Source organism: Algoriphagus pacificus (assembly GCF_017254845.1).
Classification (GTDB): Bacteria; Bacteroidota; Bacteroidia; order Cytophagales; family Cyclobacteriaceae; genus Algoriphagus; species Algoriphagus pacificus.
In genome coordinates, this window is record NZ_JAFKCU010000008.1 from 115,343 (window position 1) to 173,013 (window position 57,671).

The 57,671-nt window shown below is 37.2% G+C and carries 50 protein-coding genes and 1 tRNA gene (2 of these 51 running past the window's edge); 37 read left to right on the forward strand and 14 right to left on the reverse strand.

Annotated elements, in window-relative coordinates:
* The 5 genes from J0A69_RS21390 to J0A69_RS21410 form a co-directional block, all read right to left on the reverse strand.
* Window positions 1-725: the 5' portion of a S9 family peptidase gene (locus J0A69_RS21390; RefSeq protein ID WP_206588672.1), read on the reverse strand. The gene continues 1,348 nt to the left of window position 1, outside the view; 725 of the gene's 2,073 nt are visible here — the first part of the coding sequence; the start codon lies at window positions 723-725; the stop codon falls past the left edge of the window.
* Between the two features lie 40 nt (window positions 726-765).
* Window positions 766-2,073: a D-alanyl-D-alanine carboxypeptidase gene (locus tag J0A69_RS21395; protein ID WP_206588673.1), complete on the reverse strand. Its 1,308-nt coding sequence runs from the start codon at window positions 2,071-2,073 to the stop codon at window positions 766-768.
* 80 nt (window positions 2,074-2,153) lie between these two features.
* Window positions 2,154-3,566: a SusD/RagB family nutrient-binding outer membrane lipoprotein gene (locus J0A69_RS21400; protein ID WP_206588674.1), complete on the reverse strand. Its 1,413-nt coding sequence runs from the start codon at window positions 3,564-3,566 to the stop codon at window positions 2,154-2,156.
* Between the two features lie 19 nt (window positions 3,567-3,585).
* The gene (locus J0A69_RS21405; RefSeq protein WP_206588675.1) at window positions 3,586-6,672 is read right to left on the reverse strand and encodes a SusC/RagA family TonB-linked outer membrane protein; all 3,087 of its coding nucleotides are present in this window, start codon (window positions 6,670-6,672) and stop codon (window positions 3,586-3,588) included.
* A gap of 454 nt (window positions 6,673-7,126) precedes the next feature.
* Window positions 7,127-9,334, reverse strand: a complete 2,208-nt coding sequence (locus tag J0A69_RS21410) for a sodium-translocating pyrophosphatase (protein WP_206588676.1) — start codon at window positions 9,332-9,334, stop codon at window positions 7,127-7,129.
* A gap of 219 nt (window positions 9,335-9,553) precedes the next feature.
* Here J0A69_RS21410 and J0A69_RS21415 point away from each other — a divergent pair, with 219 nt between their 5' ends.
* A complete protein-coding gene (locus tag J0A69_RS21415; protein ID WP_206588677.1) occupies window positions 9,554-11,929 on the forward strand; it encodes a GAF domain-containing protein in 2,376 nt (791 codons plus the stop codon).
* Here J0A69_RS21415 and J0A69_RS21420 read toward each other — a convergent pair.
* Together J0A69_RS21420 and J0A69_RS21425 are read right to left on the reverse strand one after the other, a co-directional pair.
* Window positions 11,897-15,538, reverse strand: coding sequence for a BamA/TamA family outer membrane protein (locus J0A69_RS21420; RefSeq protein ID WP_206588678.1), 3,642 nt, complete (start codon window positions 15,536-15,538; stop codon window positions 11,897-11,899). The two genes, J0A69_RS21415 and J0A69_RS21420, sit on opposite strands and share 33 nt — an antisense overlap.
* Window positions 15,535-16,275 carry an SdiA-regulated domain-containing protein gene (locus J0A69_RS21425; protein WP_206588679.1) on the reverse strand — a complete coding sequence of 247 codons (741 nt, stop codon included), beginning with the start codon at window positions 16,273-16,275 and terminating at the stop codon, window positions 15,535-15,537. The genes J0A69_RS21420 and J0A69_RS21425 overlap by 4 nt, the downstream gene beginning before the upstream one ends.
* A 171-nt stretch (window positions 16,276-16,446) precedes the next feature.
* Here J0A69_RS21425 and J0A69_RS21430 point away from each other — a divergent pair, with 171 nt between their 5' ends.
* From J0A69_RS21430 to J0A69_RS21445, 4 genes are all read left to right on the forward strand, one after another.
* On the forward strand, window positions 16,447-17,625 hold the full coding sequence (locus tag J0A69_RS21430) for a Pycsar system effector family protein (protein WP_206588680.1): 1,179 nt from the start codon (window positions 16,447-16,449) through the stop codon (window positions 17,623-17,625).
* A gap of 297 nt (window positions 17,626-17,922) precedes the next feature.
* A complete protein-coding gene (locus tag J0A69_RS21435; RefSeq protein ID WP_206588681.1) occupies window positions 17,923-18,621 on the forward strand; it encodes a response regulator transcription factor in 699 nt (232 codons plus the stop codon).
* A 9-nt stretch (window positions 18,622-18,630) separates the two neighbouring features.
* On the forward strand, window positions 18,631-20,079 hold the full coding sequence (locus J0A69_RS21440) for a sensor histidine kinase (RefSeq protein ID WP_206588682.1): 1,449 nt from the start codon (window positions 18,631-18,633) through the stop codon (window positions 20,077-20,079).
* Between the two features lie 73 nt (window positions 20,080-20,152).
* Window positions 20,153-20,626 carry a hypothetical protein gene (locus tag J0A69_RS21445; protein WP_206588683.1) on the forward strand — a complete coding sequence of 158 codons (474 nt, stop codon included), beginning with the start codon at window positions 20,153-20,155 and terminating at the stop codon, window positions 20,624-20,626.
* A 50-nt stretch (window positions 20,627-20,676) separates the two neighbouring features.
* On the opposite strand, the gene J0A69_RS21450 is transcribed toward J0A69_RS21445, so the two are convergent.
* From J0A69_RS21450 to J0A69_RS21465, 4 genes are read right to left on the reverse strand one after another with little or no spacing between them, the layout of a single operon-like run.
* Complete coding sequence (locus tag J0A69_RS21450; protein WP_206588684.1) at window positions 20,677-21,138, reverse strand: DcrB/PsbP domain-containing protein; 462 nt, start codon at window positions 21,136-21,138, stop codon at window positions 20,677-20,679.
* Window positions 21,135-21,773: a Crp/Fnr family transcriptional regulator gene (locus tag J0A69_RS21455; RefSeq protein ID WP_206588685.1), complete on the reverse strand. Its 639-nt coding sequence runs from the start codon at window positions 21,771-21,773 to the stop codon at window positions 21,135-21,137. The genes J0A69_RS21450 and J0A69_RS21455 overlap by 4 nt, the downstream gene beginning before the upstream one ends.
* Window positions 21,770-22,675, reverse strand: a complete 906-nt coding sequence (locus J0A69_RS21460) for a hypothetical protein (protein ID WP_206588686.1) — start codon at window positions 22,673-22,675, stop codon at window positions 21,770-21,772. Before J0A69_RS21460 ends, J0A69_RS21455 begins: the two co-directional genes overlap by 4 nt.
* A gap of 5 nt (window positions 22,676-22,680) precedes the next feature.
* On the reverse strand, window positions 22,681-23,130 hold the full coding sequence (locus tag J0A69_RS21465) for a DM13 domain-containing protein (RefSeq protein ID WP_206588687.1): 450 nt from the start codon (window positions 23,128-23,130) through the stop codon (window positions 22,681-22,683).
* Between the two features lie 121 nt (window positions 23,131-23,251).
* On the opposite strand from J0A69_RS21465, the gene J0A69_RS21470 reads away from it, so the two are divergent.
* The 5 genes from J0A69_RS21470 to J0A69_RS21490 all read left to right on the forward strand — a co-directional run bounded on the left by J0A69_RS21470 (window position 23,252) and on the right by J0A69_RS21490 (window position 26,210).
* On the forward strand, window positions 23,252-23,545 hold the full coding sequence (locus J0A69_RS21470) for a hypothetical protein (protein WP_206588688.1): 294 nt from the start codon (window positions 23,252-23,254) through the stop codon (window positions 23,543-23,545).
* A 449-nt stretch (window positions 23,546-23,994) separates the two neighbouring features.
* Window positions 23,995-24,069 (forward strand) — tRNA-Pro (locus J0A69_RS21475).
* A gap of 302 nt (window positions 24,070-24,371) precedes the next feature.
* The gene (locus tag J0A69_RS21480) at window positions 24,372-25,622 is read left to right on the forward strand and encodes a site-specific integrase (RefSeq protein WP_206588689.1); all 1,251 of its coding nucleotides are present in this window, start codon (window positions 24,372-24,374) and stop codon (window positions 25,620-25,622) included.
* A 73-nt stretch (window positions 25,623-25,695) separates the two neighbouring features.
* Complete coding sequence (locus J0A69_RS21485) at window positions 25,696-25,986, forward strand: helix-turn-helix domain-containing protein (RefSeq protein WP_206588690.1); 291 nt, start codon at window positions 25,696-25,698, stop codon at window positions 25,984-25,986.
* A complete protein-coding gene (locus J0A69_RS21490) occupies window positions 25,986-26,210 on the forward strand; it encodes a hypothetical protein (protein ID WP_206588691.1) in 225 nt (74 codons plus the stop codon). The genes J0A69_RS21485 and J0A69_RS21490 overlap by 1 nt, the downstream gene beginning before the upstream one ends.
* Window positions 26,211-27,030: 820 nt before the next feature.
* Here the strand turns inward: J0A69_RS21490 and J0A69_RS21495 are convergent.
* Window positions 27,031-27,252 (reverse strand): helix-turn-helix domain-containing protein, encoded by a 222-nt coding sequence (locus J0A69_RS21495; RefSeq protein WP_206588692.1) that lies wholly within the window; start codon window positions 27,250-27,252, stop codon window positions 27,031-27,033.
* 136 nt (window positions 27,253-27,388) lie between these two features.
* Here J0A69_RS21495 and J0A69_RS21500 point away from each other — a divergent pair, with 136 nt between their 5' ends.
* The 16 genes from J0A69_RS21500 (at window position 27,389) to J0A69_RS21575 (ending at window position 46,307) form a co-directional block, all read left to right on the forward strand.
* On the forward strand, window positions 27,389-28,951 hold the full coding sequence (locus tag J0A69_RS21500; protein WP_206588693.1) for a vitamin K epoxide reductase family protein: 1,563 nt from the start codon (window positions 27,389-27,391) through the stop codon (window positions 28,949-28,951).
* An 84-nt stretch (window positions 28,952-29,035) separates the two neighbouring features.
* On the forward strand, window positions 29,036-29,299 hold the full coding sequence (locus tag J0A69_RS21505; protein ID WP_206588694.1) for a hypothetical protein: 264 nt from the start codon (window positions 29,036-29,038) through the stop codon (window positions 29,297-29,299).
* Between the two features lie 171 nt (window positions 29,300-29,470).
* On the forward strand, window positions 29,471-30,544 hold the full coding sequence (locus J0A69_RS21510; RefSeq protein WP_206588695.1) for a 6-bladed beta-propeller: 1,074 nt from the start codon (window positions 29,471-29,473) through the stop codon (window positions 30,542-30,544).
* A gap of 143 nt (window positions 30,545-30,687) precedes the next feature.
* On the forward strand, window positions 30,688-32,889 hold the full coding sequence (locus J0A69_RS21515) for a peptidase domain-containing ABC transporter (protein WP_206588696.1): 2,202 nt from the start codon (window positions 30,688-30,690) through the stop codon (window positions 32,887-32,889).
* A gap of 578 nt (window positions 32,890-33,467) precedes the next feature.
* Window positions 33,468-34,193, forward strand: coding sequence for an HlyD family secretion protein (locus J0A69_RS22640; RefSeq protein WP_236033067.1), 726 nt, complete (start codon window positions 33,468-33,470; stop codon window positions 34,191-34,193).
* A gap of 155 nt (window positions 34,194-34,348) precedes the next feature.
* Window positions 34,349-35,443, forward strand: coding sequence for a lanthionine synthetase LanC family protein (locus tag J0A69_RS21525; protein ID WP_206588698.1), 1,095 nt, complete (start codon window positions 34,349-34,351; stop codon window positions 35,441-35,443).
* Window positions 35,444-35,447: 4 nt separating this feature from the next.
* Complete coding sequence (locus tag J0A69_RS21530; protein WP_206588699.1) at window positions 35,448-36,221, forward strand: galactosyltransferase-related protein; 774 nt, start codon at window positions 35,448-35,450, stop codon at window positions 36,219-36,221.
* A 1,091-nt stretch (window positions 36,222-37,312) separates the two neighbouring features.
* Entirely contained in the window at window positions 37,313-37,615 is a 303-nt protein-coding gene (locus J0A69_RS21535) for a hypothetical protein (protein ID WP_206588700.1), read from the forward strand.
* Window positions 37,600-38,952, forward strand: coding sequence for a carboxypeptidase-like regulatory domain-containing protein (locus J0A69_RS21540; protein ID WP_206588701.1), 1,353 nt, complete (start codon window positions 37,600-37,602; stop codon window positions 38,950-38,952). The genes J0A69_RS21535 and J0A69_RS21540 overlap by 16 nt, the downstream gene beginning before the upstream one ends.
* Before the next feature lie 172 nt (window positions 38,953-39,124).
* Complete coding sequence (locus tag J0A69_RS22755; RefSeq protein ID WP_206588702.1) at window positions 39,125-40,375, forward strand: TlpA family protein disulfide reductase; 1,251 nt, start codon at window positions 39,125-39,127, stop codon at window positions 40,373-40,375.
* Window positions 40,376-40,977: 602 nt separating this feature from the next.
* Window positions 40,978-41,193 carry a hypothetical protein gene (locus J0A69_RS21550; RefSeq protein ID WP_206588703.1) on the forward strand — a complete coding sequence of 72 codons (216 nt, stop codon included), beginning with the start codon at window positions 40,978-40,980 and terminating at the stop codon, window positions 41,191-41,193.
* 189 nt (window positions 41,194-41,382) lie between these two features.
* Window positions 41,383-41,763, forward strand: coding sequence for a plasmid mobilization protein (locus J0A69_RS22690; RefSeq protein ID WP_206588704.1), 381 nt, complete (start codon window positions 41,383-41,385; stop codon window positions 41,761-41,763).
* A 4-nt stretch (window positions 41,764-41,767) separates the two neighbouring features.
* Window positions 41,768-42,985 carry a relaxase/mobilization nuclease domain-containing protein gene (locus J0A69_RS21560; protein ID WP_206588705.1) on the forward strand — a complete coding sequence of 406 codons (1,218 nt, stop codon included), beginning with the start codon at window positions 41,768-41,770 and terminating at the stop codon, window positions 42,983-42,985.
* A 9-nt stretch (window positions 42,986-42,994) separates the two neighbouring features.
* Entirely contained in the window at window positions 42,995-44,974 is a 1,980-nt protein-coding gene (gene mobC / locus J0A69_RS21565; protein ID WP_206588706.1) for a conjugal transfer protein MobC, read from the forward strand.
* Window positions 44,975-45,599: 625 nt separating this feature from the next.
* Complete coding sequence (locus tag J0A69_RS21570) at window positions 45,600-45,938, forward strand: DUF4878 domain-containing protein (protein ID WP_206588707.1); 339 nt, start codon at window positions 45,600-45,602, stop codon at window positions 45,936-45,938.
* 153 nt (window positions 45,939-46,091) lie between these two features.
* Window positions 46,092-46,307 (forward strand): hypothetical protein, encoded by a 216-nt coding sequence (locus tag J0A69_RS21575; protein WP_206588708.1) that lies wholly within the window; start codon window positions 46,092-46,094, stop codon window positions 46,305-46,307.
* A gap of 117 nt (window positions 46,308-46,424) precedes the next feature.
* Here J0A69_RS21575 and J0A69_RS21580 read toward each other — a convergent pair whose 3' ends face one another.
* Window positions 46,425-46,703 (reverse strand): hypothetical protein, encoded by a 279-nt coding sequence (locus J0A69_RS21580; RefSeq protein WP_206588709.1) that lies wholly within the window; start codon window positions 46,701-46,703, stop codon window positions 46,425-46,427.
* 200 nt (window positions 46,704-46,903) lie between these two features.
* Window positions 46,904-47,143 carry a hypothetical protein gene (locus J0A69_RS21585; RefSeq protein ID WP_206588710.1) on the reverse strand — a complete coding sequence of 80 codons (240 nt, stop codon included), beginning with the start codon at window positions 47,141-47,143 and terminating at the stop codon, window positions 46,904-46,906.
* A gap of 158 nt (window positions 47,144-47,301) precedes the next feature.
* On the opposite strand from J0A69_RS21585, the gene J0A69_RS21590 reads away from it, so the two are divergent.
* The 11 genes from J0A69_RS21590 to J0A69_RS21640 form a co-directional block, all read left to right on the forward strand.
* Window positions 47,302-47,502: a hypothetical protein gene (locus J0A69_RS21590; protein ID WP_206588711.1), complete on the forward strand. Its 201-nt coding sequence runs from the start codon at window positions 47,302-47,304 to the stop codon at window positions 47,500-47,502.
* A gap of 24 nt (window positions 47,503-47,526) precedes the next feature.
* Window positions 47,527-47,709, forward strand: coding sequence for a hypothetical protein (locus J0A69_RS21595; protein WP_206588712.1), 183 nt, complete (start codon window positions 47,527-47,529; stop codon window positions 47,707-47,709).
* Between the two features lie 42 nt (window positions 47,710-47,751).
* Window positions 47,752-47,982: a hypothetical protein gene (locus J0A69_RS21600; protein ID WP_206588713.1), complete on the forward strand. Its 231-nt coding sequence runs from the start codon at window positions 47,752-47,754 to the stop codon at window positions 47,980-47,982.
* 62 nt (window positions 47,983-48,044) lie between these two features.
* Window positions 48,045-48,773 carry a hypothetical protein gene (locus tag J0A69_RS21605; protein WP_206588714.1) on the forward strand — a complete coding sequence of 243 codons (729 nt, stop codon included), beginning with the start codon at window positions 48,045-48,047 and terminating at the stop codon, window positions 48,771-48,773.
* Complete coding sequence (locus J0A69_RS21610; RefSeq protein WP_206588715.1) at window positions 48,745-49,578, forward strand: ROK family protein; 834 nt, start codon at window positions 48,745-48,747, stop codon at window positions 49,576-49,578. The genes J0A69_RS21605 and J0A69_RS21610 overlap by 29 nt, the downstream gene beginning before the upstream one ends.
* 182 nt (window positions 49,579-49,760) lie before the next feature.
* A complete protein-coding gene (locus tag J0A69_RS21615) occupies window positions 49,761-50,957 on the forward strand; it encodes a hypothetical protein (RefSeq protein ID WP_206588716.1) in 1,197 nt (398 codons plus the stop codon).
* 327 nt (window positions 50,958-51,284) lie between these two features.
* Entirely contained in the window at window positions 51,285-52,595 is a 1,311-nt protein-coding gene (locus J0A69_RS21620; protein ID WP_206588717.1) for an AAA family ATPase, read from the forward strand.
* Window positions 52,573-53,160: an RloB family protein gene (locus tag J0A69_RS21625; protein WP_206588718.1), complete on the forward strand. Its 588-nt coding sequence runs from the start codon at window positions 52,573-52,575 to the stop codon at window positions 53,158-53,160. Before J0A69_RS21620 ends, J0A69_RS21625 begins: the two co-directional genes overlap by 23 nt.
* Before the next feature lie 665 nt (window positions 53,161-53,825).
* On the forward strand, window positions 53,826-56,159 hold the full coding sequence (locus J0A69_RS21630) for a tellurite resistance TerB C-terminal domain-containing protein (protein ID WP_206588719.1): 2,334 nt from the start codon (window positions 53,826-53,828) through the stop codon (window positions 56,157-56,159).
* 2 nt (window positions 56,160-56,161) lie between these two features.
* Entirely contained in the window at window positions 56,162-57,469 is a 1,308-nt protein-coding gene (locus J0A69_RS21635) for an ATP-binding protein (protein WP_206588720.1), read from the forward strand.
* A protein-coding gene (locus J0A69_RS21640) for a DEAD/DEAH box helicase (RefSeq protein ID WP_206588721.1) crosses the window boundary here: on the forward strand, window positions 57,469-57,671 show its 5' end (the start). The gene runs 1,948 nt beyond the window's last position; only the first 203 of its 2,151 coding nucleotides appear in the window; its start codon is at window positions 57,469-57,471; its stop codon lies off the right edge, out of view. Before J0A69_RS21635 ends, J0A69_RS21640 begins: the two co-directional genes overlap by 1 nt.

Below are 57,671 nucleotides of genomic sequence, written 5' to 3' on the forward strand. Positions count from 1 at the left end.
GGTCTTCTGATAAACGCTATTTTTTTACCATCTGGAGACCATTGGATATTTGAATCCCTGTGGAAGGAAGGAGAGATCCACTGAATTGGAGTCTTGGAATCCAAGTAAATCCCAACCATACTATGAGTGCCTCTATTCACTACGAATGCAAGCTTTTTTCCATCGGGAGAATAGTTGATTTCATTCACTGAACCCTTGATTTCAAAAAGTTGAGTTGGTTTTTCGCTTTCAGATAGGGGAGTACTCCATACCTGTCCACCTTTCAGATAAAGAAGAGAATTGTCTGGAGAGATTGAAGGGTTATCAGCCTCAACAACTGTTGTAACCTCACTTGTTTCTAAATTTATTTTCCAGATTTCGACTTTGGGGAGGATTGGGAGATTTTGGGCATTGACTGTGGAGGAAGCATTTCCTCCTCCGTGATCTCCTCCTCGGACAAATACGAGCCAATTTCCATCTGGCGAAAACTGTAGACTTGAAATTTCCTGGCCATCATCTTCATTGAAAGAAGTTAATTTTTTCGGTGTAAAGTCGGGTAACTCCGCAGTATATACATTCCGTTTTCCCTGTTCATTCATTGCCCAGGCGATCTTTTCCCCTGTTGGAGAACTCGTCAATTCCAATGGAAAAGAGAATTTTCCTACTTGCTCCATCGTAAAAGTTTGAGCAAATAGAAGTGGAGAAAATAGTAGCAAAAGGAAAGTGTAAACTATTCTGATTTTCATGGCTTGATGGCTTTTGTTGGGGTTGAATTGGAGGTCTGACTCAATAGCGGTCATGGATCAGGTAGAGAGTTTTCTCAAGTTCTTTTTTAAGATCTGAGGATGGCAATGCATAATTGTTCAAGATGCAGGAGAAGTGAAGGATTTTCCCGCTTTTTGTCAGCAAATAGCCACTTAAGGCATTTGACATGCTGAGTGTTCCGGTTTTTGCATAGATGTATGGTTCCTGCCCTGGGTCAGCTTTGTACCAGTTTCGGATCGTTCCGGATTCACCTCCTGCTGGAAAATATGCTTTGATTTTATCAAGGGGAACTTCCGCTCTGATTTTTCCTAGCAAAGCAATTATAGACCTTGGGGTGAACATATTCTTCGAAGAAAGACCCGAGCCATCGACCCATAATGGTTCATCTGGTAAATCTGCTAAAAGATTTTCCTTTGAATAGGCAATCGCATCAGGGATGTTTACGGTATTGCTCAATTGATCTGAAACCAAAGCCATTAATTGTTCCGCTAAGAAATTATCACTGATTTTCATCATTTGGGCATAAATGCTATCAGCAGGAGTGGTCAAAAGCTTTTTAGGGTCTTCGTTGAAATAATTAGCGTTTTTGATGACAGTGACCTTTTTTCCAAGTTCCTCATTTAAAAGCTGTGCAGTGAAGTCTACAGATGTTACGAAAGGAATGTCTGTTTCAAATGGATCAGAATGCGTTTCATCATCTAGCTGGTAGCTAAATAGGTTTTCGTAGCGATCTCTTCTGAATCGATAGCCATTCCAGTTTTCTGTTTTTTTAGCTTCTAAGAAGGGAGTGAATCTTTTAGGATTGATCGAAAATCTATTTTGTCCCTCATCAAGTTGGAATCGTACGATATTCCCATAAATAGGTAATGCAGAGCGCTCCGTAGAGTAATAGTAATTATACCAGTCCCAAGACCAGCCAGGTCCAAAAGCATCCAGTTGATCAAAATTATTCAATAGGTATAAGTCTTTGTTGGAGTTCTTTAAAAAGTTGAGGGCCACTTCATTCTTTAAATCTGGGTGTAAAAGCCCAGGATCTCCTGTTCCCCAAAAAATAAGCGAATCGCCTTTTTCCAAGTAGTTCAATCCATTGACTAAACTGTCTCCCAAGATCGAGTATGCAGTATAAAATGTAAAAAGCTTCGTGTTTGAGGCTGGAATGAAATATTTATCCGAATTGATGTCCACCAAAACTTTTTCGCTTTCAGGGTCCAAAAGCATAAAACCCATATGCCCCTGTCGGAGGATATCTGATTTTGTAAGTGATTTATTGATTTTTTGGACAGTGCATGAACTGATCAAGATCAGTAAGCCAAAGAGTAGTTTTTTCATGGTCGGGGTATTTCTTCACAAAAGATAAATAAAAAAAGTCTCCTACCGTAAAGTAGGAGACTTGGTATTGGTTTGGGGGATTATTGATCCCACCAGATTCTGTCAAGTAAAGTTACAGATGGAACATTGTCACCGTTTCTACTGATTTCGCTATCAGGATAAGCCAATCTTCGGATAAATTCACCGTTTAGATCTGGATTAACGTTGGCAGGAAGATTCATGTCTTTGTAAGAAAAATCAAATCTTCTGGCATCGTTAAAAGTTTCTGGATGTAAGAAAAGTGCTACATATTTCTCTTTGAAAATATCTGCCAAAGTCAATGCATCAGCTCCCATGCTGACGCTTGGTTCAGCCAAGTAAGCATCTTTTTCATCCTCAGGTACGCTGAGCATATCCATATGCGCATTGATTCCTTCCAGGTAAGCAGCATAAGCCGCTGCTTTATCCGTTTCGAATGCAGCTTCTGCTTCAATAAATTTCAATTCGGAATAAGTAGCTATCAATAATGGACTTTGTCTGGAAGTGTAATATTGGCCTTCCACCAAAGTAGATCTTGCGCCTTGTTCAGGAGCATTTCCACGTCCAGCTCCATTGACAGTTCCAATAAATTCACCATCATCAGTTGTTCCAACCATCAGTTTCAATCTCGGATCAACAGTAGGATAAGAAGTTCCATCCAAAGCTTGGATAAACTGCTCTGAAATCCATCCAGTCAACAAAAGGTTTGCATTATTAATGGCATCCTGAGCCCAAGGATTGAATCTTTGCTCGAAGAAAGTCACAGATGCGTTGTCGTCATTGGAAGTGAATCCTTGAGATGCAGCAGCCAAAACTTCAGAAGCGCTGTACCCTGAAGCTCCTTTCATGTGAATCATGTAGCGAGCCTTCAGCGTGTAAGCGAATTTCAACCAAGAATCAATATCGCCACCGTAGATAAAGTCATCATTTCCGATAGAAATAGAAGACTCTTGCTGAAGGTTAGCAATTCCTTGATCCAATAGACTCATCACATTGCCATAAAGAGCCTGATCATCATCATAAGCTGGAGTTACAGTAGAGAAGTTAAAGCTTTCTGAGAATGGAACATCTCCAAAAAGATCAACTGTCATTCCAAGATTCAAAGCCATCAAAACCTGACCAGCTCCTAAATACTGCAATGCGCCTTCTGCTTCAGCTTTTTCATTCATGGTATAGAGATCCGTCATCACATTGTAAAGACTGAACCACATACTGCTGAAGTTTAATGGCTCCATTGTATCCGAACCACTACTTGGGTTTGGAGACGCCAAGTATTGCACATAATTGCTAACAGCGCTGCCTTCCCTATAAACGTTTAAGCTTGTTTCATAGGTGATATTTGTCATCAGACCTGAAATAGGAGCGTCCTGCGGATTGTTTGGGTTTTCATTCACATCCAAATAAGACTCACAAGCCGAAGCTGTAAGTATCAGCGATGCTCCCAATACTGCTTTTATTTTATTTTTAAATTTCATCTTTCTGTTGGTTTAGTGGTTAGAGACCTAAGTTCAAAGTGAAGTAATAGCTCTGTACACCTGGGAAACCTAGCCCAGTGAAGCCGATTGCGTTTCCTCCTGCACCAGATGAGAATGACTCTGGATCAAATCCATCCCAAGGTGTTGAAAGGATGATGTTATTGGCTGCCAAAGAAAGTCTAGCTGAACGGAAAGGAGTTTTCTCCAAAACCTGAGGCTGTAAGCTGTACGCCAAAGTGATGTTTCTCAACTTGATGAAGCTTGCGTCTTTCACAAAGTTTTCAGAAACACCTCTGTAATAATTTCTCCAGTATCCTGCACCGTAATCAACTCCGTCAGGTCCAACTCCTTGGCCTAACCAAACCTCTTTGGTGTTTTGTGAGCCATCCGCTAGGACACCAGGAAATACCACTGTATCATTTCTTCTGTTAGAATCTTCTTGCTTTCCAAAAGCAGAAAGGAAGTTTCCAAACTGATCATATTGCTGTAAACCTGCTCTGAAATCAACCAAGAATGAAAGTTCAAGTCCTTTGTAAGTAAACTGATTTCTCAAGCCACCAAAGAATTTTGGAACTGCATTTCCAAGAATTATCTGGTTTCCTGTTCTAACTGGGAAGCCATTTGAACCAATTCTTTGCGTTAAACTTCTGTCTAATTCTGTTGCTCCTTCTGGCATATCAGGTCTTACATAGTAGCTTCCTGAAATATTACCATAAGCTTCTCCTTCTCTCAAAATCATGGTTACAGTTGAACCTGCATATCCAAACTGAGAACCTACTACGATTTGATCGATTCCTTCTCGGATAGCCTTCACCTCATTTTTGTTGGTTGTAAGGTTGGCAGTTACGTCCCATCTGAAATCTCCTCTTTCGATTGGAGATCCTCCTACTACAATCTCAAACCCTCTGTTTTCGATTTCACCCGCATTGGTGATGTAAGAAGAGAATCCTGTAGCATCAGAAATTGGCACTGGAATAATCTGATCAGCGGCATTGGACTTGTAATAAGTTACGTCCAAGTTTAATCTGTTATTGAAGAAGGCTAACTGCGTTCCAAATTCAACAGAAGTGGTTTGTTCTGGTTTAAGATTCGGATCACCAAAAGTTGAGTTTTTAGAGAAACCAACTTGTCCATTCAATGGGAAAACAGATGGAGATACGAAAGTTGCTCCTAAAATATGTGGGTTGGTATCCTTACCTACCTGAGCCCAAGATCCTCTCAGCTTACCGAAAGTAACCCAAGATGGAAGGTCAAAATTCTCACTGAACACATATCCCAAATTCACAGATGGATAGAAGAAAGAATTGTTGTCTTTTGGAAGGGTAGAGGAGATATCATTTCTTCCAGTAATGTTCAAGAACAGGAAGTTTTTATAATCCACCATCAAATCTCCATAGAAACCTACCAGTCTTCTAATGCTCTTTCCTTGACCACCAAATACCTGAGTAGTGTTACTTACGTTGTAGAATCCTGGAATCACGAAGTTGCTTCCGGAAAGGGAAATACGATCGTATTTTCTTTCGAACACATCATTACCAACTCTCAATTGCGTATTCCAATCGGAATTCCACTGCTTCTTCAAAGTGATGTAGAAGTTTGAGTTTAAATCCCGGCTATTGATTCTGGTTTCCTCAATAAATCCAGTTGAACTCAATGGAAGTTCTCCATCAATTCCCATTGGACCAGGAGTGATTTCTGTTCTGCTATCGCTGTAAAAATCTGTTCCAACTCTGTATGAGAACATCAACCAGTCGGTTGGACTATAATTCAAATTAATGTTACCGATGACTCTGTTTACATTGTCTTCGTAAGTAGCAAATCTTGCATCATAAATAGGGTTGGTGTTTCCATAAGTTTTCATGGTTCCATCTTCGTTGATGTAGTCAGTTACATCAGTCGTTTCTGACCAATACATCATTCTTTCCAAGAATCTGTCATGAGGAACTCTGTTACCACCAGAGTTTGAATAATTCACAGAACCTGAAAAATTGAATTTTTCACTGGCTTTTACTGTACCGGAAAGCTTTGCTGTAGTCCTGGCCCAAGTCGAGAAAGGAATGATGCCTTCTTGATCCAATCGGCCGAAAGAGCCATAGAATGTTGCTTTTTCATTACCACCAGAGATGCTGACACTGTTGTCGATTGTTTTTCCAGTATTGAAAGCATTGGTCCAGTTATCCTGATACACATAAGTAGGATCGTTCTCTTCAGCGATATTGGCACCCCAAGATGGCCAGAAGCTAGAGTCGTCTCTAACGCCGCTAAAACCTTGACCGTATTGATCTTGCAATGCTGGTTTTTTCACTAATTCATCAATACCGAATGAGCTGGACACATTTACCTGAACCTGCCCTGCTTTTCCTTTTTTAGTAGTGATAATTACTGCGCCATTCGCTGCACGAACACCGTAAAGAGCCGTAGCAGCTGCACCTTTCAGTACAGACATGGTCTCAATATCATTTGGATTGATATCTGCAATCCTATTAGTCATACCACGAGGAGTTCCTGTAGATTCAACAGTAGAGTTATCCACTGGCACACCATCTACAACGAAAAGTGGTTGGTTGTCAGCACTAGGATCTAGAGAGTTGATACCTCTGATAATGATTCTAGCTGATTGACCTGGGGCACCACCTGAGTTGGTTACTTGCACACCGGCAACCTGCCCTTGCAATGCATTGACTACGTTTGGTTGTCTGGATGTAGTAATCGCTTCAGAATCGATGCTTTGTGCTGCATAACCCAAGGATTTTTTCTCTTGCGAAATACCAAATGCAGTAACAATAAATTCATCTAGCTCAGAAGTAGATAGAGCTAGGGTTACATTTAATTCAGTAGCACTTCCTACTGTTAGACTTTGCGATTCAAATCCGATAAAAGAGAAAGTCAGTACAGATTCGCTGCTTGGTACTGAGATAGAATATTCCCCGTCAATGTTTGTGACGGTACCGTTGTTTGTTCCCTGGATGACTACGCTCACTCCGGGTAGCGCTTGTCCATCTTCTTGGGCGACGACTTTTCCTCTGACAGTTTGTTGGGCATACGTGGGTATGCTGAGCAAAAAGCCAAATACGAAAAGCAATGTTAAAGAGTAGCTTTTCTTCATTGTTTTTTGGTTTAGATTATTGAATTGGATTAGGTACTATTTATTTAAAAGATTTGCTGTTTTTTACTGTTTTTATAAAGCTTGCAAAAAGCCAATTTTGGCAGATTAAAAGGTTATTTTTATAATATACTGAAAATCAAGTTATTTGATACAGTATCAAATGATTTTCATGGATTTAAGCAATTGCAGCTTTTGTCCAAAAAACGAACATAATTGGATCGTTCGTATTTGATAATTCTTTAAATTAATGATTAATGCAATCATTTATCAAAAAAATACCTGTCTTTTTTACGAGAAATTTAACAAAAAATCAATTTTCAAATAATATTTCCTTTTGCATGTTTATGCAGTATTTAATTTTGAATTAAAGCATTATCACGAGTATCATTTGATTTTTAGCAAATAAAAAAGCCGCTTCGATTGAAGCGGCTTTTCCATGAGTGGTTGGTAGTTTTTATTTGATTACTTTTTTGATTTCGGTAACTACTTTCTTACCGTTTTCATATTTGATTTCTTTTTTGACCTCTACTTTTTCTGCCATGGTTTCGCCATGGTTTCCTTCGCTAATGTGTGGCGCAATAACAAGTGCTACGATTGACATCAATTTGATCAGAATGTTCATAGAAGGACCTGAAGTGTCTTTGAATGGATCACCCACTGTATCTCCTGTTACTGATGCCTTGTGAGGCTCAGATTTTTTGTAATACATCTCTCCATTGATCTCTACACCTTTTTCGAAAGACTTCTTGGCATTATCCCATGCGCCACCTGCATTTGATTGAAACATTCCCATCAGTACACCGGAAACTGTAACTCCCGCTAAGACTCCTCCTAAAACTTCTGGACCGAAAATAAATCCAACAATAATAGGAGTGATCAATGCAATAGCTCCTGGAGCGATCATTTCTCGGATAGAAGCTTTGGTGGAGATTTCCACGCATTTATCATATTCAGGCTTTGCCTTGTATTCCATGATCCCTGGGATTTCACGGAATTGTCTTCTTACCTCATTTACCATATCCATCGCAGCTCTACCTACCGCAGCAATAGCAAGTGAGGAGAAAATAAATGGAATCATACCTCCCACAAATAAACCAGCCAAAACATCGGCTTTATAAATGTCAATTGCGTCAATACCAGCAATTCCTACAAATGCAGCAAACAATGCCAAAGATGTCAAAGCTGCAGAAGCAATAGCAAATCCTTTACCTGTTGCAGCAGTGGTGTTACCCACAGCATCTAGAATATCGGTTCTTCCCCGAACTTCCTCAGGTAGCTGGCTCATCTCAGCAATACCGCCAGCATTATCAGCAATTGGTCCGAAAGCATCAATAGCCAACTGCATCGCTGTAGTTGCCATCATACCTGCTGCTGCGATAGCCACACCATACAAACCTGCAAATTCATATGCTCCATAAATACCACCTGCTAAAACCAAAATTGGGAGCACGGTAGATTCCATACCCACGGAAAGACCACCAATGATATTGGTTGCATGTCCTGTAGCAGATTGCTTGATGATAGACATCACAGGTCTCTTGCCCATGGCTGTATAATACTCTGTAATGATACTCATAAGAGTACCCACAATTAATCCTAAAATGATAGCGTAGAACACGTCCATGTTTGAAAAAGCATATCCTCTGATGGATAATGTCTCAGGAAGCATGTACTGCACAATAAAGAAAGATGCGATTCCAGTGAAAATAATAGAGGACCAGTTGCCCATGTTTAAGGCTTTCTGTACGTCTCCTTTTTCATCTTTAATCGTAACGAAAGCCATTCCGAGAATTGAGAAAACTATGCCTAAACCTGCAAGGATCATCGGAAGAAGAATTGGAGCGATTCCGCCAAAGGCATCTTCAGAAACGATTTCTCTACCCAAAACCATGGTTGCCAAAATGGTTGCTACATAAGAACCAAATAAATCGGCTCCCATACCGGCTACATCACCTACGTTGTCACCTACGTTGTCGGCAATTGTTGCAGGGTTTCTCACATCATCTTCTGGAATACCAGCTTCCACTTTACCTACCAAGTCAGCTCCAACATCTGCTGCTTTGGTATAAATACCACCGCCAACTCTGGCAAATAATGCGATTGATTCAGCACCTAATGAAAAGCCAGCCAAAACTTCCAGTGCTTTTTCCATTTCCACTCCATTCACTCCTGCACCCACGCTTTGTACATACAGGTGATAGAATAGGATAAATAGGGAGCCTAAGCCTAATACAGCAAGGCCTGCCACACCTAATCCCATAACGGAACCTCCGGTGAAAGAAACCTTAAGTGCTTGCTTCAAGCTGGTTCTTGCAGCTTGGGTTGTTCGAACATTCGCTTTTGTTGCGATTCGCATGCCTATGTAGCCTGCAAATGCGGAGAAAAATGCTCCGATTAAAAAGGAGACAGCAATGACAGGGCTGGACGTTTCTACCATCATTCCTGACCATCCTAAGAGGATCATGGCAATCACAGCAAAGTATCCAAGTACTTTCCATTCTGCTCTCAAAAATGCCATGGCACCATCGGCTATGTAGCCGGCGAGTTCCACCATGGTTTTATCTCCTGATTCTTGTTTTGTTACCCAGGAAGATTTTATAGCCATCACGATGAGGCCTAAAACTCCCAAAGCCGGGACCATGTAAATAAGCGCTTGTTCCATATAAATTTATTGCAAATTGATTGGGTTTATGAATTTTCAACTGAGCAAATATAGAATTTCTCCTGAACCCTCCAACTCCAAAGAAATATCTGAGAAATTCTCTAAAAGACGTATTTTGTTAAGGAATCAGCAACAAAAACGAGCCTGTGCTAAGTAAAAATGCTAGGATGGAACTTATTTTCTAAAAATAAGTTAATTCCTATACCTCAATGACTTGGTATGAAAAAAGAAAAAATGCTTGTCGAATTAAAAGTAAGTTCATTTTTGGACTTCAATCCTCTCTTTGAGCAGTGGGAAAAGCTCAGTGATAAGGATAATCCAGGTACTTGTTTATACCATGATTTGAAATCCAGGATTAAAGATTTTCCAGGTCTGAACAACGCACCTTTGGATCGGGAAACAGTTTTGAATGATCAGAATAAACTAGGCTTCGGCTTGATTTTAGGATCACTTTTTCCACTTTCCGGTCAGGAAGAGAATAAAATTTTTGCTCTTGCCAAACCTTTTGATTTCAATCCGATTTACTGTACTCCTGCGTTTAAGAGACAATTTTTAACAGATCAAGGGGAAATCAATATTCCCATGAACCTGGACAAGGATAGAATCTTTCACCATAAGTTACTCACGATTTACAGCTTGATTTTGGACCAACTTTACGGGATTAAAATCAATGAAATCTATCCATTGGTCTTCAAGCTTCCCAATGCAGAAGGGATTACCAAGCATTTTCAGATTCAGACGAATTCACAGTTTGTAAAAGTTGTACCTAAAAAACCATTGCCAAATATTTCCGAGCAAGTGGTCTGCTCAAGTACAGTTCCAAACCATTACGAGGTTGAAAAGTGGATGGAACTGCTTCCATTAGAAATGTTTGAATTTCATGGATTCATGATGATGGAAGCTACAGATCTCACACTGGCTCAGAGCGTTGCTATTTTGAATGAAGCAGTACTAAATCAGGATCAGGTCACGCCAGAATCCTTTATGGATATTGTTGAAGATTCTGTGAAAAGCATGCTTGGCGTTCCAAATCTAAAAGTTGGAATTGCCATGCTTCAGTCTGTCAACGGTAAAATGGTGATGAATGAAAGCCGTTTGGCCTATAGTTTTTTGATCAAACAGCTTTGCAGTGAAGGCTGCCAACAGAGTTATGAAGCAGTTTTGGATTTGCTTTCCAAAGTGGAGAAACCAATTCTTCTCAATGATATTGATATTGTCAAAGAAACCAAGTCGCTTGGAATAAAATTAAATGAGATGGGGGTCAAAGAAATGATTCTTTATCCTTTGCGACACAATGGCGATCTGGTAGGTGTTTTGGAAGTTTGTTCATTGTATGAAGGACGTTTTGATCCGATTATGATGCTTTCTTTGGATTATCTGGCACCTTCACTTTCTCTGGCTTTGAATAGACAAGCAGAAATTCTCGACCAAAAAATAAAAGGTATAATCCGCAAAAACTTCACGGCAATCCACCCAGTTGTCGAGTGGAAATTTGATGAAATTGCTTTGGATTACGCCTTGGAAGAGGAAGAAGGGAAAAGTCCTGAGTTGAAGCCTATCATCTTCAAAGAGGTGTATCCTTTGTATGCAGCCGTAGATGTCAAAAATTCTTCGATTGAAAGAAACAATGCATCCCATGATGATTTTCAGATTCAATTGGCTTCAGGTAAAAAAGTATTGAATTATGCCAGGGAAATTCATTTCATGCCTTTGCTCGATCGATTGGTTGATAAAATTGAGGAATTCGAAAAACGAATTAATCTCATTCTAGTCAGTGAGGAAGAACTGAAACTGACTGATTTCTTTCAGTTTGAATTGGAGCCAACATTCAGACATTTAAGTGAGCAATTCCCAGCCTTAAAGGAAACTGTTCAAGAGTATTTTGACCAGTTGGACCCTGAGTTAGGAATTGTCAACAAAAACAGGAAAGCATTCGAACAAAGCCTGGCTTTGATCAATCAGACTGTTGGGAATTACCTGGATAAAGAGGAAGTCAAAATCCAGCAAATGTTCCCGCATTACTTTGAGAAATTCAAAACTGATGGGATCGAATACAATATTTATATCGGCCAATCTTTGGTCAATGACTTGAAGTTTGATCCGATTTATTTAAAAAATCTACGCTTATGGCAGCTTCAGACGCTGATTGAAATTGTTCATTTGGTTTCTGACAAAAAACTGCAGCTTGCCCATCCTTTGGAAGTGACGCAATTGATTTTGGCACATAATACGCCTATTTCGATCAGCTTTAGATTGGATGAGCGGAAGTTTGATGTGGAGGGCGCTTATAATATTCGATACGAAATCATCAAAAAGCGAATTGACAAAGCCTTGGTAAAAGGCTCGATGGAGCGATTAAATCAGCCGGGAAAAATAGCCATTGTCTATTCCCAGCAAAAAGAGGCAAGAGAATACCTGGATTTTATCCAGTTCCTTCAAAACAAAAACTTGCTTACCCAGGAGGTAGAAGATTTGGAACTTGAAGAAATGCAAGGAGTTTATGGCTTGAAAGCGATTCGAGTTACGGTAAAAGAAAGAGCTCAAGAAAATCCTGAAATCTTCTCAAAACTGATAGCCGAAAGAAAAGAAAGGTAGAGTTTCTTCGTCGTTAAATCCTAGAGATATTGTCGCTACAATTTGGTTAAGTGGGGCGAGCCAAAGCCCCAAACCAAATGTATTATGCCATTTGTTGGACTTTTCATTTTCTTGCCAAACTCTACCAATATCGTGGAATCCCAAAACACCGATAGTTGCGGGTAGAATATAAGTTTTGAGATTGAATACCTGAATTCGAACTTCTGTGTTATTGTAGGCGACCGCTTTGCCATTAAATCGATAGCGTCTGAAACCCCTCAGATTATCCATGCCTCCGAGGATTTGCCCTTGGAAGAACTCAAAATCCCCCCAGTTTTTACCTGCACCAAATCGGGAAGCCCAAACCACTCGAGAAGGATATTTAAATGACCAGTACAAAGCCAATTCGGTATCAAAGCGAGTGAAATTTCCTGAAGCAGGATTCAATCCCCAACTTCTTTTCAAGTGATTTTGAAAATGAAATCCTCTGGTTGGAATATTTGGATTGTCTCGTTTATCAAAATCCAAGTTTGCCGAGATTCCTGTATAAAACTTGGCTTGATCCAAATCGATCTGATCTAAGCCAGATTCTGGACTGGTGATAAATTTATCTTCATTATCATCCGGATCAAATCGGAAAACCTGGTAGTGCGGACCAATTGTAAATTTGCCGATTTCGCCCACTTTTGATTGCAAGCCAGCTGATAATTCATACCAACTGAAGCGAGCCCGGTAATAGCGAATGTCAAATTTTTCGGGATCATAGTCAGTTTCATTTCCCTGCCCGAAATAGTTAAAAACATAATCAGGAGCTTTGATATCAGCTTGCCAAACTAAGTCCCAGTTATTCAATACATCTACCGCATGTCCATGGTAATCCAAATTGAAAGCATTGGTTTTAAAAGCCCAATTACCTTTGATGCTTTGTCGGATGGCATATGGCTCCTTTTTAAATCCTTGTTTCTCCCACAAAATGCCTGCTCCAAAGAAAATCCCATCATCCTGGTTGAACTCAATGGAAGCCAAAGGCATCACTTTATCGTACTTAAACTCCTTCCGATTATAGCTTAGAATGCTAGGATTATGTGCGATTTTTATGCGAGAAGACTCACCAAGATCAAGTGATTGCTTTTCGGTTTTGGATTGGTAAATCAATTGGGACTTTCGACTTAGATCTGCATCATCCTCCAGGGTTTTATCTCCTTCACCAGGGATAACCCTGATTTTGATTTTTCCTGGACCTTCCCCTTTAAAAATGAATTTGTCATCTCCTTCTAAGCCATAAATTCGGATTTCATCAGTCTCTTCAGGATGGAATTTTCTATCAAAAATCTTTTGCTCCAGATCTCCGGATTTACTGATTTTTCGGACCTCCACTTTGATGCTTCCATCAGGTTCATGTTTGACCTCAAACTCCTCGTCTTTATTACTTCCGACTACATTTACATCCTTAGAAAGGAACTGGTAATATTCCAGAGATTTCTCTTTCAACCAAGTTTTGCGATAGCGGAGTTTATCCTTTATTTCAGCTGCGTCCTTTTCCCTTATCGACTTTGGCCAGTCAATAAATGCTTCATCGATAACTTCATCTGATAATTTTGGCAGAAGTTTATCGATAGTGTTTTCCCAGTCTTTTTTCTCCAAGCCATTCAGAAAACTGCGGTCAAAGTATCTGCCATTGAACATGAAACCATTCACGTTTTTCAACTCGTAATCAAAGCCTTGAAATTTCGGGTTCAACCATTTTCTGCTGGCTATTTTCGGAAAGAATCCTTCATTGACGAAGAATGCTTGATCACGATCCCGTGGCATTGGTGTAAATTCCCAATCTCCTTTTTTCTTCTCACCAACCCATCTCCATTGGTCGTCATGTCTGTCCCAATCAGCGATCCATAAGTCGAAAATTCTAGCTTTAAGCACTTCTTTTTGATCCACCTGATTGTCATTGTCCTTGCGAATTGATTTCAGCATTTTGTCTGTGCTAAAAAACTCAATGTCCTTTTTGGAATTTGACTTTCCGATTTCTCTTTCTTCAAATAAATAAAGTTCATCAGCAAAATTTTCCCGATAGATTCCCAGCAAAGGATCATCGGGTAGATAAACAATTTTTGGATTGGTATGGATAACTCCAGCTGCTTCTGCGAGATTTGCCACAGCAATTGCGGCATAGGGATGGGAAGAGGAAATCTGGTCCTGAACTACCTGCTTTGCGATGGTCTGCCTTAGAGGTGCAGCAAGGGCATTTTCAGGATATTTGTTGATTGATCGTAGGACAAATTCTTTTCCATCGGGGTTTTCAAGTCGCAAGGACCTAGTTTGCATTCCTCCTCCACGTTGGGAAATTCTGAGTCCTCCCTTTACGGTAGCTAAATCCAAAACAGGAAAAGTAGCTGGAATAGCCCAAGTGTCCCTATAATTTGACCCTAAAAAGAGCTGATGCCCCTTTCCATGAAGGTACTGATCGCTGATCAATCGAGTAGTGGAGTCTGGAAAGTTGCGTTGGAACAATTTTAATTCAGCTTGGCTGATAGCATAAGGCTGAATAAGTTCGGATTGGTAGAGCGATTGATCTTCTGTTGGATCAAAAAAAGTTAGGTCTACTTTATGATTTTCATAGAAATCCAGACGGGCATAACCTTGCTTGGGATAAGTGAACTCAGCGGGATTGTTTTTCTTAATGTAGGTGTCTTTGGCACCAGCTCCACTGACAATGTAATGGGTGTTGTCTTCTTTGGTATAAAACAAGCCGTGCTCATGACCTGCAACTTGGATCACATGTGGATGTGTGTCAAAAACCCTATCCAAAGCTTTGATCATAGCTTCGTATTTAGGATGGGGAATATCCTGAATATCTCCAAACCAAGTTCGATAAAGTGGATAAATCGAACCAACAATAGGCAATGGTATGTAGAGGTTTTTGGATGCAGCTGTAAAAGGGAAAAGATGGTCTTTCCAGTTGTAAGCACCATTATGAGGACCATAAGCTCTTAGGGGATGGTGCATGGCGAAAATGATGGTCTTGTCTTGGTTTTCCTCCAGAATGTAAGCAACTGATGCGAGGAGCTCTTCTTCTGTTTTGAATTCGCAATCTGACTCTATTCCCGGTTTACCTTTAGAATGAAGCCACCACTGACTATCAAAACCGATCAATAATGTGTTTTCATCCAATGGGGTTACATAGGGGCCGGGACAGCCTGCACTTGGAACCCACATTACTTTTTCAGCAGGATAATTATCCTCGACAAATTCTTCAGCATTCAGAATTCGATTCCAGCCATCTGATTTCCCTTGTTGCCAATCATGATTCCCTGGAACCATCCAGATCTTTCCTGAAATCGAAGAGAATAAGTCTAGCTGGGCTTTTAAAATTGCTTCTGCCTCGCTACGGTCTTCTTCTGAGGTAGATGGCATCCCCAATGGATAGATATTGTCTCCTAAATAAATGACATGGGTGGGTATTTCTGGATTTGCCAAAGCCTTTTTTCGGACATCTTCAACCACGGGATGATGTCCATTTTCAAGCTCCCCAGCATCACCAATCAAATAAATCCTGAATTTGACCGCAGGTTCCTGAGCAAAAATTTTCGAAGAAAAACCCAGGAGAAAGCAAAGGAGAAGAAAGTGTCTCATGGTCTATACTTGAAGATCAACATGTTGGGTCTGCCATCTTGGGCCTCATTGGATATATACAAGTTGCCTTCCTCATCAAAAGTAATTCCCTCTGGCTGCTTGAATACGCTCGGATTTAAATGATACAATTCGATAGGATTGAGTTCCAAATCCAAAGTCATCAACCATTTGTCACTGGATGAAAGCATGTAATAGGTGTTTTCAATAGGATGTAAGGCAATTGCTGAGGGTTGGATCTTGATTTCATCTTTTTCTTCTGCATTCAATATGGTTTCCAAATCAGAGGATCTGAGAACTTTTACTCGCTCATTTTCGAACTTCTTGGAATCCAGATTAAACGCAAAAACTGAAGCTTGATCAGGACCTTTGTCCCAGCTACAGACTTTACAAAAAATCCATAAAACAGGTTCATTTTCAACCTTAATTATTGCTTCAAAATCACGCTTTTCTTTTAGGGGAAATTCATATATCTCTGTAGAGAAATATTCTGTCAATGGATTTTTAACATGGTAAAGATTCCCATTGCTTTGAAGCACCCATGCTTCTCCTTCTAGTTCCAGGATGTCTTCAATGTCTTTGTTCTTAGCAAACTTCTGTCTGTTGGTGATTTTTCCTCTTTTATTTTCTACCTCAAAAATCACCGAGGATTCGTCCTCAATTGCCCATAGTTTTCCATCTTCAATCCATTCCAATCCTGAAACCTCCTCTAGGTTATCGGAAAGGATGATTTTTTCCATGCTTTCTATGGAATAGGACTCTGGAAATTTATTATAATCAGACCTGGCGCCAGAGGAGTAGCATTGGCTCAAAAGCAAAAAGCAAAAAATGTATATGTTAGAAAATTGAGTCATGCATTCACTGGAACGATTAATCTTTTAACTTAGATAATTCAAAATAAGCTATTACCAGTGGATAATCAATTAGAGAAATTTGAATCTTGGATGCGAGAGATGTTTGCCAACCGCCAAATGAAGGAGGTTTGCTACCATAATCTTGACCATACGCTGTTGATTGTAACAAAAGTCCAGGAATTAGGAGCTTATTATGATTTGCCAAAGGAAGAGATGGAAAACCTCTTTTTTGCTGGTTGGCTGCACGATATCGGCTATTGGGATGGAGTCGCTGAAGGACATGAAGCCAAAGGAGCGGAACTTGCTCAAAAATGCCTTTTGGAAATCGGGCTGGAACAAGCTCGAATCGATCGAATCAAAGCTGCTATTTTGGCCACAAGAGTACCTCAGCATCCTAGTAATATTATTGAGTCCATTATTTGTGACGCTGATTTATACCATTTGAGCTCGGATCAGTTTTATGAGCAGACTTTGCTTTTGAAAAAAGAAAAAGAGTTGATTCTAGGAGAGAAAATCTCCTTGCCGGAATGGCTGAAGGGAACTAGGAATTTTTTGAATTCCCATCATTATCATACGGAGTTTGCATTGAAATTTTTCCAACCTGGAAAAGAAAAAAACATGAAAATATTGGAAGATAAAATCACTGAGGCCGAGCTGAAGGAGGCGAAAAAAGCTAAAAAAAAAGCGAAGGATAAAAAGTCAGACAGGGGAATAGAAACGATGTTTCGAATCACCTCCAAAAACCATCTGGAACTTTCCGCAATGGCTGACAACAAAGCCAATATCATGATTTCGGTCAATTCAATTGTGATTTCTATCGTGGTGACAGTCTTGATCCGAAAACTGGAAGAATTCCCAAATTATACCATCCCTGCAATCTTGCTCATAGCGACCTGCCTATCGGCGATGGTTTTTGCAGTTTTGGCCACCCGTCCCAAAGTCACACATGGAACCAATACCATAGAGGATATCGATAAGAAAGAAAGCAATTTGCTCTACTTCGGAAACTTTTATGATTTGAGTCTGAAAGATTATACTAGAGGCATGCACTCGATGATGGAAGACGGGGATTACCTCTATGATTCTATGATCCGGGATATTTATTATTTGGGAAAAGTCCTTGCAGTCAAGTACAAGTTGCTTCGCAAAAGCTATAATATTTTTATGTTCGGCTTCGTGATTTCAATCTTATCCTTTCTGATTGCTACCTTATTTTTTGAACCATTGCAATATTAATTGGATCAGAGCTGGTAGTATGATTTGGATTGAAGTAATTCCAAGCAAATCCTGAATTTTTCTAATTCAATACTCAAGCTTCATTGCTGAATCCTCAGGATCATCCTTGATTTTTTTTTGCAAAGAAGGCTACGTATTCATCCTCAGGAGCATAGACCAATAAGGATACTTTTTGGGTGAATTTAACAAGATTCTCCAGAGGGGAGATTGTGATTAAAAATTCAATTTTTTCAAAAATACAGTATCGTGATAGTTTCGTGAGGTTTAAAAATTAATTTCCCGTTCAAATTCTTTAAAATGAAAAAAGTATTAGTAGTTGAAGATGATCCAAATATCAGTCAACTGATACAGATTCACCTCCATGATCTAGGCTATCAAATACAGGTTTGTAATCACGGGAGAGAGGGTTTTGAACTCGCAAACAGCAATCCTTTTGACCTCATTATATTGGACATCATGTTGCCTGAAATGGATGGTTTGACGATCTGCCAACGCCTCAGAGCTTTTGATAATTTCACCCCTATTTTGATGATTACTGCAAAATCCGAAGAAATCGATAAAGTGATAGGTTTGGAATCAGGAGCAGATGATTACATCACAAAGCCATTTAAAATCCGGGAATTCATCGCGAGAGTCAAAGCAATCATGAGAAGACAGGATCAATTTAATCTGGTAGCATCTAGGGAAACCAATTTGATCAAATTTGACAGTTTGGAGATTGATGAAAAAAAGAGAAAAGTGGTTTTGAATGAAATGCGTATGGATCTGACGCCAAAAGAATTTGACCTGCTGGTGTTGATGGCAAAAAACCCAGGAAGAAGTTATAGCCGTGGCGAACTCCTGGAATTGATCTGGGGATACGATTTTTCCGGTTACGAGCATACGGTTAATGCCCACATCAATCGCCTGAGATCCAAAATCGAGGAGGATCCCAATAATCCGAATTTTATCCTGACTACCTGGGGAGTAGGCTACCGATTTAACGATGAACTTTAAGCAAGAACTATGAAGAGTCTATTTTGGAGAATATCCGTTTCTTTTGCTTTGGTATTGCTGATTGTTGGCTGTTCCTATGTCTTTATCACAGCGAGTACTGCCCAGCGGTATTTTCAGGAAACCACCCAGCGATTGAATGCTACCGTTGCAGATTATATGATTGAGGAAGTCAATCCCTTTCAAAATGGAGAGGTGAATGAGGAAGCTCTAGGAACGATCATGCATTCCATGATGGCTGTTAACCCGGGGATTGAGGTTTACCTCTTGGATCCAAAAGGCGAGATTTTGTCTTTTGTGGTTTTGGATAAACTGGTAAAGTTGAAATCAGTAGATCTGGAGCCTGTTCAGGAATTTTTGGCAACAGGAGGAGAAGAGTTTGTGATGGGTGATGATCCCAGAAACCCCGGAGAGAAATCAGTTTTTTCTGCTACTGCAGTTTATGAAGAAGGAGAGATTTTAGGTTATGTATATATCATTTTAGCAAGTGAAAAATACGAGACCATTGCTTCCGGACTTTTGGGTAGTTATTGGATGCAGTTGACTTTTGAATCGATCCTAATCACCATGATCGTGGCTTTGCTTATTGGAGTGGTTCTCTTTGGTTTGTTGACTCGTCATTTGCGAAAAATCGTGAAAACAGTGGAGCAATTTAAAGATGGAAATCTAGAGGCTCGTGTTCCCAAGGCAAAGACAGAATCAGAATTAGCTGTATTGGGAGATACCTTCAATCATATGGCGGATACCATTTTGGATAATATAGAGGAACTCAAAAAAGTAGATAGCTTACGAAGAGAGCTGATAGCAAATGTTTCGCATGACCTAAGAAATCCACTCGCAATCATCAATGGCTACATAGAGACCCTACAAATTAAAGGTGACTCAATCAGTTCTGAGGAGAAAGAGAAATACCTAAAAATCATCGGAGCTTCCACGGATAAACTATCGCAATTGGTTTCAGACCTTTTTGACCTGTCCAAACTCGAAAGTGGGCAAATGACTCTTAAAATGGAGCGGCTGAAAATCCAGGAATTGCTTTATGATTCTTCCTTGAAATACGAGTTGATGGCTCAAACAAAGGACATTCAGATCAAAACCCAGATTTGTCAAAATCTTCCTTTGGTAAAAGCAGATCTATATCTGATGGATCGTGTGATTCAAAACCTTTTAGATAATGCCGTCAAATACACTCCTGAAAATGGTGAAATCCTCATTGATGCCTGCGAAACGGAATCTGGTGTGAGCATCAAAATCAGAAACAGCGGTTCTGGGATTCCGCAAAAAGATCTAGCTGCCATTTTTGATCGCTACTATATGATTGATAAAGACAGAAATGGGGTAGAAGGGTCAGGTCTTGGTCTAGCTATAGTCAAGCGGATTCTTGAGGTACATGGATCGGAAATAAGTATAGAATCCGATTCTAGAACATACACCGAATTCGAATTCGAATTGCCGGTTTAGTCATTTCAATTGAACTTGAATTAAATATTTTACAGATATTTATAGTTAAAGAAAATTTAGAAATACTAATCTTATGAGAAGGGTCTTTTTACTTTTTTTATTAGCTCTCGGCTTTTCTTTAAATGGCTGCATTGATGATCCTAAAATCAATCCAGATGACCTGATTGGAAGATGGGAGAGTGTAAATCCTGATCCTAACGATCCTGATTTTGCAATTGTTTTATATTATGAAATGAAAGGTGATTTTACTTTAGAGGAAGGTTTTTTAAAAAGAAATCTAAAGAACAATGAGGAGCTTTATAGATTCATGGCGACTAGTGAATACTTTACAAAAAATGGGTTTTTGGAATTTAGGAACTATAAAACCTTTCGTGCCATCGAAAATCAAGGCACCGAGGAATATGTTCCAAAAAACCAACTTGTGAAATATGGTACTCCAATTTCTCGGAAGATGCCCTATAAATTATTAGAGAATAATACTGTATTATCTGTCTATCAAGGATGTCCAGCAGATTTTTGTTACGATGTTCTTTATGACAAAAAGTAGAATCCTTTTTATTCAAAAGGGTTCTACTTTTTATTTATTCGAGAGGAATATTAGTTAAACTCTCCATTCCCAAAAGGGATTCCGGCAGCACCGCACCAAATAATTCCATGAGTGAATTTAGAGTCCGGTAAATTTGGCAAGTTGAAAAAATGCTCTCCATTTTGATTGACTACGCTGACCAATTGAAATGAGCCGCTTTCGGAGAGTTTAAGTTTGTTAGTGGTTGATAAGTAAACGGTGACTGTACCAGTATGAAAATCGGATACAAAATCTTTTCCGAGCCGCAGAAAGTACTTTCCAGCATCATCAGAGACAATTTCTATCATACCTTTCGTGTTTGTGCCGCTTTGTGAATTCAATGTTCCGGTTTTGATGGCCATGACATTGGCAGTAACCTTTACCTCGGTTGTTGGATCCGGAATATTTGGGTTCATGTCTTCACTTGAATTGGAACAAGCTGCCAAAACAAAAACTAGGAGGAATATGCTTGAGATTTTCATTAATATTTTCATGATAATTGGGGTTTAAAATTTAAAAGGTTTCTGAAAAGGAATCGGTTTCTACTGTAATTGAGCTGACCTTCTTTTTTCAGTTGTGAAAGGGTTTTGCTCACCATTTGTCGGCTGGTATCTGCCAGTAATGCCAACTCAGAATGGGTTAGATTAATTTTCAAAAGAGTCTCTGTTCCGAAATTCTTTCCTTTTTTCGAAGCCAAATCGAACAGCAAGGATTTAATGCGTTCCTCTGCTTCTTCAAAAAGCATTCTTTGTAAACGCGTAGCCAAATGCTCGTTTTGATTCAATAAATGGAGTTGGACTTGTTGGTTGACTTCAGGAATTTTGGTCTTTTCAGCATCAAGCTTTTGAATGATCGTATCATCCTCGATGGCAATAGCGGTACTCTGATTTTCATTTTGTCCATAGAAATCTCCTTCACCAAAAATCTCGCCTTCGCTGACTATCCTGAGGATGGTTTGAGATCCTTTATCAAGGGATTTTTGGAGTTTGACCGTTCCTTTCTTGAGCAAATAATAGCCTTCACTTGTGATTCCCTGCTTATAAATAAGACAGCCTTTTTGAAATAATTTAAAGTCAGGAAATGAGGCTTCCTGATTCCATTCTGGTTGTATTTTTTGAGATGAGATCATTGTTGGATGGGTTTGACCTGATAATAAATGCCGATTCCGAAGACTGGAGCTGAGTAGATGTTCTTGCGGGAGAAGATCCAGTCATTGAAATTTCTATAGTTTAAGCTGAGATGAATGTTTTGGTACACAGGCATGCTTGCACCAAAACTATAACTGGTGTATTCTGTACCGTCTCCTCTCACAAAATCCGAAACAACAGTAACGTCCTCTACTGACGCCAAAGCATTCAGTTTGGCATTAACCCAGACTTTGCCTGCGATTTGGTAGCCGATCTCTGCTCCAATACCGAGTTGATCTGAAAAAGAAACTCCTTTGTATTCTGTGCGGTAATTATATGCTCCGAAAATGCTGCCGTAGAAAGGAGCATTTGGTAGCGCAAAAGAACTGGCTAGTGTCGACCAAACGTTGAATTCACCATCTCCTGAAGGAAGGTTGATTTCTTCAAAATCATTGATTTTGCTAGAAGCAAAGTGGTTTGCTCTTCCAATGGGAATTTCCGGAGCAATGGAAATACTCAAAGGCAGATATTTCTTAAGAAGAGCATGTTTAAACTCCAGTTTCAGATCACCTAATCCACTAACTGTTTCTGTGGTCTCAAATCCATTCCAGGTTTGGAGTGGCCAATTGGCGATAATTGTAAACTTATCCGTGACTCCATATTCACCATAGAAAACCAAAGACTGCTGTGAAAACTGATTGGTTTCAAGCAAATCTCCACTGAGACTGTAGTAATCCTTTGATTTGAAAGACTGGTAAGCCAATTGATAAAATCCCTCTTTTTTGGCTTTGGTCCAGCCACTTTGTCCATTTACTTTTTGAATGGAGCATAAGCAAATCAGCCCGAGGAAAAATACCCCGAGTTGACTTGACTTACCCAACCAATTTCTTGAGATAGGATGCATGGTGATTAATTAAGCGGTGCATTGCCAAATGGAATTCCTACCGAGCCACACCATAGCAAGACATGGGTGTATTTGGCAGTGGAGGTTCCAGATGGAATTTGGAAATAATTGGTTCCGGCAGTTCTGACCACTCCCAATGCCAATAAATTAGGATTTCCATTTGCCGGATCAGCCATAAAGGTGGCTGAGGTAGAAAGGTAAACTGTCACAGTTCCGGTGGCTAAAGCCGTATTGAAACTTGAGCCAAATTCCAGGAATTCTTGGTTTTGGGCATCAATTCCAAGTGAGGCAGTTCCAGTAGATCCTGCTCCATTTTGATCTACAAAATTCCCCATTCGGAGTACATTGAAAGCTCCTGTGGGTTTAGTGGGATCTTGGATTACAGGATCTTTGTCATCAGAACATGCGACAAGGCCTAAAAAGGCGAAGTAGAAAAGTATCATTACTTTTTTCATGGTATTATTGGTTTTGTTTGATACAAATCTGGGCCTAGGATATCACAAAAAAATCACGGAAGAATAAAGCTTTTGTCGCTGAATTGACTTTGTTTTGGGTTGGAAACGAGAATAAATACCTATGGAAAAATCAGAAATCAACAGGTTTTTAAGTTTAGATGAACCAAAGGATACTTTTAGTGCAGAGTTAAAAGCACTTTTCTTTGATGGAAAAGGAGATTGGGATAAGTCACACGCTATGGTCGATGAATTGCCGGGAAAAAGTGCTGCAAGAGTCCATGCTTATCTACATAGGAAAGAAGGAGACCAGTGGAATGCAGACTATTGGTATAGAAGAGCAGGAGAGAGTAGACCTTCTTTGAGCTTAGATGAGGAGTGGGAAATGCTGCTAGAAAGATTTTGGGAAGAATTCTGATTAAAAAGCAAACTGAAAACTATTGATTTTTTAATAGAACAATCTTGATAAGAAGTTGCCTTTTTTTTAATTTGTACTACAAAAAATACCCTATATAGGGTATTTTTTGGCTTAGAATGCCATCGTATTTTTGATGCTACTTAAAATTTTTCCTATGAAATTCTTTTACCTATCCTCTGAACCTAATGAATCTGGCAAGTTTGAAATCCATGAACGAGAATGTGAAAATATTCCGGATTTACTCGATAGGGAATATTTAGGTCCCTATAATAATGGGAATGAGGCACTTCGAAAAGCTCTAGACCTCAACCCAGAAGCGATAACATGTGATAATTGTTGTGTGTCGAGTTTTCAAGCAATTTTTAAGAAAAACAAAATCGATTGAAAATTCAGGAAATAAGATCTATTTACTTTTGCGTCTGATCCAAAATCTTAAATTTGCAGCCATTCGGGGTGTGGCGCAGTCCGGTTAGCGTACACGTCTGGGGGGCGTGGGGTCGTGGGTTCAAATCCCGCCACCCCGACAGGTTCGAAAACCAAAATTTATTAAAATCCTGTAAATCAGATGGTTTACAGGCTTTTGTTTTTTTATTGGTACCAAAAAAGGCTAATAAATACCAATATAAATGAGACCGATAAGGTGACCTTTTTTAATTTTTACATTTAGGTCCCAGATTGGGGGTTAATGTATTGATATATAAGTGGTTGGTAAAAATTCTTTTGATGTGTTTTGTATCGATTTGGGCCAGAAATAGGAAGGATTCTGGGACCTTTTCTTCCATTTTGAATCTATTCACCCACTTTGAACCTAAACAAGTCAAACAAAATGAGAGCATCTAATTCATTCGGAGTTCATTTCATTATCAAAACATCGAAGCTTATCGATGGGAAAGCACCAATTTTTGCACGTATTGTAGTTGAGTCTCGTCGGGTAGAAATATCTATGAAACAAAGAGTTATTCCTGATCAGTGGAGCAAATCCAAAGGAATGGGAAGAGGGACTCGACAAGAAATTCTCGATCTTAATACTTATTTGGAACAGGTAAGGGTGGCCATTATTTCAGACTATCAGGAATTACAGGTTCGAAAAAAAAGGATCACCGCTGAGCTATTGAAAAGTAGATATCTAGGTGAAGAGGAAAAGGAACATACTCTCAATAAATTGGTTGAGTATCACAATACGGAGTTTACCGAGCAGCTTAAAATGGGTACTCTGAAAAATTATTTTACAACTGCGAGGTACCTGTCAAAATTCCTCAAAAAAAAGTATCGGACCAATGATTTTGCTCTGGAGGATATAGATTTTGCTTTCCTACATTCTTTTGAAACTTATTTGAGAAGGAATAGGCCTTCAGGCCATCAAAGACCCATGAGCAATAATGGTGTTATGAAACACTTGGAACGGTTTCAGAAACTGATGAGATTAGCAGTAAAGCTACAGTGGATAGTCCGTAATCCTTTTGAACAATATCAAATTCGATTTGAAAAAGTTGAAATGGATTTTTTAAGTCAAGAAGAGCTTGATAATATCCATCAATTGATATTTACATCAGAACGGTTGGAATTAGTTCGGGATCTCTTTGTTTTTGCATGCTATACTGGATTGTCTTATTCGGATCTGGCAGCCTTAACTCCTGATAGTATCTATAAAGGGGTTGATGGGGAACCTTGGATAACAGGAAGGCGAAAGAAAACGAAAGAACCGTATCATGTACCATTGCTTTATCCCGCTTTAGAATTGATTGAGAAGTACAAAGAAAATAATGGAGCGAAATTAAAGGGAAGTCTATTTCCTATCCTTTCCAATCAGAAGTTAAATAGTTACTTAAAAGAAATAGCTGATTTATGTAGGATCAAGAAAAACCTGACCTTTCACATGGCCCGTCATACTTTTGCAACAACTGTGACTTTGTTGAATGGAGTGCCTATCGAGTCACTAAGTAAAATGCTTGGCCATAACAAGCTTTCTACAACTCAGATCTATGCAAGAGTAATTCAACTGAAGTTGTCTCATGATATGGCTGCGTTACGCGATAAATTGGCTCCAAAACCCTCAAGTTCTTTGGAAGTGATTTGACCCACATTCGGTATCAGATGTGGGTTTTTAATCCTAAGTATTTCCAAATTTGGGATGTCCAAAACAATAATTTATGGCGGTGGAAATAGTTACCAAAGATGACTTGGAAGAATTCAAAACCGAATTATTCGGTGAGCTTGCCAAGCTCTTTAAACCAGTTCAAGATTTAGAAGGAGGAAAGCGATGGCTGAAGACTTATGAAGTGAAAAAGTTATTGGATATTTCCTCGGGTACATTACAAAGTCTTCGTATTAATGGAGAGATCCCATACACTAAAATGGGAGGTATCTTGTATTATGACCGACAAGAAATCAATCGTATTCTGGAGGAAAGAAAACATAGAATAAGAAATGTGAAATTTTAATGAATGTCAATTCCTCAGAAAACCGAGGTTTTTCATGGGAGATTCCACCTTCTTTGGATCTTGTAAAGATCTATTTTATCCAAAAAGGAGCCTCTGAATCTGAGGCTGAGAGATTCTATTCTGTCCATCAAAATAACAACTGGAAAACAGTTAAAGGAAGACCTATAAGGTACTGGAAAGGATGGGCTAATGAATGGATTTGGAGGCTCAATACTGATAAATAAAATAACGAGTCACCTGATGGAACAGTTGATGCTAAAACAGAACTCTTTTGTGGAGGATTTGGAGCGTTTTATTTGCAGCGCAAGTTTCTTTAGAACATAGTTTAAAATGGTTTAGTAAAAGGTTCTTCTGTGGAATGAGTTTGAGAGATTCTGAAATTTTAAAGTAAATATTTTTATAAGGTAGACCTATATTTAAACTTTTAAGACCTTAATGAATAGGTATGGCTGGATTCGAATCTAAGTTTATAAATTACTGAAATATACTGTATTACCTGTTTTATTTTTGTTTAGGTCACCGAATGAGGTAAAGTTATTTTTAAGTTGTGTAAATAATTAATTACCATCAATTTAGCTTAATTATTTTTTATTTTTAGAAAAAAATAAAAATTTGGAAGCTTTATTCTCTAATCGAACCCTTTTAGTTGGGAGATAAGTTCAATTGACTGTTCCGTTTTCTTTTGCAAAATCTAGGTAAATAAAAATCTATTTAATCAGTTAAATGACCTCTTAAAGGAAAGTTTTGTAGGAATTCTATTTTAGTTCTCCGTATAATTGGCTCATGATTTAATTTACTTCATTGAAAGCTTAAAAAGCTCTGGCTCTGAATAAGAAACTACAATTTTTAAGTGCTATTTTCAATACCATCAGTCCAAAATTGATTGGCATGATCACTTTACTTGCCCATAAAGAGCTAAAATTTTAACTTAATTTAGTTTCAGTTCAAATTAGTTAAGTTTTGAAAAACCATATAATGGATAAACTTTTCTGCATTTATAATTCAAAATTTGAGTTGTATCAATTTTTTGAAACCCGAGATAAACTATTCAATAGTGTTTAAATTAATCCCGTTATCTTCCAATAACTTCAATACATTCATTTCATAAATTTCTCCTAATAATGCAAGCTGCGTGACACTTGGTTGGGATTTGTTGCTTTCAACATTCGAAAGTGTTTTTTGGGAAATCCCCAAAAGTTCAGCTACTTCTTGTTGACTTAGTCTTTTTTTTTCTCTCGCTCTTTTTAAGTGATGACCGATCTTCATTGGTTAAAAGGTTATTTGGATTAGTAAAAAATTCCTAAAAATTAGTAAATGTGGTATAGTCTTTTTTAAACATGATTCTCAAATTTAAAAAACTATTAGAAAAAACATAATTTTAGTTTATTTTCATTTTCAGTTCATGGATAACTGTTTTATCATTTGTAAGAGAATACTCAGTTCACTCTATGTGCCTTTTACTGAGCAATTTTTAAAGGAAAAAATCTTTACTCACCCTAAATACCCCAGTTTATTAGCTATTTCAGATACCCTGGAGGAATATAAAGTGGATTCATTGGCAGCCAAGATTGGCCCAGATCGGCTAGATGATTTACTTTTACCAGGAATTGTCCAAGTATCCCTAGAATCTGGTAATTATTTTAATGTGATTACAAGTATCTCCGGAAGTGTCATAACCTTATTTGATGAAAAAGGACATCAAAAAAAAATCTCAAGGCTGGACTTTCTAAAGATATGGACTGGAGTTACTTTACTCGTTGAAGCTAAAGAAGATGCTTCAGAGCCAGAAATAACTCAAAAGTTGCGTGATAAATGGATACTTAAAACATTAATAATAATTAGTTTTTTTTGTCTCTTTGTTTGGTTTGGGATAGGCTTAATAGAGAAAAGTGGTTCAGTACTGGAAATAGGATATTTTTTACTAAAGTTCTTGGGGTTATCCATTTCAGCTATACTGCTTTGGTATCAACAAAACAAAACAAATCCAACTTTGCAGAAATTTTGTTCTGTTGGGGAAAAGTTTGATTGCAATTCCATTTTGGATTCACAAAAATTCCAATGGCTAAATGGCAGGTTAAATCTAAGTTTGTTGGGATTTGCTTATTTTTTTGCAGGCATTGGTTCTCTCTCTATTTCAGGATTTTTTTCAATTACAATTCTTTCCTGGATAAGTTTTTTGACCATTCCTGTGATCTTATATTCTATTTATTATCAGGCTATAGTGATAAAAAAATGGTGTAAGTTTTGTCTGATGGTTCAAATAGTATTAATTCTTGAAGTTCTGACAATTATTAATGGAAGATTTTGGATAGGTGGAATTGAACTATCATCATTGTTATTTTTTGTCTTTCTCTTTACAGTCATAATAATTGGCGGAATATTAATAATACCGACGATTGGTCTTCAAGATAAATTATATACAATCAATAGAGAACTGGCCCAATTCAAAAGTAATAAGGATTTGTTTGAGCTAATTCTTGGCAAATCTAGAAAAATACAAAATGAACCTAAAGGCTTGGGAATCCTTATGAAAGGTGAAAAGTCCAAATATCAGGTCATAAAAGTAAGTAATCCAAATTGTGGCCCATGTGCGCAAGCACATCCTGTATTGGAAAATCTATTTGCAAAAGGGAATATAGATTTTCAGATTCTTTTTGTTTCTGGCAATATTGACAAACAAAAAGAAAGAACTGTTCAGCATTTCCTTGCTATTAAAGATAAAGGTGATTCAAGACTGATGATGGACGCATTAAATGATTGGTATGTGTCCGATAATCAAAATTACAGTACATTTTCAGAAAAATATCCAATTGATTTTGAACTTGAAAACCAGGAGGAAAAAATTAGGGCTATGGAAGATTGGTGTGAAAAGGAGCAAATTAATTATACACCGACATTATTTATAAACGGATATGAACTTCCTAAAGAATACAATTTAGAGGATTTGAAATATATACTTATTTAAAGAAAGTGAAGATAAAATAATGTTCATATTCTTCGGGTGAACTGAATGTCCGAGGATAATCTTAAATTTTTAAAAAATTATATTATGAAAAAAAAATTAAAATTAGGTAAACTAGAGATTGCTTCGGATGAAGTAATTGAAAGAAGTCAATTGTCAACTATTTTTGGAGGTTCTGGTGGAAGCGGAGTTGATGGTTATTGTTATCTTTTGGGTAGTAATTTAGATGTGATTGATACCCTTGATTCTTTTGATTCAACTTTATCAGAATCCCAGATTCGTGCTGCTGTAGAATCTATGTGTCAAAATATGTATCCAGTTTGTCAAAGTACGAAATGTGTCTTGTGGTAGATTGTAGAATTGATTAAGATTTCAGAGCTCCTGCTTACATCAAAAGGGTTGTAGGTAGGGCTCCATAAATTATTTATTCTGAGTTGAGATGAAATTAGAATTAGTGTTTTATGGTCAAAGTTTTTAAATTTTCAATCTTATTTTAAGTATTTTGATTTTAAACTAAAGAATATGAGTAAAATAAACTTTCAAGTGCTTATTTATTTCGTTGTTATGTTCTTTGGTTGCAATAAAGGAATAGATTTAGAAGATTCAGGAATTCCAAATGAAATTAAAATTTCTAAGAATTTTTTATCAAGAGAATTATCTGATTTTCAATTTGAAACCATAGACACAATTGATCTTGAAATTCCAGGAAATCCATCCTTAACTTATTTTCAGGATATAGCATTTGCTAATGATTTTTTCTTTGTTTTGGATATAAAACAAGGGTTGATAAAGTTTGATTACGATGGGAATTACCTTAAGACAATTGGAGTAAAAGGACAAGGACCTGATGAATATTATTTGGCAACATCACTCTACCTAGATAATAAAAGCAAAATAATCTATATGACTGATTGGGGAAATATGTCAGTGCTTTCTTATGACTTTGAGGGAAATTTTATTGGTACAATAAAATCTCTTGGACAGCCTATTCTTTTATTTAATCAAAATGACTCTTTATATGTTATTCAAGAATATGCGTATAGCTCAGAGCAAAAAAATCGTATGGATTTGATTGTAAGTAGAATTGATCCTGGAAAATTTTCTCGCCTCCAGCAAAAAAATTTATTATATAGCTATGTTTCGGATATGCACACTATTTATCATTTTCCTTGGATATTTGGAGGTTTTAATGGTAAAAACTTATTTTATTTGCCAAGACCGAGATTTGAAGGATTAATTGAACATAAAGATACGATTTATAGAGAAGTAAATAAAAATCTGATTCCAGAATACTTATTAAATTTTACCGATTTTGATAAGAACGATACATTAAGGATTTCTCATCTTGAAATGTTTGATAGCTATGCTTCGTTGCTTTTTTCTTATAAAAGAAAGGGGTATATGATAATGCTAGATTTGGAAAGGAATATTCCTTTTTATTATTTACAAAATCCTATTAATAATACTCAATCTGAACTAAATATTGATAATTTTCCGAAACACCTAGATGAATATGTCTTTTATTCAGTTGTGCGTAATATTGAGAGTGAGGAAGAAAAAAATCCAATGATTGTTTTTTATAGATTTAACATTTGATATTTCAAATTCGAGTGTTTTCCTTGGTAGGAATTGATTTTTACTTGAATATTGTGGATAGATGGTTATTATTTAGGTTCTATAAATTAATTTAAAGTTTTAATATTAGTAATTATTTTAATTACAATGAAATATAATTTTTCTTGAAAGCATCATTCCCATATTATAAACAACCTGATGCCAAAGATTGTGGCCCTACCTGTATTCGGATAATATCCAAGCATTATGGAAAACTTATATCACTTCAGGAAATTCGTACACTATCTGAAACTACACGATCAGGTAGTAACTTACTTAAACTTAGTGATGCAGCAGAAGCTATTGGATTTAAAACAATAGGAGCGAAGCTAAATTTTGAAAAATTGGAGAAAGCTCAATTGCCACTAATTGTACACTGGGACAAAAATCACTTTGTTGTAGTATATCGAATAACTAAGACTAAGGTTTTTCTTTCTGATCCAGCATATGGATTAATCCAATTGACAAAAACGGAATTTATTTCCCGCTGGATTGGGAATAATGTAGCATCTGATAGTAAGGATGGAATAACATTGCTACTTGAGCCTACTCCCTTATTTTACAAAAAGAAGTGGGAAAGTACGGATAAGCATTCACTTGCCTTTCTTTTTCAATACTTGATTAAATACAAAGGTCTTATCTCTCAATTGGCGATAGGGTTGTTTGTGGGAAGTTTATTACAGTTAGTTTTTCCATTTCTTACTCAGAGCATTGTAGATATAGGGATTCAAAACCAAGACATCGGTTTTATTTATCTGATATTGATTGCCCAAGTGATGCTATTTATTGGACGCACTAGTGTTGAAGTTTTTCGTAGTTGGATTTTACTCCATTTAAGCACTCGCGTAAATATTTCTTTAGTTTCGGATTTTTTTATAAAATTAATGAACCTTCCTATTTCATTTTTTGATACCCGTATGACAGGAGATATAATGCAAAGGATAGGAGACCATAGAAGAATAGAAAATCTTTTAACAGGTACAGCATTAAATACTTTTTTTTCCTTTTTTAACCTATTTGTTTTCGGAGGGGTTTTGATGTATTACAGTCCAGTGATCTTCTTGATTTTTATGGGAGGAAGTATAATTTATATCCTTTGGATTATATATTTTCTCAAAAGAAGGAAGGAATTAGATTATATGCGCTTTGCCCAGCTAAGTCAAGAGCAAAGTACAGTAATCGAATTAATTAATGGCATGCAAGAGATTAAACTCCATAATGCTGAAACCTTTAAACGTTGGAAATGGGAGTTTGTCCAAGCTAGGCTATTTAACGTTTCCATCAAAAACTTAGCATTAGAGCAGACACAAGGAGTTGGTTCCTCAGTAATTAATGAGCTAAAAAATATTTTAGTGACATTTGCATCAGCACTTTTTGTAATAAATGGTGAACTTACTCTTGGAATGATGCTTTCTCTTCAATATATAATCGGTCAGTTGAATGGTCCGATTATTGGATTAGTTTCATTTATTCGAACCTATCAGGATGCTAAGATTAGTCTTGATAGACTTAACGAAATTCATGATAAGGATGATGAGGAGAGTCGTGACAAGCAATTGGTCTATGACATTGTACCTGGTGAGGACTTAAACGTAACCAATCTCAGCTTTAGATATTTAGGAGCTGATGAAAATGTGCTCAAAAAAATTAATCTGACAATTCCAAAACAGAAAATTACAGCTATTGTTGGAGCCAGTGGGTGTGGAAAAACCACGTTAATGAAACTTCTCTTAAAATTTTATGAGCCATCAAAGGGGGAAATCCATTACGGAAAAAATGACTTAAGGTTTATTTCCCCACGTTTTTGGCGGGAGCATTGCGGGGTTGTCATGCAAGAGGGCTATGTCTTTAATGATACAATAGCTGCAAATATCGCAGTAGGTGAAGAAGTTATAGATTTTGAACGTTTGGTTTTAGCCTCAAAGACAGCAAATATTTATGACTTTATTCAATCGCTCCCATTAAGATTTAATACGAAAATTGGAAATGAGGGGGTAGGTGTTAGCAGCGGACAAAAACAGCGACTTTTTATAGCTCGTGCAATATATAAAAACCCTGAGATCCTCTTTTTTGATGAAGCAACCTCTGCACTTGATGCAAAAAACGAAAGGATAGTAATGGAAAATTTAAACCAGTTTATGAGAGGTAAAACTGTCTTCATTATCGCGCATAGACTAAGTACAGTGAGAAATGCAGATCAGATAATCGTTATGGATGAAGGAAGTGTTAAGGAGATTGGTAATCATGATGAATTGGTCTTAAAAAGTGGAGTCTATTTCAATTTAGTAAAAAATCAACTGGATTTGGAAAATATTAGAGAGAATTAGTTATGCCTCAAAGTTCCCAATTTACTGATAATTTACAGTCTAGATCGGAAGAGGTCCAAGAGATAATCACAACTCCTCCTAACTGGTTAGTCCGATGGGGTATCACGTTAATTTTTTTTATAATAAGCGGATTGATTTTTTTGTCTTTTTTCATAAAATACCCTGATTTTATTACTTCAAGGGTCCTGGTTACGACTATGGAACCCACGGAAAAAATAATATCAAGAACTTCTGGACAAATTGATAAGATATGGGTTAGAAATGGCCAAAAAGTAAGTGAGGGGCAATCTTTAGCTAGTATTAAAAGTACTTCTAATGTTAATAGTATCTTATTATTGAAAAGGCTTCTGGAGGAAATTCCCTTTGGGAAAAATAATGGGTTTTACTTTCCTATAGATTCTCTTTCAGATGTAGTCTTGGGGGAAGTTGAGTTAGCATTTGTGGAGTTTGAGCGGAGTTATATGGAATTCAGGCTTCTTGAAAGGCTTCAGCCATCTTTAGTTCAATTGGAAGGGAATCGGCAATCCATCCAGGAAATTAAGGAAAGGCTTTCTAGCCAATTAGCCCAAAAGGAAATCTTGGAAAGAAAAGTAGCCCTTGTTGAAACTGATTATAAGCGCAATAAATTACTTTATGAAAGTGGGGTCATTTCAGCCAAGGATTTTGAGAGTAAAGAGTTTGAATATCTTCAAATCCAAGAACAAGTTAATTTGATGGCAATTTCTATTTCTCAGCTTCAGGAAGCATTGGCCAATGCAGGCCAAATTCTAAAAAGTACTCAGGTATCAAAAGAGCAAGATGAATCTAGGGCATTAATTAACCTTATTCAGACCTACCACGGTTTGAAAAGGGCGGTGAAGGATTGGGAGAAAAATTATATGCTTTTTTCCTCCATTAACGGCGAGGTTAGTTTTCAAGGGGTGTGGGGAGAGAATCAGCTTGTTATGGCAGGGGAGCCAATTTTTACAATTCTACCCAACCAAAGGACAGAACTTCTTGGGAAAATGGTCGTTTCCTCGCAAAATTCTGGTAAAATTTCTATGGGACAAAAAGTATTGATTAAGCTTGATAACTTCCCTTTTCAACAATTCGGAACCATTATGGGTGAGGTAGAGAGTATTTCTGTTTCTCCTGATGAAGAAGGTAATTATTTGGTTTATAGTTTGTTGCCCAAAGGAACTAAAACCTCATACGGTAAGGAAATTCCTTTAAATCAAGAACTTCTTGGTGTAGCTGAGATTATTACTGAAGACTTGAGTTTAGCTGAAAGACTTTTTTTCAAACTTAAATCGATAACTGAATAATAATTTATAATTGATGTTTTCATCACAAATTTTAATCACTATAAACTACTTTAATATTTTTAATATAAATACAACAAAGTTTTTTCAATTTTCTTATATAAGAATTTTAGCTTACTCAGTTCCCGGAAAAATTATAAACAAAATTATTTAAATCTATGAAACAAGCATTAGAAAAACTTCAAGAAGTCAACAAGCTTCTTTCAGATAATGCGAAGGAGGAAAAAGAATTGGGGTTACTACATGGAAAATTAGGATTGATTATTTATTTTTTTCAATTTGGAAGAAAAACGAATAATCATTTATTTCTGGAAGTTGCAGAAGACCTAGTAGGAGAACTTTTTGAAAAACTGAATCAAGCGAAGCTATCTGCAGATTTCGAAAATGGATTCGCTGGTATTGCTTATGGAATTAGTTATATGGTGAATTCGGATTTTGTGGAAGCTGATCTTGACAATACTTTATCTGACATTGACGATAGAATTTTTAAATACATCGAAGAACAAAATAACAAACTTCCTGCGAATTTGCAGCGTGGAATAATCGGTTACTTGCTTTATAGTCTAAACCGACTAGAATATTCTTTAAAATCAGGCCATAAAACGAATATTCTAATATTTCAAAAGCTTTCCGCTAAATTACTCAACCAACTTGGCCAATTGATTGAAGAAGAAAAAATTCAAGATAGGGAGCCACAATTGTTTAATATTTTTTGGGATTTACCTCTGGTATTAATTGTATTGGCTAAGGCAAAAAGTTTAAATGTGAACACTTCTAAAATAGACCGTATTTTGGATTACCTGCTTCCAAGTTTGCTTTCACTTTTACCGAATCTACATAGTAATCGATTGTATCTTTTATTGGGAATAGAATTATTCCTCAAGGAAAAGAATATTCCTGAGTTAAAAAAACATGCCATATTTTTAAAAGAATCTATTGATTTGGAATGTATATTCAACAATGAATGTAAAAATCTGAATATAAAAGTAATGGATGGTGTTAGTGGCTTGAAACTTATAGGCGAAAAGCTGGCAGAAATAACTGGTGACAATTATTTTATTCCAAGATATGAACTGATTTTCAATAAAATAAATAATGCTGTTTGCTGGGACGAAACTGAATTTTATAGCCCATTTAAAAAAAGCATTGGTTTAGTTTCCGGTTTGTCAGGAATTGGTTGGACTTTATTAGAGAATAAGTGTTCTAATTTAGACCGTGTAAAAGTTATAAATTCTGATATTGTTAAACCTTGATTCCATGAAAAATTTAAACTTAAGTGATTTTACATTCTTGATTCCTCTTAGAATTGACTCTATTAATCGTTTGGAGAATACATTGGTTAGTATAGATTATATACTATCAAATATTGATACTAATATAAAAGTATTAGAAGCTTCAACGAGGAATACAGAGTTGTTATATAGGTTGCTTCCTAAATGTGTAAATTATAACTTTGTTGAAGATCTTGATAATGTCTTTCATCGGACTAAGTATATAAATCAATTAGTTAGCTCTGTCGATACTGAATATATTGTAGTATGGGATACTGATATTATAATTCCAATTGATCAAATTCGGCAATCTGTAGAATTGTTGGAAAATAGACAAGCTGATTTTGTCACCCCCTTTAAAGATAAATTTTTGGATACTTCTGAAATTTTGCGAGATATTTTTATACAATCCCGTGATATTGAAATTCTAAAAATACATCAGGGTAAAATGAAAGCTTTATATGCTCCAAATCCAGTTGGTGGAGCATTTTTGGCACGTAGGCAAGCCTATTTAGAAGCAGGAATGGAAAATGAAAAATTCTATGGCTGGGGAAGGGAAGATGGGGATCGTATAAATCGTTGGAAAATATTGGGGTATAACCACCGACATATTAAAGGAGTTCTTTATCATCTTACTCATGAACGTGGATTAAATAGTTCATTTCATAGTCCCAACCAAGATCTAAAAAAAATGACTGAGCTTTACAAATCAATTAATATGTCAAAGGAGGAACTCAAGAAAGAAATTTTAAATTGGTAAGAAAATTTATTAAATTCTGGATCCAGGTGTTTTTATTTAAAATTTCAATTAAGGTTTTAAGTAGAATTTAAAAAAAGCCCACTTTTTATTTTTTAACTGAATATTAACTTTTAAAAAATGGATTTTACCTTGTAAACTTTATTTATCTTTTTTTGTTGAAATTTTAGGAGGAATTGGGCCAAACTCATTAAAAATCTTAATTAGGACTAATATGATTCTTCTCCTCATTGGGGTTTTAATTTGACTTTTACAGTTCACCTTGCTTTATTTTTAAGCTCTATAAAAATTAACATTTGAAAAATAAACCTAAGATTAAAAACTTGAATTTTACAGAAATTTCCCACCCTTTGTTTACTACGCAAAGGACTACTTTGTTTTTCTACATTTGATTGCTGCAATAAAACATTTTTTTCTTCTTATAAAGGACAGGTTTCTGAGGGTTTCATTTTTCGAAAAATTGCTTGTGCTGGAATTTATACTTGAAAAGTAAATGGTTTTGAATACGGTGAACGGTTTAAATAGAAAAAAATATCTATTGTACTTTTTTAGATAGAGTAAAACACTGCTTTGGTAGGAGTTCCGATCTAGAAGTTGTAACGGCTCTTAATCAAATAAAAATCAGAAGAGTTCCTTTAGAAATGATTTAGATCCTCCCATAAAGAAGGATTTTGTGAGGTTTCTTAAAAATCAGATTTAAAGTAAATCGGACCCGGACATCTTTAATCTGGTTGATTGTGGATATTTCGTGAAGATATCATTTCTAAAATCTGGAATCTCTCCTAAAAGAGCCCTAATCATAATAAATGTAAGTCAGCTGAAGTTTAAGGAACTATAGCTATTTCAAGCGAAGAGTTTGAAATTTATAAGTTAAGTGGTGTATGAAAGTATTTTAGGAGATTTATAAGTGACGTTTATTTTGGAATTCTCCTATGTAGATTATATAGTAAATATTTACTGAAGATTAGTAAAAGAGGTATTGAGACTTTGTGATGATTTTAAGAAATTTATATGGTAGTGATGATTACGCATGTTTGTAAGTGCCTCATCAGAATAAATTATTTAATAGTGAAACTTTTAAAACAAATGAAAACATGGGAAAATTGAAATTAGGAAAATTAGAACTTTCTAAAGAAGAAGTCCTTGACAGAAATGAGTTGACAAATATATATGGTGGTTCTGGAAGCGGACCCTCATCTTATTGTGTCAGTATGTATGTAATTAGGAGTTGTAATACTGAATATGGATGTGATGGATGGACTATAGGTTGGGCTACAAATAATTGCTCAGTTAGACCAAATGGTGGTGCATATAATGGGGCTGAATATTTTGATGCGGCGGAAGATGAAGGTTATAACATTTCAAGTTGCACGAATTTTTCATGGATGGCTTGGTGAGAAAAGCATTTAAAGGAGAGGGTAGGATTGATAAAAATGCTACCCTTCCTTCTAAGAGAATATTATTTTCATTGATATTAATTTTTTTATGTGGCATTCATTGCCAGACAATTTTTGGGCAGTCCATTTCAGGATCTGTCATGGATTTTGAAAGCAAAGAGCCACTCGTCAATTCTTACATTTTTATCAAAAATTATCCAGAATTCAATTGGATTACAAATGATGAAGGTGCTTTTTCAATTAAATTCCCAGAATCAATAAAAAATGACACACTTGTAGTTTCTTTTTTAGGATATAAAAGCAAGGTAGTTCCTTTACTTTCATTAAATACCTCCGGTGTGAAAATAGAACTGGATAGATTGATGATCGCTTTGGACGAAATAGTGGTTAGGCCAGAGACATTTCAAATTGAAAATTTAATAAATGATATTTTAGAAAATTTGGAGAGAAATTATCCTAGTCAAAGTCATCAGCTATCAGGTTTTTATAGGAAGATTTCAACCGATTATAACGAGTTTACAGGTCTTGTTGAAGGTGCTGTGACGATTCAGGATGTGGGGTATTCAAAAAGTATTTCAAAATCAAGAATCGAATTAAATTCTTTAAGGAAAGGAGATGACTTAGCAGAAGTAGATTCTGTATTTTTGGATTATCTTGATAAGTTAGAAGCGGGAATAGTAAAAGAAACAGGTGTTAAGCCAATTTCTAATGATCTTATAAGTTTATACAGACAAAATCCAGCCCGCGGAGCTTATCTTGAGGACGCCCTTTTTACCGAAAAAGGTTTGCGAATGGCTTTAATTGGAATTCCTGAAATTCCTGTTTACCATGAAATTGTAGGATATGAGGTAGTTGAAAAGGATACAGTTTTTCAAATAGTTTTTGGTAGCACAGATCCTCCAATTGGTACTTCTTTTATAAAAGTAAACAGTAGGGACTTTGCCGTTGTGGAACTTCAGCAAAAAGTTTTTTTAAACGCCGATCGAACGGATTACGATGAAATTTTTGTGAAATATGGGAAGGTCAAAGAAAAATATTATCCAGAGAAAATTGTTTATAAGAAAATGCGTTTAATTAATAGAAATGTAGGGGGGCATTCTATGGATATTCACACCTACTGGTTTGATGAGGTTAATACCGGCAAGTTTAAAAAAATTCGAAAAAAAGATGTAGAAAAAGCTGATGAGATTATAGGATCCAAAGTAAAAGAATACAATCAAGATATTTGGATCAACAGTGAATTTCTGAAAAAACACCCCCTTGATTCTGCAATAATCCGAAGTTTGGAGCGGTTTAGAAGCCTAGAAGAACAATTTAAGAGCAATGGAAAAAAATAATCAGTTATTAAATAATGCTCTTATTTGGATTATTTGCCTTGGAATTTTGAGTATTAGTTTTTTTGGCTGCAAACCTAAACAAAAGGCTCAATATCAGGTTGTGCTAGTTTTAGAAGATTCTTTAGTTTACGATTTTTTGAGTAAAAAGAAAGCAACCTTTCATTTTCAGGAGGTGAACTCACTAGTAGATAGAATCGATTTTCCCCCAGATACATTTTTCTACCATTTTACGATAGAAGTTTTAAACGATTGGACAGAGGTGGTCTATAATGAAAAGGAACAACATGTTTACAGTTATATTTTTCAAAAGGGAGATACTGTTTTGATTAATATTAATGAAAGACGGCCTTGGATGGAAGTAATCAACAGAACTACAAAAGAATACGATGTCAATTGGGAAGTCATGAAAAATCGAAATTTGCTAAAGCGGAATCAGACTGGCTTGGAAGATTTTTATTTCCTTTGGAATTCATCTATTAACTCCTTTATTGATGTAAATATGAAAGGTGAGCTCTTAAAGGCTAAGGTGAAGGCTAATAATGAATTGAGTAGGGAGAAGGACTGGATAGATTCTTTGGTCAATGAAGGATTACTTTCAAAATCTTACGCAAACCTATTTTCAGAGAGAAACAGATTTGAAAATTATAAAATTGGTTTTTTTGATATTCGAAATGGGTCATTTGATGCAGTTAATGCAATTCAACACTTTTTAAGCGATAGTACATTCGAAAAGGGTCATATTTATGTAAATGAATATGCCGATTTCCTTTTGACACAGTTAATAAATCAGCATCAAGATAATACTGATGAAATAATTGATGATGCCTCCAAAAGCTATTTTTCCCAACTATTGTTGTATAAAATACTAAAATGGCAGCTTAATAAGCTTTCTTTTGCAGAGATTGATCGATTATTAGCGGAAAATGCGTCCAAATTGCCAGCAGAGTGGAATTCGGAATTGCGAAAGCCAATCGAGAAGTTACTTATCCAAGATACTGATATGGAACTGAAGGGAATAGGTGAAAAAATGTTGGGTTTTGATGAAGTTCTTGATCAAAAAATCGGGATGTATGTGTATGTTGATCTTTGGGCAGCTTGGTGTATTCCATGCATTCGTTCTTTTCCAGAATCCCGCTCTCTTCAAGATGAATACCATAATAAAGGTTTGGAAGTAGTATATCTTTCTGTCGACAAAAACCATAAATTTTGGGAAGAGGTAATTCAGAAATACGATATAGCGTTTCCTGATCGCTCATATATCGTCATGAATATCGACGAATCAGCTTACCTAAAGGAAATAAATGTTGAATTGATCCCAAGGTATATTTTGTTCGATCCTCAAGGGAATTTGATTCATCCAAATGCACCAAGACCAGAATCTAAAGAAATAAGGGTTTTGCTAGATAGTCTTACTTCAGATTAATCTCGATTGTAGTCATTGCCAACAGGTGACTTCATTTAACAAAACTTCAAAGCTATCTGTTGACTAAAAAACTGAGCTACAGTTGAGAAAAACTAATAGCAATGTAATTTGGGTAGGAATAAAGAATATTTAGAATGGATATTGATTTAAATAGACAGCAAGATAACTAAGCTTTTGTTGCGTGTATATAACTTAATCTTTAGGGTTTGTAGGATGGAACTACTTTTAGGACGTATTTAGGAAGTTTAGATTCTTATGTATTATTGTTTATTTGAAACGATATCATGTAAGAAAAAAAGATTACTTAGGTTTTATCACCGCCCGGCAATTTCCAATATGATTATCCTAGAACTCTTTAGTTAGTTCCTAGATTTTCATTCCCCTTTCCCGGCTCATTTAGCTTCTTTTCCATTTTGTTTTCAGTTTAGTTTGGAGATAATTTCCTCTGCCAACATTTCATAGTCTTTTGATTCATTTGATTCAAGGGCATAGTCGAAAATTCTTTGTCACTTCCAAATTTCCCTTTCCCACTTCTGTTTTCAATGTGACCATTCCGGTTCGCACTTCCACACTTTTGAGCTTCATCAAAAACGATAAACGTCATGAAGATCGAAGCTCAGAATCTCAGTTTTTCCCGAAATGTCCCACCCTCCCTAGAGCAGGTAAAAGCCTACTTTGATTTTCTCCATGTGCCTGCTGCAGAGGCTGAGGTTTTCTATTTCTATTACCAGGGAATGGATTGGAGAAATGAAATGGGTTCTGCAATTCAGGATTGGGTGATGGCAGCAGATGAATGGGTCTGGAACCTGGAAAACTGAGGTTTTTCAAATCGTAAATAATTCTAACCATCTACAACAAAACACGCTTTTGATGGCAGGTATTGCATTGCGTGTTTGCAATGAGCAAGATGTAGGATTGTCTGACGCCAATCCGATCTTGCCCACCGCTGCCGGAGTTGCGGTAGGGATAAAATTTCTCCGAAGTCGAATTTTATTATCCTCTGAACTGTGAAAAAAAGATCAGTCAACTATCCGATACGTAAGACCATTCGATTCACTCAATCCGAAGCTGAGAAACTTAAAATTCTACTTCATAAAAGCGCTTATTGCCAGACCTTGAGTGAATTGGTTAGAGAAGTTCTTTTCAAAAGAAAATTGACAGTGAACACTAGAAACAAATCTGTGGAGAAGACTCTGCTTGAATTAGGTTTGCTCAGAAATGAACTCAATAAAATCGGAGTGAATATCAACCAGATTACGCATTATTTCCATTTACAGGCTGATCCTAAAGAGCGTCAGTTTTTTGTCAGGGAATTGCTTCCTCATTTGGATCGTGCCAAGACAAAAATAGATTCGTTTCATCAGTTAATTGAAGGATTGAAATTCTGAGCTTTTGGTTGCTAAAATCATCACCGGAAAGACTATTGGAGGAGTGATCCGGTACAATGAACAGAAGGTAAAACACGGACAGGCAAAACTACTCCAGATGGGAGGGTTTGCGGTTAAAAATCTTACTGTGAATGATAAGATTCAAATATTTAAACAGGTGCAGAAATTGAATAAAAGGACGAAAACAAACACCGTTCATATTTCGCTCAATTTCTCTCCAAAGGATAAAGTAAATGAGTTTACACTTCAAAGGATTGCGGAGGATTATCTGAAAGGTATAGGGTTTGAAAATCAACCTTATTTACTCTACCAACACTTTGACGCAGCCCATCCACACATTCATCTGGTGACTACCAACATTACCTGGGAGGGGAAGCGGATCGAAACACATAATCTGGGGAAAATCAAATCAGAAAAAACCCGGAGAGAAATTGAAGGTCGATACCAGCTTGTAAAGGCTGAGGAGCAGCGAAAGCAGAAAGTCAACTTACTCCAATCATTGGAGAAAGCTGCTTATGGCAAACGGGAAACAAAAGCTTCCATATCCAATATTGTTCAGGAGGTGATTCGGACCTATCAGTTTGCATCGCTCCCTGAGCTGAATGCTGTGTTGGAGCAGTTCAATGTATGTGCATACCGGGGTGAAAAGGAAAGTGACATGTTCAAAAAAAGTGGACTGGTCTATTCTATTCTGGATGCTGCTGGGAATAGGGTTGGAGTACCTGTAAAGGCCAGTTCAATCTATTCCAGTCCTACCTTACCTAGACTCGAAAAAATGTTTTTTCGGAACAAAGAGGCAAGAAAGCAACATCGGGAAACGCTCCGGGGCCAAATTCAAGAGGTGTTGAAAAGTTGTAGTTCCTTGGATGAATTTACCAGCAGACTTAGACCAAAAGGAATCAAGCCAGTATTCAGGATCAATGAAGAGGGAAGATTGTATGGGGTGACTTACATTGATAATGTAAACCGATGTGTATTTAACGGGTCTGCTTTAGGAAAGGATCTTTCAGCCAATTCCCTTTCTGCTAGATTTTCATTGAATGCTGACTTGCCTTATGATTTGGAAAGAGAGCAGGAGGTGAAAATGGGTTGGCATGGAAATGAGCCTGGGAAAAGAACTCAATTAGTGGAATCCTCTCCAAATTCTTATCAGACCGAAGACCCAACTCCTTATGAGCTAAAGCAGAAGAAAAAGAAAAAACGCAAAAAGCGAATTCAATAAACTAAGTGGATGCAAACAGGTGAAAATACAGAAGGGCTCAGAAAAATCCTTGATTTGACCAGAAAGGCAAGCATTGGAATGCTTTGTCTGCACTACTATTATTACTGTTATCCTTCATTCATCGAATGGGGTTTGACCCATGCCATTTCCGAAAGGCTTCTGGTGACTATTCAGGGTACAGGCCTGTTTAATGAATTCTATATTTCCAAAGTATTTGCCCTGGTACTTTTGATGATTTCATTGATCGGAGCGAAAGGCAAAAAGGATGATAAACTCAAAATGGCCCAGATCCTATGGCCGATTAACATTGGGTTTGTATGCTATGTGGTTAGCTTTTTTGTCTTTCACTTTCCGTTAAATGAGGATTTGGTGAGTATTCTTTACATATCAATCACCACCCTTGGATTCATTCTTATCTTGAGGGGAGGAGCTCTGCTGAGTCGCTTCCTGAAGAACCGATTGGATCAGGGTGTGTTTAATTATTTAAATGAGACATTTCCCCAGGAAGAGCGTTATCTGGAAAATGAATACTCAATCAACCTTCCAGCCCAATATAGACTGAAGGAAAAGATCCGTAAATCATGGATCAACATTATCAATCCTTTCCGTGCCTTATTGGTGGCAGGAACACCAGGTTCCGGAAAAAGTTACTTTATAATCCGTCACGTGATTACCCAGCATATCAGAAAAGGTTTTTCCATGTTTGTCTATGATTTCAAATACGATGACCTGTCACGAATCGCATACAATACGCTTCAGAATAATTTTTCAGCTTATCCTGTAAAGCCCGAATTCTACACCATCAATTTTGATCGGCTTTCCCATACACATCGTTGTAATCCCTTGGAGCCAGATTCTATGTTGGACATAACAGATGCTTCTGAATCTGCCCGTACCATTATGCTGGGACTGAACAGGGAATGGATCAAAAAGCAGGGGGATTTCTTTGTGGAAAGCCCGATTAATTTTTTGACGGCAATCATCTGGTTTCTGAAAAAACACAGGTATGGGAAATACTGCTCGCTTCCCCATGTGATTGAATTAATGCAGGCGGATTATGAGAAATTGTTTACAGTGCTCCGAACAGAACCTGAAATTGAAGTGTTGGTCAATCCTTTTGTCTCTGCATTGGTCAAAAAGGCATTTGATCAATTGGAAGGACAGGTGGCAAGTGCCAAAATAACCATGGCTCGCCTTTCTTCTCCCCAATTGTATTATGTGCTTTCAGAAAGTGAATTCACGCTGGATCTGAACAATCCTGATGCACCTAAAATTATCTGTATGGGGAATAATCCTCAAAAGCAACAGGTGTATGGAGCAGTCCTCTCTCTTTATATTTCAAGGATTGTGAAATTGGTCAACCAAAAGGGAAAACTTAAATCCAGTCTGGTGTTTGATGAGTTTCCAACAATCTATTTTAATGGAATAGATAACCTTATCGCCACAGCGCGATCCAATAAAGTGGCTTGCTGCCTAGGAGTCCAGGACTATAGCCAACTCAGGAAAGATTATGGGAGGGAGCAGGCCGATGTGATTATGAATACGGTAGGGAATTTCATTAGTGGCCAGGTATTGGGGGATACTGCTAAACAGCTTTCGGAGCGATTTGGAAAAATCATCCAAAATAGGGAGAGTATTTCAATTAACAATTCAGAGACCTCTATAAGTAAATCAACCCAACTGGATCAAGCTGTTCCTGCATCCACTATTTCAGCGCTATCCTCTGGAGAATTTGTGGGGATGGTTGCTGATACTCCGGACCAAAAAATAGCTTTGAAGGCTTTTCATTCAGAAATCATCAATGATCATAGTGCATTGAAGCGGGAGGAAGAAAGCTTTCAGCAGATCCCCAAGGTGCGGGAAATATCCCAAGAACAGGTTGAAGAAAACTATCGAAAAATCAAGCGTGAGGTAGAAGAGATAATCAGAATGGAAATGGAACGGGTGTTTGACACTCCTGAGTTAGGACATTTGATTATTAGGGGGTAAGAAGTTAAAGGAAGTTTTTTATCGGTGTGCATTTCATGGCAACTTACAAAGTCATAAAAGTCCTCTGTTTGCAGCCTTTATCTGAATTAATGCATGGATGAATGGCAACTGATAGATTATCCTGGCTTTCCTAAATCTTGTGATAGTTGGTACCGGGATCTGTTCGTCCAAAGCCAACTAATTAAAACATTTGGTATATCTATTGATTCAATTTAGTTTGACTAATAATTATTTTTTACGATATTATGTGACCAGTTGATTTTTATCTACTTATATGCATTTACCGATACTAACTTTTCTGGATATTATTAAACTCAATGACTTCGACTGGGATCGAGCTTATGAGGTATTGAATTACCATCTTGATAAAGGGGGTCTCCAAAAGGAAATCCAGCCAGGGGAGCAGGTAATCTATCACAATTCTTCCGGGATTGAAAAAAATCAATTGTTATATAATACACTATTTTCCACGCAGGCAGAAAACAATAAGGCCAAGCAACCTCGCCGAAAACGAATAAGTCGGTCTACGATTAATGGGGATTTTTAGGTATATCCTTAAAGGAATTTTAGTGTCAACATTTATGCAATGAATGAAATTTGAGTTGAATAGATTACCAGTATTGCCATGAAGAAGACATTTCCAATTTTATGTTTAGCCATTCTATTTTTTTCTTGCTCGTCCAGTCCGGAAAATGCCGTGAAGAATTTTACTGAAAATATTTCCAAAGGCAGGGTGGAAGAAGCTAAAAAGTATGCAACCGAAACTACCGGGGATATGCTGGATATGGCAAGTGGAATGGGAATTATTCCTGTTGATCCGGATTATAAATTTGAGATGTTAAATGACTCCATTGTAGATAACAAAGCTTGGGTAACCATTTTGAATACTAATGGTAGTTCAGAAGTGATTGAGACCGTAAAGATTGATGGGGAATGGCTCGTGCATATGAGGCCTAAGTTCTAGATTCCTTTTGACAGTTATTGTGTTTTTGGAATAAGTTAGAAGCCTTATTGTATTGGCCTCATATGGGTTATTCAATAGTGAATAGTGGGTACTTTGGTGATTTTGGCAGCCGTTTGGTTATTAATTAGTTAGTGGAAATTAATTCTTTTCCTTATGAACAACTTTCCTAAAACCCCAGAAGAAATTGGAAGATTTATGAGAATGATGCCTTATGTTTTGGTGGCAATTCCTATTGTCTGGCTGATTTTTCTCTATCTATATTTTGCAACAACCTATTCAGAAGCTGTTTCTCCTGGATTTTTGGCAATTACACCAATAGTGTATGTTTTTCTTCTTAAAAAACATTTTGAATTCAAGAAGCTAAGGTGACTTGATCAAAAGGGCCATGTACCATTTTGGATGCTATTTTTGAATGAAATTGGTCGATTGTATTAAATTTTATGACTATTAGTTTGGTTTTTATTTCCTTAAATAAACTAGATGGACTTAAGGACAGTCAGGCAGGTCTTCCAATAAATTGTGAAGAAATCCATTACCGGTGGCAAAAAGGGAATTTGGATTTTCTGAGGTAACGATGACTGGTATTTCCGCAAAGTTTTCCACAAGATAGAATTCAAAGTTACCAGACTGAATTCCTTCCACGGCTTCTTTCACAGTAATCTTCCATTTCTCTCCCCTTCCATTGACTCCACCGATATGGGTGATTTCCAAAGGATTATTTTTGGAAGAGGTTTTCTGGGTACAGAGAATTCGTAATCGGGTCATTCATTACTTGTTTTTACTCGGCAAAGATACTTTTCAATCTCTGAATCATACAAGGGCAAAAGGCGATTACAGATTGGAGAATCTAATAGCTGAGATTACTGCAGTTTCAACGAAGTTGTATTTTGGACTCTTATTAATTAACTACCTGAAGATGGTTTTATTTCAATGGGCTGAGTGGAAGGGGATATTATTACTGCATGTTATGCTCTGCCTAGTTTGGCACCTTTTTCCTTCAATATGTCCAAAAGGAATTTTGCATCATCTTCTTGGTGCTGTTGAATCATTAATCTGATTGCTCTACAAAGTGATCTGAGTTCTTTTCCTCTTTGCAGTCTTTCAAATGGGAAAGGATTCAGATTCCTGCTGATCAATAAATCCAATTTGGTTTCAATTCGCTGCTCCAATTCCTTTAAATCCTCTAAAATATAAACCCAATTCATTTTGTTTATGATATTAACAATTGTTTGTTGATTAAATTATCATAAAATTTTACATTAAAAAATCAATAAAATTTTAGGTGACATCCTGGAGTCCTTTTCAATTTAATAATCTATTTTCAAAGGCATTTATTAAAACTTTAGAACTAAGTAATAGCAATATGAGTAATCAAAAACATGGGATTCCTGCCTTGGTATCTCTTTTTATCCCAGGTTTGGGCCAATTGATCAAAGGTGATTTTATCAAAGGAATTATGATTTGGATATTTGGTGGGCTTGCAGTAATTTTTCTATGGTGGACAGTGATCGTTCCCCTGATTATTTATATATGGAACGTTTATGATGCCTATAATTCGAATTAAGTGTCCTAACACCAAATTGCTTCCATGAAATTAACGAAAGAAAAAGTTGGTGATCGGGATCTTCTAATCAAGGAACTGATTGCAAATAATTCAAAAATTGCATCAGTGGATGATATGAAGAAAGTTCTTTTTCCAAATGAACCTGAGCCATATTTGATTTCTATGTTTCATCATCTCAATGGACATAGGCCGAATCTTCTTTATTAAGAGCCAGAACCAACTCCAGAGTTATTCTGGGTTAATCATTATTTGCCTGCTTTCTATTTCAAAGGTGGATTTAATTCAGTTTTTGAGGAGCAAGAAAAAGAGAGGCAGGAAGTAGCGGAAAAGAAGAGGCTGGAACTGGAAAAACTTAAATTTGATGTCAAGAATACCAAAAGGATTTACTATACCTATTGGTGGAAGTTAGGATTTACACTGATTGGTTTTGTTTATGTGGTGATTCATCTTGTTACCTTGCTTTTAGAAGAGGGGGGATAGAATAGTATGGTAAATCCAAACTTTTTCAAACTTCTTGTATAGTTTTGAGCGGAATTTAATTTATGCCCACTTTAGACAAATCAAACTTGGAGATAGCACATGGATTTTATTTGAAGTCAAATAAAGAACAGATTTGGATTCAGGTAAAAATAGGATTTATTGCTTTACTGATTCTCGCGTTGGTTTTTCTGATTTGTTGGATAATTGGATTTTTTCTCCCTTTGATTATCGCCATTCCTATTACACTCTCCCTAATTGCTCCTTTTTTTGATGTGCCCTCGCTAAAAAAGAGCGGAGATTTGGTTTATTATTCTCATTTGTTTCTTTCTGAAAAGGTAAAAAATGGAAAAATAATCGTTCATGGGGGTACGTTGTTTGATTATGTTTTTGCGATAGATCGTAGCCTTAATGACAGGGAAAGAAGTACCTTGATTATAGGGCAGTACCTAGAAGGATTGGTCAAGCTGATCGATCAGCTGCAAAAAAATAATTCGGAGAACCTGACTATTCGTGGCACCAGTTATATCATCAATGAGAGGACTGCCCAAAAATTAGGGTTTAAGGTCATTCAGACTGATTTTTTGCAACAATGTATTTTGATATACAATTATTTCAACCTAGTCTGTGCCAATTCACTTGCAAAAGGGAAACTCACTTTTCCAAAGCTAAATGAAATACAAACTTTTGAGGCAGGATTATATGACCTGCTGGAGAGAAGGGATTTTATCAATAGTTTACATTTAAAATTGACAAGGAAAAATAATGGAAAGCGACATGATGCAGCCACATGAACTAGGGATTGATTTGGGTGGGACGAAGGTGCTTTTGGTGGCAGGAAAGGTTCAATTTAAAGCTCCTACTGGAAATAGCTTTTCACCTATCAGGCTTAAGGCTATACTAAAGGAGTTTATCCTCGAAAACCAACTTCATCCTACAACAATTGGGATCGCCGTACCAGGACTGATTCAGGAGAATAAGGTAATCGCCTGTGATGTGCTACCCGAGTTTAACGCATGGAACCCAAGCTTGGACTGGGATGATATGCCTTATACCTTTGGGTTGAGCAATGATGTGAAGGCTGCGCTTTATGGGGAATTCCCAAAGATAAATGATGAATTTTGTGGAGGTATCATCATGGTGGGTACGGCTATAGGTGCTGCATTTGTATCCAATGGGCATGAGATCCGTGGTAGTCAAGGCTGGGCTGGGGAATTGGGTTATTTTCCTATACCTACTGTCAATGGGGTAAAAAGGCTCGATGAATTATCTGGAGGTCAGTTCCTGGCTGATAAATTGGGTCTGAACCCAGGCGTAATGGCCAAAAGGGCACTGGATGGTGAGCAGATTGTCCTTCAGGAGATCCATAAAGCCGGACAATATCTGGGGCTTGCTATATCGGGTATCATAAATTTATTGAACCCAACACAAATAGCGGTTGGTGGAGGAACTTTAGGCTTGCGAGGCTATTGGGATGCTATGAGCAACATGGCGAAGGAAAATACCATTCCCTCTTTTTGGAAGGAAGGTATCCTAAGAAAGGTTCAAGCTGGGGAGCAAGTGGCTGCAATGGGAGCGGTAAGAAGGTTACGATCATAGCGTAAGAAGGAAAACGACCTTTTTGGCAACTCCTTCACTTTAAAGAAGTAATCTTAAATATCTTTTGTTATAAAGTTGTCTATTATTATATACGATTGAATGTGGCCTGCATGATTGGATAGGAGCTTGTTTCTAATTTTGTATTAACCTAATTAGGTTTGAGTCATTAAATTTTTCCACCCATGGATTACTCCTCTTTGATCAAAAAATGCAACAGGCTCAGTGATTTCTCTGAACCTATTTTGAACAATATCATGTATTATGCAGCTGAGAGAAACAAGCTGAGCCAGCGTTTTGACCAGATGGTCAAAAGGCATAAAAAGATTTTTGGAAGACTGGATCCTGCAAATCAGGCGTTGTTCAAAACCCAGTACATCATTCATGAACTATTCAAAAACAAGGGCATAATCCATAAATACCTCAACCATTCCCAGATCAAAGCTTTGCCAAAGGAGGAGTATGACTATCTTCAGAAGCAGGCAGAAAATCCTTGGAGATTTACCTTTTGGTCTGTGAGAAGTAATCCTTCTCCGGATTTTTTTGAGGCTGTGGATATTTTTACTGGAGAGGAGTTTTTGTTGTATTCACCAGGGGCCAGTCGCACATTGCTGGAGATGAACGTGGTGACATTTGGAGGATTGATCAGTACAAATGGTGATTGCTATCAGACATACGGCCCTTTGATGGGCTTTTCCAGTTTTCAGGCAGATGATATTTTCTTTTATGCAGGGGAGCTTGATCATTCGGTTGAAACGATAAAAGACCTGACCGGGTTGATCGAAAGGGACCTGTTTTACTTTCTGTTGCTTTCAGTGTACTCCGCAATCCCCATGGTGCAGCACCACGGTCATGAAATCCTTTATGTCCTTTCGACTATGGACGCCAATAGGTTTGAGATGGATGCTTGGAAAACCGCCTTCCGTGTAGAGTATTCAGATGAGGTATTTAAGATGAGCCTGTTTGAACTTGAGGGATTTCCGCATTTTGCCTGTGTGTATTTTGATGAAAAGGAAGAAGAGATGACACTTAGTGCCATGACTGATTTTGGGTATGATCAGTTGGTCAAGGAATTGAAAAAGCTGAGAATTGAAGCCCCGGATGAACCGTATATCAGATTGCATATCTCCATGAAGACTGCTATAGAAGAGATTACGGGAAGAGAACCCATGTTGCTTCCATTTGAGGATTATTTCAATCAGAAGGGGGAGCAGGAAAAGAGTCCGGAACTGAATGCATTGAATGATTTCCTTGCAGAACTGATGCCGGCTATCAATTCCAAAGCAAAATTTGATCTTGATGAATTGATCAGTAGGACGGGAGCGGATCCTGAAGCTGCCAGGGAGATTTATGGGGATTTAATGAAGAGGCTGAAGAGGTAAGGTAGACAGAGGGGGACATAAGTGGACTTTAAATTTCTTTTTCCAGTAAACAAGTGTCTTTAGCTGCAATCATGCTTATCTATTAATATGAAGGCTGCGTCCAAGGCGGATTGTTTAGATGATTAATCCATCAAGGGACTTTTTAAATCAGACAACTCTCGAGGAAATTTTTTGCTCCGTGAGATCATTTATCAGCTTTGGAAAAATACTTGAAATGTAAAAATAGTGTGTATTAAAAGTGAAATTTGCATAAAAATCGTAAATTTTTACTCTAAAATTGCACATGTATGCTTTTTTAACGTAAAATTGTATTTAAATCGTAATGCCATGATCGTTCATTTTTCAGTTAAGAATTTCCGGTCTATCAAGGATCGTGTTGATATCAGTTTTGAGAAGACGGGGTTAAAAGGATTGCCATCAAACTATTTTGCAGCACCTGGCAAAACCCAGCTGCTCAAGACTGCAGTTCTTTATGGGCCAAATGCATCTGGGAAAAGTTCCGTACTCCAAGCATTCAAAGCCGTAGAATATTTAGTGGTTCAATCTGCAGGGTTTAGACCGGACCAATCCATTCCACCCTATGAGCCGCATTTATTGGATAAAGGTCTCAGAGAGGAGGCAGTAGAGCTTGACATCGTTTTTTATGGTCAGGACAGGGTGAAGTATGAATTTAAGCTAGCCTTTCTTGAAAAGAAGGTGATAAAGGAAGAAATGTATTTTTATCCTCACGGAGTGCAGTCTGTCCTGTACCAACGTGGTTCAGGTAAAGAGATGAAGTTTGGGGAGAGCTACAAAGGCGCAAAAAAAGCTATTGAAAAACTTTTGCTCCCAAATCAGCTGTTTATTTCAAAAGCATCGGAAAACAATGTGGAATCCTTATTGATACCGTATCATTTTTTCGATCAGGGCATGATGGTCTTCCCTTTTTTAAACGAGGATCATGAATCCAATCTGACAAGACTCTATGCTAGGCGCTTGGCAGAACAGCAGGATTCTGGATTTACCAGAAAGTTGAATGCCTTGATCTGTGCCTTGGACACAGGAATTTTATCAGTTTCTTCCAAGGAAGTGGATTCAAATAGTTTTAAATTTCCTGATAATGTACCTGACGAAATCAAACGTAAAGTGCAAGAAGATTATAAATACGACATCAAGACTTCCCATCCCTTGTACGATGGAGGGAAACTGGTAGGACAGGAACATTTTGATGTGGAAGAGGAATCTACAGGGACCAAAAGCCTTTTAGTGATAGGTGGGATTATTTTGGATTCATTGGAAACAGGCAGAGTGTTGGTGGTGGATGAGTTTGAGAAAAACCTGCATCCATCCATTACGAGTTACCTGATTAGTCTTTTCCACAACTCCCTGACCAATCCAAAGAATGCGCAATTGATCTTTGCAACGCATGATATCACCCAACTTGCAAATGGGGCGTTTAGAAGAGATCAGATTTGGTTTACGGAGAAAAATGAATTTGGGGCTACTGAATTATATGCATGTTCTGATATCAAGGGAGTTAGGACTGAAAACCCCTTGGACAAATGGTATGCTTCTGGGAAATTAGGTGCAACTCCGATTATTAATGACGTGGATTTTTTGATCAAAATGCAGGAAGATGTCCTTGAGGAGACCGAATAGACGGATTTTGATTTTATGTGAGGGAGTGACCGAAAAACTCTATGCAACTTCACTCCGGGCAGAGTTAGGGAGAAATCTTCAGAGAAGTATTGCCGTGGAGGTAGCACAGGGAGATCAGCAGAATCCGTTGGATCTGGTGCGGGAGGCTATCGGAAAGAAGAAAAAAGCCAGAAAGGAAAAGAATCCATATGATGACATCTGGATATTCTTTGATCATGACAACTGGCCACAGTTGAGAGATGCTTTTCTGCTAATCGAGAAAGAAGAATTTAAGTTTTCTTTTACCGCCCTTTGTATGGAGCATTGGTTTATCCTTCATTTTGAAGAATGCGGAAGGGCATTTCAGCGGGGAGAAGATGCACTTAGTCATCTTCGAAGGTTGTGGCCTCAATACCATAAAACCAAACTGAATCACTTTGGTGAGCTGAAAGGGAGTCTGCAAGTAGCCACAGAACGTGCTATTAGAATGAATAAAAGGCAAGAGGAAAATGCAATCACGGAGAAGAATCCCTATTGTACGATACCGGATCTGATTTCTTTTTTTCAATCATTGGAGGACGGGTAGATGGTTAATATTACTGCCTATCTTACTAATATTCAATCCTGAAGGCGAAGCGACGCAGGGTGAAAGTGATTCTAAATCAGTCAACTTATTCCATGAACCTGATCCCCTAAGATGCATATGTATGCACCTTCTTTTTACTAAGTGGGAAGAGATCAGGCTAAATGGTCAAATTCAAATTGGTATGAATAGTAGAATGGAATTTAAAAACCCACCCAATGCCGAGAATATTATAACTACACCCAGATGGGGATTTTGGTAAAATCTTCATTTACAGTAATTAAACGGGTATCTTAAAAGTAAAATTTAGACATTTGAGGTAAGTAGTTTAGCTGTGATTCCCCTATGAGGCGGCCTATTGAATACTGCACTGTTAATTGAAAAGTAGAAATACTGTTACAAAAATCTACACTAAATATCAGAATCTCATGAAGTTCAAATGGGGTATAGAAATAATGAGCCAGTGATGTGAACCACAGCAATTCGGGTTAGAATCCTAAAAATCACTTACTTTTCTTCCTGTTTTCCCCACAAATACCCAGTGCTGGGTATTTATAGGATCAGAATTATTCTTTTCTTACTATTCTGATAAAATTATTGGGAGGTACCTTAATTTCAATTAAGAGTGAAATTAGAGTTGTCAAACAAAAGCTAATTCAATCATTTCAATGAAATCTCTTTTAAAATCATTCTTTTTTTCATTAATACTCTTTTTTAGTAAGGGGTCTTTTGGTGCTGAAATTTTCAGAGTCACCAGTGATGTATTTGTCAGAACAGGAATAGGAACTACCCATGAGCCCCTTGGAGTGGCAAAGCAAGGCGAGCAGATCTTAGTTCTGGATAAATCTAATAAGAACTGGTATAAAGTTGAATTTGAAGGAAAAGTCGGATACATCTCAAGAAAATTTGTCAGTTATGTAGAGCCTGTAGTACCTGATGATGTAATAGAAGGGCCTGTGATGGAACAGAAAGAGTCTTATCCCTTTGCAGGAGTATTGATTTTATTTTTTGCTTTATTTCTTATTGTAGAAATCAACAGAAGGATGAGAAAAAAGCGAATCCAAAAAAGCATGAAAAATTTTCAAAACTCTCATCCAGAATTCAATAGTGATAAAGAAAGTAACGTTTATTTAAGAGAAAATACCCTTTTAAGAACTCTTTCTCCCACTTTGAGAGAGTTGATGAATAAACAAATGATAAATGATATAGATTCTGGGGATGATTCTATCATTGACGTTACTAATGAAAGGCCTTCTCTGATACCAGAAAATGAGAGGAGAAGTTTCATGCAGGTTCCTATTTGGAACCATAAGTACATTTATTCAAAATCTGATTTAAATTCTGCAACTTCTGAGCAAAAGATATTCTATCATCATTTTAAACAGAAATTTTTAAATGGTACTTCTTTGGATCTCCTTGGAAATACTAACTATGCCTTCGTATTACTTTTTGATTTATTGGATGATTACAGAAATCATCAAAACTTCAATTTGTTGGAGTCTCAAATCAATAATCTAGGAAACCATTATTACAAGACCAGATCCTACGGTATTCGTTTTCTAAAGGATATAAAAAAGGAATTAGGAATCATTCCTGGAGATATTGGAAGTGAGGCAATCCAGAAATTGGAATCGAAATCTGGGGATGTGGTATTTTATGATTCTGAGCCTGATTATTACTATTGGAAAGTTGGGAGTAAGTACAAAGAAAGGCTTGGACTAAAGGATGAGGAGGTTATTTTACTAAATAAGCTTTGGGAGTCTACCACTAACTTCTGTGGCATTGAATTTTGTTATTTTCAGGTGATACGCCTTTATCTGGATTCCTTAGCAGCATTCAGCGAACAATGTGAACAATCTGGATCCAGTCTGGAGGAAGAATTTTTAGTAGCCTCTGACCTGATTGCTAGAAAAATCTTCAAGTATCGAAAAGGAAGTGCTAATTATAAGATGAGTATTAAAAGTACATCTGACGAATTTTATTCCACGCTTTTTAAACTATGTGAAAATGCTGTTAGGGAGCATTATGGTCACAAAAGAAAGTTAAGCACAGAAATCCGATATTCAGATCCGTCGATTAGCGAGCAGTTTGAGGCTAAGATATCTGCTCCGTTTTCGAATGTGGTTAAAGAGCTTATTGTGAAGATTCCTGAACCGGATGATGTAACACAAAAAGAGCTCAATGCGCTCAACACCAACAGGTGGAAGGATGAATTTCAAGAACTTTGTGAGAGTTTCACAGGCGATGAAAAAAAGTTTATTAATGAAATCATCGCTTTGGGTGACCTAAATGACAAGAATCCTTCTATTGAAAATATTTTCTATGAGGCATCAAAATTTATTGCCAATAAACACAAAGAATCCTCATTGATTCTTTACATGCATTATCTGCACCACGATTTAAAGTCTGCCAAATTTGACAATAAACAACTTACCAAGACAATCCAGCGGAATCTGTTTAAGTCACAAGAGCAAATTGACCAGTTCCAAGCTATTGTAAATGACTTTTTGAAGGATCATAACCTCGGAAATGCTGTCAGTGCAGTTTCAAAGCTTTATGAGGTTAAAAGAAAAAGAATAAAGCTGGATCGGGATTCTATTGAAGAAGTAAGGCAGCAACATGCAGGAACAGTTGAGCTCCTAAATGAATATCTTCAAGATGAGGAAGTAGAACTAGGTTTTAAACCCGAAGAAGAAGTTGCTGATCAAGATATTGAAATTCATTTAGACACCAACCAAAAAGATAAAAGTGTGAGTTTCTTAGAAGAAATTGAATTCAAACCAATCCATTATTCTACCCTGGAATTATTCGCTAAAAATAGCTTTACAATTTCCATTAGCGATTTGGAACAATTCGCAAAATCAAACGGGGTCTTTCGAAACCAACTTGTCGATAGCATAAATGAGGCTTGCTATGAAGTGCTAGATGATGTTTTGATTGAGGAGGAGGAAGATTTTTATACCATCGAAGAGATGTATTTTCAGACTATTACGAACAATTAACTATGAATATTAAACCAAAAGAAGCCACCTCAATTGTCAATTCACTCATCGGTGGAGTCGTGCCCAAAATTGGAGTTCAGCATATCACCGTGGGTAGATCTTCAGAGATCAATGCGATGGTCACTGCATTGGAAGAAGTGAAGAATGGCCATAGCATGGTCAAATTCTGGATTGGAGACTTTGGGTCAGGAAAATCTTTTATGCTGCACCTTTTGAATACAGTTGCATTAAAACAAAAATTTGTTGTGGCCAATGCTGACTTTACACCCGACAATAGGTTGTACTCAAATGACGGTAAAGGAGTGGCGCTTTATTCTGCAATCATGGATAATATTGCTATTCAGACCAAGCCTGAAGGAGGGGCATTACCTACACTTCTTGAAAAATGGATAGAGCAGATCATAGCCAAGACCGCTGAAGAGAATGCGCTTCTTCTGACAGAGATTAGAAATGAAAAGTATTTGGGTCTTATACAGAATAACATTATGAAAACCATCAACGAGATAACCGAGGTTGGTGGGTTTGATTTTGGAACTGTAGTGATGAAGTACTATGAGGGTTATATAAAAGATGAAGAGAGCCTTAGGAGAAATGCCCTCAAGTGGTTAAAAGGAGAATATAAGACCAAAACAGAAGCTCGTCAGGATCTGGGAGTTCGTGAAGTGATAAATGATCTGAACTATTATGATATGCTAAAGAACTTTTGCAAGCTCTTTGTCAGCATGGGGTATAGCGGTTTTATGATCAATTTGGATGAAGCCATTAATCTCTATAAAATTTCGACCTCGACGATGAGAGAGAAAAATTACGAGAAGATTCTTACGATCTACAATGACTGTTTTCAGGGAAAGGTGGGTAACCTGTTTATCAATTTTGCCGGAACAAAAGAAGTCCTTGAAAACCCAAGAAGAGGTTTCTTTAGCTATGATGCGCTCAAAACTAGACTTTCAACCAACAAATTTGAAACAGCGGAAATTAGGGATTTTGCGCAGCCAGTAATTAAGCTACTTCCATTGGACCACAACGAAATATTTGTATTACTCAAGAAGTTGAAAGAGATATTTGATTTCAATTATAAAACCCAAATTGAGATATCAGATGATGAAATCCAGCAATTTATGGAAGAACTGTTCAATAAGCCTGGAGCATCCGAGTTCCTTACACCTCGTGAGGTCATTAGGGATTTCTTAAATATCCTCAATATCATCAGACAAAACCCTGATGTAGATAAAAGCATTCTTTTCGGTGAAATGGAAGTGTCCGATGAAAGGCCTGATGAATCGGCACTTGATGGGATTGAGGAACTGTAATGAGTTATCATATGCTATCAGAGCCTATCCGAAGGTTTATCAGGGATAAAGGATGGGAAAGTCTAAGGCCAATCCAGAATGTTGCGATCACGAAGATCATGGGAACTGAGGAAAATTACATCCTCATCTCAAGAACAGCTTCAGGAAAAACGGAGGCGGCATTTCTACCGATTTTATCCAAGGTCAACTTTATGGACAAGGG

What these genes read in the sequence shown, in the direction of transcription:
- J0A69_RS21395 (WP_206588673.1), bottom strand. Translation starts at nt 2,073, where the DNA reads ATGAAAAAACTACTCTTTGGCTTACTGATCTTGATCAGTTCATGCACT.
- J0A69_RS21525 (WP_206588698.1), top strand. Translation starts at nt 34,349, where the DNA reads ATGAAACAAGCATTAGAAAAACTTCAAGAAGTCAACAAGCTTCTTTCA.
- J0A69_RS21420 (WP_206588678.1), bottom strand. Translation starts at nt 15,538, where the DNA reads ATGAGACACTTTCTTCTCCTTTGCTTTCTCCTGGGTTTTTCTTCGAAA.
- J0A69_RS21595 (WP_206588712.1), top strand. Translation starts at nt 47,527, where the DNA reads ATGAAATTAACGAAAGAAAAAGTTGGTGATCGGGATCTTCTAATCAAG.
- J0A69_RS21450 (WP_206588684.1), bottom strand. Translation starts at nt 21,138, where the DNA reads ATGAAAATATTAATGAAAATCTCAAGCATATTCCTCCTAGTTTTTGTT.
- J0A69_RS21465 (WP_206588687.1), bottom strand. Translation starts at nt 23,130, where the DNA reads ATGAAAAAAGTAATGATACTTTTCTACTTCGCCTTTTTAGGCCTTGTC.
- J0A69_RS21415 (WP_206588677.1), top strand. Translation starts at nt 9,554, where the DNA reads ATGAAAAAAGAAAAAATGCTTGTCGAATTAAAAGTAAGTTCATTTTTG.
- J0A69_RS21460 (WP_206588686.1), bottom strand. Translation starts at nt 22,675, where the DNA reads ATGCATCCTATCTCAAGAAATTGGTTGGGTAAGTCAAGTCAACTCGGG.
- J0A69_RS21405 (WP_206588675.1), bottom strand. Translation starts at nt 6,672, where the DNA reads ATGAAGAAAAGCTACTCTTTAACATTGCTTTTCGTATTTGGCTTTTTG.
- J0A69_RS21540 (WP_206588701.1), top strand. Translation starts at nt 37,600, where the DNA reads ATGGATGGCTTGGTGAGAAAAGCATTTAAAGGAGAGGGTAGGATTGAT.
- J0A69_RS21635 (WP_206588720.1), top strand. Translation starts at nt 56,162, where the DNA reads ATGAATATTAAACCAAAAGAAGCCACCTCAATTGTCAATTCACTCATC.
- J0A69_RS21510 (WP_206588695.1), top strand. Translation starts at nt 29,471, where the DNA reads ATGAGTAAAATAAACTTTCAAGTGCTTATTTATTTCGTTGTTATGTTC.
- J0A69_RS21495 (WP_206588692.1), bottom strand. Translation starts at nt 27,252, where the DNA reads ATGAAGATCGGTCATCACTTAAAAAGAGCGAGAGAAAAAAAAAGACTA.
- J0A69_RS21500 (WP_206588693.1), top strand. Translation starts at nt 27,389, where the DNA reads ATGGATAACTGTTTTATCATTTGTAAGAGAATACTCAGTTCACTCTAT.
- J0A69_RS21575 (WP_206588708.1), top strand. Translation starts at nt 46,092, where the DNA reads ATGAACAACTTTCCTAAAACCCCAGAAGAAATTGGAAGATTTATGAGA.
- J0A69_RS21440 (WP_206588682.1), top strand. Translation starts at nt 18,631, where the DNA reads ATGAAGAGTCTATTTTGGAGAATATCCGTTTCTTTTGCTTTGGTATTG.
- J0A69_RS21605 (WP_206588714.1), top strand. Translation starts at nt 48,045, where the DNA reads ATGCCCACTTTAGACAAATCAAACTTGGAGATAGCACATGGATTTTAT.
- mobC (WP_206588706.1), top strand. Translation starts at nt 42,995, where the DNA reads ATGCAAACAGGTGAAAATACAGAAGGGCTCAGAAAAATCCTTGATTTG.
- J0A69_RS21490 (WP_206588691.1), top strand. Translation starts at nt 25,986, where the DNA reads ATGAATGTCAATTCCTCAGAAAACCGAGGTTTTTCATGGGAGATTCCA.
- J0A69_RS21620 (WP_206588717.1), top strand. Translation starts at nt 51,285, where the DNA reads ATGATCGTTCATTTTTCAGTTAAGAATTTCCGGTCTATCAAGGATCGT.
- J0A69_RS21535 (WP_206588700.1), top strand. Translation starts at nt 37,313, where the DNA reads ATGGGAAAATTGAAATTAGGAAAATTAGAACTTTCTAAAGAAGAAGTC.
- J0A69_RS21585 (WP_206588710.1), bottom strand. Translation starts at nt 47,143, where the DNA reads ATGAATTGGGTTTATATTTTAGAGGATTTAAAGGAATTGGAGCAGCGA.
- J0A69_RS21505 (WP_206588694.1), top strand. Translation starts at nt 29,036, where the DNA reads ATGAAAAAAAAATTAAAATTAGGTAAACTAGAGATTGCTTCGGATGAA.
- J0A69_RS21610 (WP_206588715.1), top strand. Translation starts at nt 48,745, where the DNA reads ATGGAAAGCGACATGATGCAGCCACATGAACTAGGGATTGATTTGGGT.
- J0A69_RS21455 (WP_206588685.1), bottom strand. Translation starts at nt 21,773, where the DNA reads ATGATCTCATCTCAAAAAATACAACCAGAATGGAATCAGGAAGCCTCA.
- J0A69_RS21410 (WP_206588676.1), bottom strand. Translation starts at nt 9,334, where the DNA reads ATGGAACAAGCGCTTATTTACATGGTCCCGGCTTTGGGAGTTTTAGGC.
- J0A69_RS21425 (WP_206588679.1), bottom strand. Translation starts at nt 16,275, where the DNA reads ATGGAAAAAATCATCCTTTCCGATAACCTAGAGGAGGTTTCAGGATTG.
- J0A69_RS21570 (WP_206588707.1), top strand. Translation starts at nt 45,600, where the DNA reads ATGAAGAAGACATTTCCAATTTTATGTTTAGCCATTCTATTTTTTTCT.
- J0A69_RS21445 (WP_206588683.1), top strand. Translation starts at nt 20,153, where the DNA reads ATGAGAAGGGTCTTTTTACTTTTTTTATTAGCTCTCGGCTTTTCTTTA.
- J0A69_RS21550 (WP_206588703.1), top strand. Translation starts at nt 40,978, where the DNA reads ATGAAGATCGAAGCTCAGAATCTCAGTTTTTCCCGAAATGTCCCACCC.
- J0A69_RS21435 (WP_206588681.1), top strand. Translation starts at nt 17,923, where the DNA reads ATGAAAAAAGTATTAGTAGTTGAAGATGATCCAAATATCAGTCAACTG.
- J0A69_RS21485 (WP_206588690.1), top strand. Translation starts at nt 25,696, where the DNA reads ATGGCGGTGGAAATAGTTACCAAAGATGACTTGGAAGAATTCAAAACC.
- J0A69_RS21480 (WP_206588689.1), top strand. Translation starts at nt 24,372, where the DNA reads ATGAGAGCATCTAATTCATTCGGAGTTCATTTCATTATCAAAACATCG.
- J0A69_RS21625 (WP_206588718.1), top strand. Translation starts at nt 52,573, where the DNA reads ATGTCCTTGAGGAGACCGAATAGACGGATTTTGATTTTATGTGAGGGA.
- J0A69_RS21400 (WP_206588674.1), bottom strand. Translation starts at nt 3,566, where the DNA reads ATGAAATTTAAAAATAAAATAAAAGCAGTATTGGGAGCATCGCTGATA.
- J0A69_RS21530 (WP_206588699.1), top strand. Translation starts at nt 35,448, where the DNA reads ATGAAAAATTTAAACTTAAGTGATTTTACATTCTTGATTCCTCTTAGA.
- J0A69_RS21615 (WP_206588716.1), top strand. Translation starts at nt 49,761, where the DNA reads ATGGATTACTCCTCTTTGATCAAAAAATGCAACAGGCTCAGTGATTTC.
- J0A69_RS21590 (WP_206588711.1), top strand. Translation starts at nt 47,302, where the DNA reads ATGAGTAATCAAAAACATGGGATTCCTGCCTTGGTATCTCTTTTTATC.
- J0A69_RS21630 (WP_206588719.1), top strand. Translation starts at nt 53,826, where the DNA reads ATGAAATCTCTTTTAAAATCATTCTTTTTTTCATTAATACTCTTTTTT.
- J0A69_RS21580 (WP_206588709.1), bottom strand. Translation starts at nt 46,703, where the DNA reads ATGACCCGATTACGAATTCTCTGTACCCAGAAAACCTCTTCCAAAAAT.
- J0A69_RS21470 (WP_206588688.1), top strand. Translation starts at nt 23,252, where the DNA reads ATGGAAAAATCAGAAATCAACAGGTTTTTAAGTTTAGATGAACCAAAG.